Here is a 41539-nt window from a genome sequence, read left to right on the forward strand (position 1 = left end):
GCATCGGCCATCTACACACCCGAGCTCTGACAGGCAGCAGTAGCTCTCGTAAAGCTGACCACAGGGTATAAACAGAGGTCATTTATTAGTTGAATCGGGTTTGTGGACCGCGTCCTCTTGATGTGATGCCTCCGGCGAAGGAGTGTCATTCGGTCGTCCTTCGCGAACGACCACGCTGGAAGATCCCCGAAATAGCATCAAAACCGAGTCGTTCGGTGGCTTTTCGCTACCGCTCGGGTTTCGTCGTGCCTGTGCCTCCGCCACAAGTCCTTTGAGTGTTTGCTCCACAAGCGCGACAAAGCGGGGTGGACCAGAGGCGAAGACGAGACCATCTCCCGGTACGGCTCTGACAATGTAACGCTCGTCTGAGATTTTGAGTGCATCGAGTGCCGCCTTGAACGCATCAAAGTTGATTGGGCTCAAGACCAACAGGCGGCTCTGCGCCTCACGCGCGTCGGATACGTAGAGCACCATACCATCGTAGTACCATTGGAGATTGTACAAATTGATCAACCGTTCGAGGAACTCTCGCGGTGGGAGATCGGGCATTCGCCCGCGAATCCGCCCCTTCACCTCGGTGCTGACATTGACTCTGATATTAAGGTTGTTGCCGAATTCCTGCAGCGCGGCGGCGAGGTCCTGATCCAGAACTGTGTAACTATAGGGCGTAGACGGCAGCGCCAGGGGCGCGCCGAGCGCCTCAACGACGCCGAAGCAAATGAAAATACCGGCATAGAGAGCTTTCTTCAAGTTTTTGCTGTCCTGTGGATGAGATGAGCATTTCTGCTCTTTACACATGAAAACGAGCACCGGATGGAAGCCGATGCTTCATCCCAAATTGGAAGCTGACCATGATCATTAAATGGCAGCTGCTCGTCAGTTTTTGGTCAGCTTGCTTTTCTAAGGTCCCGCCCCATTCGTGTGAACAGATGGCTCATCTCACTACGGGATAGCAATGATTTCCTCCATGTTGTTCGGCATCAAGTCGGTCTCTTCCAATTCGGTCGAGTGTGCCTCCGGCGGATGCTCGCCGGCACATGCGCAGTTTGGCGAGAGTCTTGCGCAGGCGGCCTCAAGCCAAGGTGCTGCCTCTTCTGTGGCCGAGCGCACGCCGGCTCAATCGCTGCCGGAAGTCCAGCGCGCAGTCACGCCGGCGAGCCCGTTCGGCGATCGCATCCTTCAGAGCATTTCTGCTATGCACCAGGTTACACCATTTCCGTCGAGTGCAGTTTCGCCGACGATCGTCGACGAGCCTAATCCCACCAAGAGTCTGCAGCTTGGCCCGGCGGCGCAACCGGTCTTGCGAGTACAGCAAATCGAGGTACATCCAGCGGGCAAACCGGACGGTGCGGATCATTTCGAATCAGCGCTGGTGAATCTGCGGGGTGTTTACAACGACGTCATCCAGGTTTCGCTCCTCTCCAAGGGGACAGGTGCTGTTAGTTCATCTCTGAACAAGCTTCTATCGGCGGGCTGAGCGACCCGTTGGCTGTCTTGACGAAAGATAAGATCAGGACCGGCTGTCCCGCAGGAAAGCGGATTTATGCTCTCGTTCTGTTGCCGCTCTTGCTGAGCCTCGCCGGATGCAAAGCTGATCTGTATACTAAAGTTCAGGAGCGCGAAGCCAACGAGATGCTTGGGCTGCTCCTGAGCAAGGGCGTCGATGCCATCCGTGTCGTCGGTAAGGATGGGACCAGCACAATTCAGGTGGAAGAAAATCAGCTCGCCTACTCAATCGGGCTGCTGAACAATCAGGGCTTGCCGCGCCAACCCTTCAAGAGCCTTGGTGAGGTGTTCAAGGGGACGGGCCTCGTTGCCTCTCCGGTTGAGGAGCGAGCCCGCTACGTCTATGCTCTCAGTGAAGAATTGTCGCGCACGATCAGCGATATCGATGGGGTTCTCTCCGCCCGTGTTCATGTCGTTCTACCGAAGAATGATCTTTTGCGACAGGATGCAACTCCGTCCTCAGCCTCGGTGTTCATTCGACACGCCGCGAACGCGAAGCTCTCAGCTTTGCTTCCGCAGATCAAGATGCTCGTCGCCAACAGCATCGAAGGTCTGTCATACGACAAGGTGACAGTCGTGTTCGTGCCGGTTGAGCGGGCTCAGCATGAGGTCTCCGTTTTGCCAGTGGCAGCTTCCGCCGAACCTACCAAGTTCCTCACAACCCACATTGCGATCGGTGCAGGAGGTGCGCTCGCCGCGTTGGGCATTCTAACTTACGTGCTGTTGAGCAAACGTGGGGAGCAGCTTCGTCAATCCTGGCGCAAAGTGACAAGTCTCGGCAGAGATGCCGTCAAGCCAGCCCCCGCCGGCAAAAAGCTCTCCTCCGATCCGAAATAGTGGCAGCAGGTCCGTATCGATGGCGTCCACTGACCCAAATTGTTCACTCAACCCGCATTCTGATCGCCTGCGCGAGCTCGCCGCTTTGATCCATCCCAGCCGATTTGACGGCCATCTTGATGGGTCCCTGTCGGCCGCCACAGTGCTGCAGTTGCAGAAGGCTCCGAGACTGCAGCAAAGACTGGTCGAGTTGCTCCTGGGCAGTGACCTGGTCTCGAACGAAACCGACTGGGGTAAGGACGTTCTTCTCGGGCATGATCCACGTCGGGCGGCGCTGCTCGCTGGCAGTATCTGGCATGCCCGTTCGGTCCTGAAGCGTGTGTCAAGGCATGATGTAGCGATTCTGATCGAAAATATTGGTGCGGAAGCACATGCTTTCGCAATCCGACACTTATCGAGCGCCGTTGCAACCACATCGATTGACGATCCGCAGAAGCTTGCTAGCCAGATTGAACATGACGGATGTGCCTGCCTTGGCGCTTGGCTCAAGGACGCCTCAGAGCTTGACCGTGTGCGCGTTCTTTTCCGCTTACCTGTGGGGACCGGCGCCGAATCCCCCGCAGCGGAACACCACAACTCAGCGGGTCAGTTACTGTCTTTGGTGGTGGCCCACTTGGCCACGGAGGAGCCTGCGGCATGACGGACAATGAAACAGCCTTGCCAGATACCCCGCGGATACGGCCGCTTGGTCCGCTCATACCAGCCGCGGAACTTGGTATCTGGTACGATGCGGTGCAGACGCGCGCGCTAGCCGAGCGATACCTGCGGCAGGTTCGCAGTTGGGCAAGGAAAGCCTATCAGCAGGAGCGGGAGCGCGGCCACTGCGAGGGTCTTAGGTCAGGCTCGGACGAAATGGCGCAGCTGATCGTCCAAGTTGCTTCCGATGTGGCCCGGCGAAAAGCCGTTCTGCAACGGGAGTTACCACAGCTCGTCATTGAGATATTGACCGATTTATTGGGCTCCTTTGATCCGGGTGAAATGTTGGTAAGGACCGTTCGTCACGCGGTCGAGCAAAGATATGGCAGCGCAGAACTATGCCTTCACGTGTCTCCTGTGAACGCTGATGCACTAAGACATGAATTTCTGGCGTTCGATGGAACGGATGGTCGGCCGAAAGTCAGAATTGATCCGGACCCGGCCGTTGCGTCGGACCAGTGCGTTCTGTGGAGCGAGTTCGGCAGTGTCGATTTAGGACTCGCCGCCCAGCTCCGCACATTGCGTCTCGGCCTTAATCCATCTTCTCAGGAAAGCTATCCGTGACGACGCAACGATCAGGCCATGATCAAGCGGCCGGAGAAGGAGATGTGCATGCGGCGATAGCATCTCTAAAAGTCGCAGCAAAGGACGTCGATACGCGTGCCGTGCGGGGACGGATCACGCGTGCAATCGGCACCTTGCTCCATGCCGTGTTGCCGGGGGCCCGTGTTGGAGAACTTTGCCTGTTGCAGGATCACGCTGCTGGATGGTCACTTGAGGCGGAAGTCATCGGTTTGCTGCCGGACGGGGTGTTGCTGACGCCCATCGGCGATATGGTAGGCTTGTCCCACCGCGCGGAAGTGCTCCCGACTGGACGCATGCAGGAAGTGTCAGTCGGGCCTGACCTGCTAGGCCGCGTCATCGATAGCTTCGGCCGTCCACTCGATGGGAAGGGGCCGATAAAGACGGTCCAGACTTATCCGCTCCGGGGCAAGGCGCCCAACCCGATGAGGCGGCGTGGCATCGAGCAGCCGTTTCCGCTCGGCGTTCGCGTGCTGGATGGACTTCTGACGTGTGGCGAAGGTCAGCGAATCGGAATCTATGGAGATGCCGGTTGCGGTAAGTCGACGCTGATGTCGCAAATTGTAAAAGGCGCGGCTGCCGATGTCACCGTCGTTGCGCTCATAGGAGAGCGTGGACGCGAGGTGCGTGAATTCATCGAACGTCATATTGGAGATGCCCTCGCTCGCACCATCGTTGTCGTTGAGACATCCGATCGATCGGCAATGGAGCGGGCGCAATGCGCTCATATGGCGACCGCACTCGCCGAGTATTTTCGTGATCAAGGACTGCAGGTCGTTCTGATGATGGATTCGCTGACGCGCTTTAGCCGTGCGATGCGCGAAATCGGCCTTGCCGCCGGAGAACCTCCCACCCGGCGCGGTTTTCCTCCTTCCGTCTTTGCTCTGCTTCCTGGTCTGTTGGAGCGAGCCGGTATGGGCGAGCGGGGTTCGATCACGGCATTCTATACTGTGCTTGTCGAAGGTGACGGCACGGGCGATCCGATCGCCGAAGAGTCGCGCGGCATTCTCGATGGTCATATCATTCTTTCGCGCGCGCTGGCCTCGCGAGAGCATTTTCCCGCCATCGACGTGCTGTCGAGCCGAAGTCGTGTCATGGATGCGGTCGCCTCTGGTCCACATCGCAAGGCGGCATCCGTCTTCCGCGATCTGCTCTCGCGCTACAATGAGGCTGAGTTCCTGATCAAGGTCGGTGAATACAAGCCGGGCAGCGATCCACTGACTGATCGGGCAATCGATTCAATCGAGGAACTGCGCGCATTTTTGCGCCAGGTACAGGACGAGCCGTCTAGCTTTGAGGAGACCATTTCATGGATGTCGCGCCTGACGGCCTGAATGTCGTGCAAGCGTCGAAATTGCGACTGGTGAAAGGCATCAGAGAGCGAAGCGCGCTTCTTGAATTGTCGAACAATGAAGCCAGGCTCCAAATTGCGATCGATGCGCTACAGCGAGCGTCTGAGAATCTTAAAGCCGCGGAGGACCGTCGCGCCAACGTCGAAGCTGAACTTTATCAGGAGCTGGCGTCGCTCGAGACGATGACCGTGGCCGAGCTCGATCGTCGCTGTCAACTCGTCCTCGGGCGGCTGGCAGCAGAGATCGAATCGGCACGCCAGGAGCGTGAGCAGGCGCGCATCGCGCATGAGCAAGCCCAGCGGGCAGTGAATGAGGCGCGGGCCATCTGGGCCAAGCGTTCGGCGGCGAGCCAGAAATGGCAGGACATTGAGGGCGATGTCCAGCGCACGACCGCTCTCCGTTCGGAATTTGCAGCCGAAATGGATGCCGATGATGAGGTCTTGCTCCGATACAAGGGTGCTTCGCGCAGCCAGGCGGTGGGTGGCTCGAACTGATGACTGGTTCTCTTATGACGTCGCGAGCTGCGCCCGCGGAAACTGTCGGTAAATGCCGTGGGTGAACTCGCACTATTTCAGCCCGCGGCAAAGCTGTCGCATGAAGTGGTCTCGTGGCTCAACGATATCGCCGCACCGCGCAGGGTTTTGCAGAGCCGCATTGGCGATAGGCCGCTATCGATCGGTATGAGCCGACTCGTTTGGCGGGCCGAGCCATATGCCATGTCGATGCTCGACTGCATATTTTGCGCCGGAGGCGACACAGCTGTCTTGTCCCTGCCCCGCCTTCTCGTCGAGGCACTGATTTCAACGGTCCAGGATGCCCTGACTTTACCTTCCGACCCAACCCGCTCGCTTCTTCTCGAACTTGCACTGGAACCTTGGCTCGCTCCATTAGAGATCGTGCTCGCGCGGAATTTGCAGCTAATCCGCGTCGAAGACGCAAAAGCCAAAGACCCCTATTTGGAGCTCGATGTTACTTTCGGGCCGCTGATGGCCAAGGCCCGCCTGTTCTTGTTCGCGCCTCTTGACGGTCCGGTTCCGTCTGCGTTCCGTGCCTTAGGTGAGTTGATCGGCCAATTACCGCGAGATTTATGCAATATTTCTTCGGAATTGCCGGTCGTAATTGCGACAGAGATTGGCTCGCTGCGCGTGCCCATCAAGCTTCTTCGCCAAGCACAGCGCGGCGACGCACTGCTGCCCGACGTCATTCCTTTTACCCATGGCCAGCTCATCCTCACTGCGGACAAGTTGTGGGCGCCCGCGCAGGCTGCGGGTGACAGACTTATCCTTCGGGGACCATTCCGCCTGCAGTCCAATCCTCTAAGGTATGCAAATATGACCACTCGCCCCCAAGCTGAGCAAGCAATCCCGCCCTCGGAAGCCGACCTCGACAGTGTTGAGATCACGCTTGTGTTCGAATGTGGCCGCCGGCCCATTCCGTTGGGTACGTTGAGAAGCATCAACGAGGGGCATGTGTTCGAGTTTGGGCGGCCGGTGGACGCTCCGGTCGATATTGTTGCCAATGGTCAATTGATCGGCCGCGGCGACATCGTACGTGTCGGTGAAGCGTTGGGCATCCGTTTACGTAGCAAGTTGGCGGTCAATGGTTGACATTCAACCGAGCATCCTTGCGCTTGTTGCGGCGACGGCCGGCCTTGGCCTGCTGGCGTTCGCAGTCGTCACAACAACGGCGTTCATCAAGGTTTCCGTCGTTCTCTTCCTGATCCGCAACGCGCTCGGCACTCAGTCCATACCACCGAACATCGTTCTGTATGCCGCTGCATTAATCCTTACGGTGTTCATAGGCGCCCCGGTATTCGAGCAAACCTACAACCGCGTCACCGATATGCAACTTCGCTACCAAACCGCCGATGACTGGTTGACCGCCGCAAAGGAGGGCAGCGAGCCCCTGCGCGCCCATCTGAAAAAGTTCACGACTGAGGAGCAGCGCACGTTCTTCCTGTCATCGACGCAACATATCTGGTCGGAGGAGATGCGCGCCAACGCAACAGCCGATGATTTTGCGATCCTCGTGCCGTCGTTTTTGATCTCAGAGCTCAAGCGTGGGTTTGAAATCGGTTTTCTTCTCTATCTTCCCTTCATCACAATTGACCTGATCGTGACGACAATTCTGATGGCCATGGGCATGTCAATGGTGTCACCAACAATGATATCCGTTCCTTTCAAGCTCTTTCTGTTCGTCACAATCGACGGCTGGTCGCGGCTCATGCACGGGCTGGTCTTAAGCTACGCATCTCCGGGGAGTTGAGATGGACGAGGCCAGCATCCTCACCCACTTGAGCCGATCACTGGTCCTGTTCATGATCTGGGTTCTACCGCCGCTCCTAGCAGCCCTCGTGGCCGGATTGGGTATCGGCATCGTGCAGGCAGCAACTCAGCTCCAGGATCAAACCTTGCCGCTTACCGTGAAGCTCCTCGTCGTCGTCGCCGTGCTCGTTCTGTTTGCTCCGGTGCTGAGCGCGCCACTGATCGAGCAAGCCCAGCATATCTTCACTGAGTTTCCCGCTCTCACAGCGAGGTATTAGTGCGCGGAACGCAAGGCCTTGCAAGTTTTAGCCACAGCGCGTGTTTGTCCGCCTTCATGATGAACCGCAAGAGGACGAGTTCGTCAGGTTATCGAAAGCTCGCCTCACTAGCATGAGACGGATAGGCATCCGAACTGTCGTGTTCGGCTCGGCGGGCCGGCCGTGTTCGCAGGAAGAATAATCCCATTTGGAATTTCTATCCATTCCCGGCGACGCTGATGAAAGATTCGAGGCCCTCAGATCTCCAAACAGCGCTACGACGGGTCAGGCGGAAGAATCCTTTTTTGTAGACCGCGCAGCGGCGCGAGTCCGCCGGTGCTCTCATCGAATGGTCAAACCTCGGCTCCGGATGGTTGTGGTCATGTGGACAGTTGAAGACGAAGTCACCTGCCTTGTGGGAGGCCAGTCGCTTTCGAGCCTCTGGGAAGGGAGATCTGCAGAGTTCTTGACATCTCACAAGTGGCAACGCAGGTGCGACATTGCATTGGCCGATGTAACAAGCTGAGCTCAGATGGATGGTTTGTCAGCCACCGATACGCAAGGTCTGATTCAGACTGCTGTCGAGTTCGTCGTTGCGGCCGGACTTGGCGCGGCCCGGCCGCTCGGCATTATGCTGATTCTTCCGGTATTCACGCGACCGCACATTAGCGGCGTTATTCGCGCAAGCGCGGCGGTTGTGATTGGATTGCCTTGCTTGATGCAGATCAGGAACGGCTTGCAGACGCTAGGTCCGGACACTCGTATGATTGCGGTCTCGCTCCTCGGATTGAAGGAGATGTTTATTGGCCTGCTGTTCGGCTTTCTCCTTAGTATACCGCTTTGGAGCATCCAGGCCGTTGGTGACATCATTGATACCCAGCGTGGTATCTCCAGCCAGGTGGACGATCCTGGCACACGCAGTCAAACCGCCCCGATGGGGCTCTTTCTCGGGACTGCCGCGATCACTATCTTCGTTGTATCAGGAGGTCTGCAGACCATGGTCAGATGCCTCTATGGAAGTTATCTGGCCTGGCCCGTGTATCGGCTGCTACCGCCCCTGACCCACCAAGGAGCGATGGAGTTTATCGGGCTTCTCGACCATATCATGCATACGACACTCGTGGTCGCCGGGCCCGTGCTGGCTCTGCTGCTTCTGATCGACGTATCCCTCATGCTGCTCGGGCGCTTTGCGCCGCAAATCAAGCTGAACGATCTCTCTCCCACCATCAAAAATGCTGCCTTTGGCATCATTATGGTCAGCTACGCCGTCTTCCTGATCGACTATATGGGAGCAGAGATCAGTCAGTTCAACGGCGTGCTGGAGTGGCTCGAGAAGTTCTTGAGATGAACGACACGAGCGAAGAGAAAAACCTTCCACCAAGCCAGAAGAAGCTGAGGGACGCGCGCAAGAAAGGTCAGAGCCCGCGGAGCGCCGACTTTGTGACTGCGGCAAGCCTTTGCGCTGGTTTCGGCTGCCTGTGCTTCAGGGCCGGCCCGATCGAAGACGGATGGCGCGAAGCCGTGCGGCTGATCGGCAAGCTGCAGGAACAACCCTTCAACAGCGCGGTCCGGCAGGCGTTGGTCGGATTGTTGGACCTTTCTGTAACTGCCGCGGCTCCCATCCTAGCTGGCGCGGTTGTTGCGGCGATTTTGGCCGGTGTCTTGGCCGGAGGCGGGCTGACGATTTCGGTTGAGCCGCTTAAACCAAGCTTTGAGAAATTGGACCCCGTCAAAGGGCTGAAGCGTATTGTCTCCCAGCGGTCGGTTGTCGAGCTCGGAAAGTCTATCGTCAAAGTGTTGGTTCTTGGCGGTACCTTCGTGTTCACCGTGCTCGCAAGTTGGAGGGCACTGGTATACTTACCGGTTTGCGATTTGAGCTGCTTTGGTTTCGTCTTTAAGGAACTCAAAGTGCTGATCGCCATTGCTGCCGGCGCTCTTCTGATTGGCGGCTTGGCCGATCTGCTCATTCAGCGTTGGTTGTTCTTGCGCGACATGCGCATGACGCAGAGCGAAGCCAAGCGCGAGTCCAAGGAACAGGATGGTAATCCGCAGATCAAGGGTGAACACCGCAGGCTCCGCCGCGAGTCGGCGAACGAGTCTCCGCTCGGAATCCATCGGGCGACAGTGATACTGAGGGGGCGCGCGACATTGATTGGGCTGCGCTATGTTCGGGGCGAGACCGGCGTCCCGGTACTGGTGTGCCGCGGTGAGGGCGAAAGCGCCTCACAGCTACTGGCGGAGGCGCGCGCCAGACGTCTGAGCATAGTCAAGGATGATGTCTTGGCGCGTCAGCTGATCCGAAAAGGTGTGATGGGCAAGGCCGTTCCGATGGAGTGTTTCGAGAGGGTTGCAAAGGCCGTCTTTGCCGCCGGCCTAGTTTAGCGTCCGTAGCAAACCAGCTATGGCTCAACTCTCTGGTCAACGACCCCACTGTCCGAGAAGTTGATCTGCAAGCTGCACGATCCCAAGAGAGCCCGGCGAATTGGATTCCAGGACGCTCGTCGGCCGATTCGAAGACTGATAAGGTCAAGAACGCCAACCAACGGTCATGCTGCTTGGGTCTCACGAGCCACTTATTGGTTCTCTGGCGCAACCCTGTTATGCGTTTCATCGCCCAAATTGCTCCTGTTGCCCGACGAGCGTTCGGTGATGGGAAGCACTGCACGATCACCACTGGTCGGCATGACAGCGCTATTGCCTAACAAGTCCCCAGGTTCATTGATCATGACCACAAGGTTATTTCGGACTGAGCAGCCAAGGGTTGGACTGAACGAATTGTCGTTCACTGTAGGACCGACGATGGAGAGCGACGGGCAGACCGGGGGATGGGCTTCGAAGGTAATGGCTTCGATCCTCACCCCGGAACGAGCCGGCAAATCCATACGAGAAGCGAACAGGCGAATGTTGTAGTTGGCAACGCCCATGGCGCGAACCTCATGGGCGACCTGTGCACTGAGTCGTGGTGGGCCGATGATACCCACATGGAGCGCATCCCGCCGGCCGCGGCTAGTCGTTGCAATAAAGCTTCGCAGCCGATGCCGTTCGGCGCCACGGAGGCTCTGCAGGAACAACACGCTACTCTTCTGCTCGACCTCGATCTCTTGGTCGGCCGGCGCGGGATGGATCGAAGCAGTATTGGCGCAGCCCCCCAATGTTGCTCCGATAACGATGGGGTAGCACAGATATCGCAAAGTCATTTTTTGGCGATCCTCATTCGATAATAAAGCCGGCGCTGCCGGTCAATCCTGGTGCGCTGGCGCGAGGCGCATCGCGGTCTCGCGGCGGCCTGGCCACCGTGTTCGTCAAAATCCGCCCCGCGTCTGAGGGCGGTGAGATGCGCTCGCTCGGAGTACTCATCCGGTTCGGATTCGGTCCGGGCCGCACGATGTAGGGCGTGACAATAATGACCAGCTCGGTTTCACGTTTTTGAAACGATGAGGAGCGAAAAAGCGCGCCCAGGATCGGCACATCGCCGAGCCAGGGAAACTCGTCGATATCAGTGTTGAAGTTCCGCCGGATGAGGCCGCCGATTGCAAAGCTCTGACCGCTGGCGAGCTCGACCACGGTGCTCGCCCGCCGAGTCGAGAGGGCAGGGACCGCCATACCGTTGATTTTGACTTCACCTTCGCTCGACAGTTCGCTCACTTCAGGCTTCACACGGACATTGATCTGATTATTGTTGAGAACCGTCGGAACGAACTCGAGGCTCACGCCGAACTGGCGAAATTGGACCGAAACCTGCCGGTTATCCTGCATCACCGGAATGGGGAATTCGCCTCCGGCAAGGAAGCTTGCGGCTTCGCCGGACATTGCTGTCAGATTCGGCTCAGCCAGAATTGAAGCGAGGTGCTCGCTCGCGAGCGCGTCCAGAACAGCGCTTAGATTCGTTTTCCCAGCACTAAACCCGATCCCGATGGTGCCGCCGCCGGCCGCGGCGCCAGCTGCCGCGCTGGAGCCGCTGGGTTTGCCGGTGACCAGGAAAGCGCCGTTTGGACCGGAGGCGGAGAAGTTGATATTGAGATCCTTTACCGCGCTGCGGGAGACTTCTGCCACCCTTACGCTGAGATTGACCTGCAACGAGCCGGCGACCTGGATCTTATTGACAACCAGCGAGCCCGCCCCAAGAAACTGCTCAGTAACTTTCTTGGCTAGCTCGACAACATCGGCACTGGGTGCCGTGCCGCTAAGCATTGCGCCGCGCGGGGTATAGCTGACCTGGATTGGATAGTCGCCTACCTCAGCCTTTAGTGCGGCTCGCAGATCCTCAATCGGTTGGGTAACAACAACGCGCAGCTCGGCCAGAGCCTCTCCCTTGTCGTTCAGAGCGAACAGGCTCGTCCGCCCGGACTTCTTGCCGAACACGAAAATCGTCGTGTTCGACGGCGCCTGATAATCAGCAATTGCGGGGTCGGCAACAAAGATGCTCGCTGCCGGTCCGTTCAGACGAACCGTCTTACCCTGTGAAGAGGTAAGATTGAGTGTGCCGGTGTTGCCGCCAGGCGCGGCACGTTGCGGTTCCGCGCTGCCAGTTGTTTGAGCTGTGACAGCAAGTGGAAATAGCAGAGCAACCGCGCATAGAGCGCGGGCGAGGCGAGGAAACGCGACATGGCAGAAGCCGCTGGCGACCATCGACGGCTCATCAGAGCCGTGGTCCGTGGTGAGGAGATTCAAGGGAGTGTTGCTTTCAAAGTTCGATCGGCTAGGCAGCCGATGCCGCACTAATGAGTTCAAGGGTGTAGCCCACACCGCGCGCGGTCTTGATCCGGAGCGTTGCCCCCGCCTGGCTCAAATGCGTGCGTAAGCGATAGATCCCGACCTCCAGCGCATTGGTCGAGACCTCGTCGTCAAATGCATACAAGCTATCTTCGAGTGAGGTGCGCGGCACGGTACGGCCCGCGCGGCTGAGCAGATGTTCAAGAATGCACACTTCGCGGCGCGCAATTCTGAGTACTCGGCCACCGACCGAGACTTGTCTCGCGATGGGATCAAAATGCAAATTCCCGAATGTCACCACCGGCGCCGTCATCTGCGTTGACCGTCGCAGAATAGCCCGCATGCGAGCAATGAGTTCGTCGATAGAAACAGGCTTGGGCAGAAAATCATCCGCGCCGGCATTGAAGATCGCAATCCGCTGACTGAGATCATTGAAATTGCTCATCATCATAGTCGGCATAGACCGCCCGTCGCGACGTAACTGTTTCAGCCAGTCCAATCCGTCTCCATCCGGCAAAGCCAATTCGAGCAGGACCATATGGTAATTCGCGCAATCGAGCGCTGCCGCGGCCTCATCCAGCGTTCGTGTCACGTCGACGGCGAAGCCGCAATTTAACAGTTCGTCCTTCACGTCCCGAACGAAGTCCGCGTGATTGTCAACCAGAAGAATTCGCATTGCATCGCCTTTCGTCCAACCACGCCACGACCTGAGCAAGTCACATCTACCTCCGGGGTTCGATAAGACTGAGAGGCGGTTGCACTGATGTGAATACGAAGAGCTCGAAGCGAGAGGACGGAACATGTCCAGAGGCCATCAAAATTTGCCGATCTCCCATCTTCGGCTCGACTGCTGACCGTCGCGGCCTTTTTACGCCGTCCGCGCTGCTCGGCATGCCTGCGGTGTCAGGAAGAGGCCTACGTTTTTTAAAGGACATTAACGCCGCAGCAGCCTGCCGACTGGTTTGTAGACCAATGACAGCCCCTCTTCCATGCACTGGCGGGGCGCCCGCAGGGCGAATAGCGCCAAGTGGCGCAATCGAAGCCAAAGCGCGAAAGACGATCGCATTTGTGGCCGAACGAAAGAACGAAACCGACATGTTAGAAAACTTTCCTATTTCGTTGGGTCCAAGGCGATGTTGCTGGGCTGTTGAGCCGTCATGTCGTGGAGCTCACGCCAATACAACAGCACCGGCCTTACGAATCTGGCGATGCCTTCACGGGCCGAGATGCACGATACGAGAGACGCAGGCGCTAGCGCGCGCGAGAAACATCGCAGCAGCGCGACGGGAGCGAAGGGCGGAGATTGGTGATTCTTAGACGTTCGCAATTCTTGCTACCTGTCAGGAACGGTTCACGCGTTGGGGGAGTGTGTCGCGGTCTGTCGGAAATGCTACAATCTGACGCTAGGTGAGATTCAAGTGCATTTGGGCGCTGGTTGTACCATTTTGGAAACTGCGAGCATTCTTTAAGCGAGGGCGACACAGTTCGAAGAGAGACTATTGACCTGCGGGTAACGCTCGCGTCTCTCGCCATATCATGAGAAGTTCGTACATCCGATCAAGGCGTCGCTTGACGACAGCCGACTATAGCGTGTGACGTAAGTCGTCTTTGCTGGCGCTTGAGAGGTGACGTCTTGGTGTGAGGTCAAACCCGTACGGGTCATTTTTGGTGAGCAGGCGCTGACGAGCGGACTAACCCCTCTAGGTGAAGGGGGAAGCGAGTCTTGGGATGCGGACGCGCGAGCGCGCGGGCCGGGGTAAGCGGCAGAGAGCTGTAAAAGAATCGATTGCCACGCGACATTCTGGAATGCTGCCTCCATAGATCGCGATCGATTATGAGACTTTTGGGTAAGATCGGCAAAATCGATTGTTTTGATGGAACACATCCAGGTAGCGAATAGGGGATGAGTGCGACGAATAGCGATGCGCGCGTTTCCTCCAGGAAGCGGCGGCGACCTCTCTGGATGTCGATGCACTTCATCCCTTTCTCAAGTAGCGCTGATGTAGTCGCTAAGCCGTTATCCGGGGTAAAACGGCACTGCTGGGCAAGGATTCCTTAGCATGGGCGTTGTGGCGGAAGGGTGGAATGCCCGAGAACTGCTCGTTCTCCGCCTGTCAAATCACTCATCTCCGGTTTTCCGCTTGTAGGGGTTTTCTTGGCTGGCGGTTCGGTAGCTGTCCAGATTGCCGCCGAGGAACAAGCGTTCGGTCTCTTGGGTCGGCGTTCTGCCCAGCGAGCACATCAGTTCCACATCCGCATCGACATTGTCCTGGTCTCCCGCATTCATTCCAATGGCGATACTGCTCAGCACGTCGTCAGGTGTCCAGACCGCAGATTTCGGTACAACGTAAGTGTGCAGCGTGTTGGCATTGTTGGCTATCGCTCTCGCCCAGTGGTCACGCGAAACGGTCAGTTTGGCGGGGTCTTCGACCAAAGACACGAATGGAGAAGTTGTTGTCTTGCCGCGCATATGCCATCCAGCCTGGCGTGCCCGATCCATGGGATATCGTTCCAGAGGATCTCCAACGGCAGAATGATCCCGAGCCGTGTTTCGAACGTGAGATATTGCGCTTGTGTTTTCTTCGGTACGGGGCTTGCAATCAGTATCCTGATTCTGAAAACGCCGAAGTATGACATATGACGATGCCGCAACGTCGTCGAATACGCGCTCTCGATCATTGACAACTTCGGTCTCCGATGACCAACGTGCTGCTTGCTGCCCGGCGACTTCGATTTCGTTCCGAAGTGCTTCGAGAGTGGCACCTGTCAGTGTTGCGGCAAGCTGAGCGCGCGCACTGACGAATGATGAGGCTGCATAGCGACTGAGTTCAGAGGCCGCCTCGCTTGGCGCAGACGACGGCGCGGCCGTCCCGGAATCTGCCGCTAAGGAGACTGACTCCGAGGTTGGGGCGGGCGAATCCGAGTCGTCTAGAGCCAAGTCATTTAGCTGCTGCTCAAAGCTTGCTTGAGCTTCTGAAGTTGTCGGTGCGAAGGTTTGGACGCTAAGCTGGTCCTGCTGTCGACCGATATGGCGCGGCTGCTGAATCTCGAAGGAGTTGTCGGCAGCATTCCTCGGATCGACATTCATCTCTCTTCCTCCCCTGCGAAGCGCGGCCTGTCGGCGTTGACTGTTGCAGCGGCAGCTTTCGAGAAGCTGACGGACGGAAAGACGCCATTGAGCTTAACCGCTGCCTTGTTTTTTCTGGTACTGCTGATTCGATTGGGCTTAGATCGGGACCGCGGCGTCACGTTCGCTCCGCTACCTCGTTGCGGACGCGTCGCCTAGCGCAGACAGTCCTTGCAGACGAAGATGTGCAAGCGCATGCGGATGATCGAGTTATTCTTTCGTGCATCTTCTGATTCCACAGATGTGACGGCTGTCTTCTAGCTCGTTAGGCCTTCAGTGGACCAGCGCGACCGCTCGTCGTTTTGTGGTTTCCAAGCGGCCATCGAGCAAATCGTTCTAGTCGACGCGCGCGAGGCGGTGCCCTGCCCCTCAGAATCCTGACCTACGATGTTGTGATGTCTGATTAGCGGTTACAGCTACTTGCGCCTGATTGCGGGACGCGGCTTTTGTACAGGCGCGAAAGCAAACAACTTACGAGCACGACATCTTGAAGAACGTAAGCTGTGGTACTTATCGAGGGAGAAGAGAATATGAAGATTACCGACAAAGGACTGACTGTCCTGTTTTCCTTGCTTTCGGTCGCGAGTGGTAGCGCTCTGGCGAGAGCCGATGAGCCCTCCCCGAAATACACCGAGGTGCTCGATGCCCTGCAGGCGGGTAAGAATGTGAAGCTCATACTGGACATGAGTCGCTGTAACCCCGCGGACGGCGGCAAGCCTGCATCGGCGACGCAGGCCGGTCTGGTTATCAATGCATTCAGGGTGACGGTCCAGAACGGGATCAGTTTCGCCAATGCTCACCAAACGGTCGATAGCACTGGACATGCGGTGACCGAGTACATCCGCCATAGCCTTAGCCGCGAAGGCAAGCTGACAGTGCGAGCCTCGAAGCTTGTTGTCGGAACCACGGAGCTTGTGAACCAGGGCGAATTCATCTGCGATCTGCCGGAGGGCGCAAAGTTCATCTGGTAACGAAGGGCACAGAGCAGAGGCGCGCTCCGAAGAGTTGATCCTCTAAATCGTGTAGACCTTCGCGGTATGACACGGGATCGTCGATCTCAGGACGTTCAGAGTTTCTGGCCATCTTATCGTCTGGGAGGATTGACTTGCGCCAACTTGCTGTTCGACCAAGGTAAGTCCTGAGGGCCGTCGATCTCCATTCGGTCTCAGCGATTGGAGGATCGGCGGTTCGGGGCTATCATTTATATGAGTTGGAGGCTTAGGCGTTTCAGTTGAACGGTCCGGATGAACCGGGCAAGGTATGTCCGCACGCCCTCGGCGGTCCTGTCCTCTGTGTATTTACAAACCGATCAAGCGGGGGGCTCGCGATGAACTTGCTTGACTCGCGGCCGCCGCGGGATGCGCTCGTATCTATCATGTCGCGTCTTTGGGGGATCTTTCACCTGAAACGTCCTTGCTACCGCATGCAGGCGCGGGGTGATTGAACCATCATCCCGCTAAAGACCTGGTGCGATTGGCCGCTACGGCGGTTGCCTAACGTCTCACCTGTTGTTTGGAGACTATTCTGATTTACGAAAATAGATGATTCGAGTGGATTCGAGAGCTTGAGTAGCTGGCCGAGCTGCCGACAGCATATCGTTCAGCCAAATTGCGGCCGATGAAAGAGAACAACCCGCCCACCCGGTAGGCTTTCAGCCGTGTAGGGCTCGCCATGAATCAAAAAGCAGGTCATCGGGACGCGCTGGTTCGGCAGGACGCCCCTGTTTTGGAGCATGTCAATCTCGAGAGGCGAAGCTTCGCGCGGTCCGTGCCTCCAGTCCTGCCCGAACAACGCTCCGAGTTCAGGCACTTGCGGAAGCGCGGGCTGGCCGGAGAGCGGCACGCCGGTCGGCAGTTGGAGGTGCGGCGCGGGCCATTCGAACCGGGAGGGCCTCTCAAACCCAGATGCGTGGCCGTCGTAGGTGTGCGGGGGAGCCGCGGGCGTCACAGGCGCAGCTTCACTCCTCGAAGCGAACTTTGGGTGATGGATCAGTTGAACGTCATTGGATCCTCTCGGCCCCAGCACGGCCGTATAGCGTTCGCCGCCAATCTCATAGTTGATGAGCGGATATTCGGCGTTAGGCAAGAAGTCCCACTTGCCTAACGTGGAAAGCATTACGTCGGGAGCCAGTTGCGTGCGATGGGAAAAATCCTTGGGTACGGCGAACGAAACATCAAATGTATCGCCGGCAGCAGGAGACCGCAGATGGATAAGCTGAACATCAGCGCGCCCTCGCGGTCCTAACACGGCCGTATAGCGTTCACCGTGAATGTCGTAGGTCTTTACCCGCTGCGCTGCATCCGGCAACAGACCCCAGCGGCTGAGCTTGGAGCGCAGCATGTCCGGCGCCGGCTGGGTGCCATGGGAGAAAGTCTCGGGAACGGCGAAAGAGGCGTCAAAGCTCTCGCCGGCAGTGGAGAATGTCGAATCAATTGTAGCCGGGGCCGCAGCATCTCGATTCATCATTCGTCCAAAGTCTTCTTCAGGGGCAGGATTCGGCTTCTGTGCGCTGGGCTGCCGGATCGCCGGATCGAAAAGCGCTTCCTGGGCGACATTTTGCACCGGCAAGGGGGCGACGGAACTCATTCTTGGCCAAAACACCGGAGGATTGAGGGGCGCGCTTGGCAGCAGGCCCCCGCGATCCGCGGCACCGAAAAGCTCTTCCTGGGCGACACTTTGTACAGGCGAGTGGACAACTGAACTCATTGTTGGCCAAGGCACCGGAGCATTGAAGGGTGCGGCTGCCTCCAGGCCCTCGCGATCCACGGCATCGAAAAGCGCTTCCTGGGGGACACTTTGCCCGGGCGAGTGGGGGACTGAACTCGTCGTTGGCCAAAGCTCCCCTGCATCGAAGGATATCGCTGGAAGTAAGCCTTCGCGATCGGCGGCATCGAAAAGCGCCTCCTGAGCGAAACTTTGCACGGGCGAGCAAGCTGGACCACGCATTCCCTGCCAAAGCAAGGGTGCATTGAAACCCGAGGCCGGAAGCTCGCCGCTCCGCTCCGCGCCGTCGAACGGCACGTCCTGGGTGGCACTCTGTATGGCGGAATGAGCGGCCAAACCCATTTCGTGCGAAACCTGCGCCGCCTTGGAATTGCCAGCTCGCCGTGAGCCCTGATCCGCGGCATTCCCGAAAGGATGCTGATCGAGAAGCTGCATGAAAGAACGGGTGGCCGGCTGTGTTGGCGGACTGGAGCTAACTCCTCGTCCTCCCAAATTGGCCTGGCCGGTGATCGCGCGATAGTGGCGGAGCCCGTTCAAGGCGATGATAAGATTTTTGTCATCTCGACACAAAGTGTCGGCATGACCGAGCAGCGCGTCGTCGCTGAGCTTAGCTATTGACAAGGGCCGCAGTGCTGCCGCTAGCTTCCGGAGACTGCTGGCATAATTTTCGGCCGTCTTCGCGTCGATTTTTCGACCGAAGCCCGCTTCCGCGGCCTTCCTGATGAGCCGTTCATCTTCGTTGGAAGGGCGGTAGTGTGTTCTGGTGGACCAAGCGATGGCGTCGCCAGGCTTGCGGTAGCGGCTGACCATCAATAATGCTGGAGCGATCACCTTATCAGTTGGCAGCAATTTCTTGGCATAACCGAGTAACGCATCGTCATCGAGCCCAGCCATTGATTCACCTGACCCCCTCAGCAACTCGGCCAATTTGCGAAGTCGACGATCATAAATGCTGACGGTGGTTGGACCCAGCGGTAGGCCTCGCTCAAGGGCAGCAGCGGACGCTGCCTGGATCAAGCGATCGTCTTCCTCAGAGACATCATAAAGCTCCCTGTGCGGATATATTGGGCCCGCCGAACGCGCATCTCCGAGGTGCTGCTCAAAATCGGCTTGCTGCCGTTGGGGTTGCTCCACGGTGGCATCGGACGCGGCCGGTTCCTTATCGGCGGGGTTGATGCTGTTGAATTGCTCCATGGTCTCGTTCGTTGGCGTCGTCCTCATGCTCTCTCGCTACTCACGTCAGCTTTCCAAAACCTGACCTGGCCGGGCGGAAAGCAAGGGTCGGCAAGTGCCTTTTCCACCCGACGACGAGTGCGGTGAAATGAGAGATGCAGGTTTCGGCTGAAAATCCCGATTGTCCAGTGCGCTACCCGCCAGCTCCCCCCTTAGCCAGTCGGACGGAGTATTGTAGAAGGCGCGAACGCCGCTTTGGATTTTTCCGAGTGTCGGAAAGAAGGCGAATCAGCCCTTAACGAGCTTCTACTCTCAGCTTTTCGCTGAGTTTCTGTACGGATTCGATCTGCTAGCGGTCCGATAGTCACCCAGATTCCCGCCCAGAAAGAGTACCTCTCGCTCCTGAGTTGGGGTATCGCTCACCCATGCCAGATCGGGTTCATCACTCTCAGTCCCGTCCTCAAGAATACTGACGACCTCTTCGGCCGTCCAAGTGGTGACCCTTGGCACCGTGTAGGTGTGCAACTCGTTCGCGTTTTCCGCGATTGCCTTGGCGCCATACTCGTTGTCGTCGTCCGGCGAAAGGAGCAGCTGTGAGGCCTCCTCGGACAGTGATACAAAAGGCGAAGAACTGGTATCGCCCCTCATGTGCTCTGCGGCTGCGCGAGCCAGATCAAGTCGTTGGCTTCCCCAGATATTCCAGGGCGCGACGCCGTAACGCAAAGCCGCCATGGAACGCAAATGGGCGATCGCGCTGTGACCGTCCAACACGTGTGGCTTGCAATGGCTGGCGTGGTTTTGAAAGCGCTGCAGCTCCGCGTAGGACGATGCCACCACGTCGTCGTAAACGCGGCTACTATCGACCTCGTCGGCTGACGGCCCAGTCTCTCTTGACCATTGTGCTGATCTTTGCGCAGCAAGTTCGATTTCTCTTCTGAGTTCCGCAATGTTCGCGCAGGTCAGCGTTGCGGTGAGTCGAGCGCGCGCTATTACAAAGGATGTGGCCGCGCACCGTTCGTCCTTTGGGATAAGGCGCGCTCTCCTAATGCCGTCCGTTGCAGTTCGGTTCGATTCAGCCCCGGCTGAGGCTGGTGCTGGCACGATTGGCCGATGCTCCCTAAGCCGCAGCTCGAAGTCTGCTTCGATCTCTTCCTGTTGCGGCTCGACGTAACTCATGCGAGCCGCGGACGGGTTGACGTTGTCAAATGGGTCCATTGCCTTCTCCCATTGGTCGCCTTGTCAATGTCATTCGAGCAAAGTTGGTCTGATGAGGATCAGAAGCCGAGCCCGGCGCAATTTTCGATAAAAATTGCAGCAGATATGGATCTCGACCCAGGCTCCAGGTCGTTCCTTTCCAGGTCTTGAGCGATCAAGCAGGCCTGCTAGTCCGGATAGAGATGTTGCTATGCTAGAGGGGGCAGCTGTCGAATAGCTGACCAGGCCTATTGGTTGAAATAAACTTGCGGCTGTGCTGGCGAGCCGGGTGTTCATTGCAGAGTTGAGTTCGGGCGGGATGGACCGTTCGTCGCTGTCCAGCTCCACGGCAGGCCGGAGCGATTGGTCCGGGCGAAGCAGGTCGCGAAAGCGGTTGCAATCGGTGAGCGTGCGCTGCGTGAGGTCTAACTGGGCCAGCTTTGCATTTTGCGCGAGTGGATGTCGTTGAACGGTGCGTCGAGATGCCGGCTCTGATCCGAGTGGCCGATGTCGCAGCCACGGGGCTCGTGATTTCGCCGCCATCGCATGAAGCTCATTGTGCTTTGTTGGGACTGATGGGGGAGGAGTCGCGCGGACGCGCCGGAAGCTGGTCGTAGAACACGACCGCTCGATGCAATCTCGATCCAGCATCCGCCATGAGATGTTGAGTTGCCAGCCAGACCTGGCAAGACCACGAACGATCATCTCAAGAGACGCCCCAATCTCATGTATGTAAGTGACGCGCTCCGATATCAAACTAGGTGATTTCGTCGAAGTTGATACACCGCCATTTTTATGATGCTCAAAAGCGGCTGTGTCCAAGAGAGTCCCGCTCACATATCGGCGCGCTCCGGGGCCGCGAAGACGGCGCTCTTGGAAAATTGGCGTCCGTCATCAGAGCCGTACGCGAGCACATGCGCCGCCCGCGCGAGAATTAACGAGGCTCCAGCATCCTCGTATCCAGCAAGACCGCGGGCGTGATGCAGAACGAATTGCAGCCTCGAATTGTTGCCGGTGCGAGGCATCCATAATCTGGAATGTTTCATCGCAATATTAGATCATGGGCTTGGGAACGCCTTATAATCCGATGCCACTTTGCAGCGCGGCGGCAAGCGGCCGCCTAATCATGTCGCCAAAACTGCTCCGTGTTCTCGAAAGCACCGAGTCGTCTGGTTCGCTTCGCCGGCGCCGCCAATTGCGGTCGACGCAATTAGGCGCCGTGTCCGACGAGCACGATCAGAGAACGTTGGGTTAAGCGGGAAAGTTAAACAGCGCAATAGAAGAGGATGCCAAGGGACGCTAGTAGATTGAAATACTCAACTATTGCGTTTGCATGGTTCGGACCTCTAAAGATCCTCTAGCTGATCATTGCTAGCGCGGTCGGGAGTCCAAAGGTTTCAATCGCGAATGCAATCCAAAACATCTTCGTGAAAAGGGGCCAGCTCCTTGATGAATTCTGGAGAGCCGAGGTGAGTGTACGCGTGTGGAAGCAACCAGCCGCTGGAGACAAGGTGTCACCTCGGCGTCAATCGGCAACCAGCGTGGTCGAAGCTCTTCTCGCCCGCGCCCACTCGGAGAAGACCGCAAGGCCCAGCAAAAGCGTCTTTGGTGTCGTTCGTCTCACAACAGCCGGCTGTTTGTTGTCTATCCCTCAAATTGGCTGCCCGGAGCACATTCAGGGTGAGCTTGCACGAAAGGACAGGCTGGCTGCCGAGATTAACTCGTGCACAAGGCCGCCGAGCGGCCCAGCGGCCAGCGCATGAGGGCTGCGATGTCTTCGCGTAACTCGATGCTTCATCTTGGATTGAATCTTCATGGAGCCGGTGGTCATTTTGCCGCGTGGCGCTGGCCCGGCACAAATCCAAGCGCCTTTTTCGACATCGAGCACTACGTCCGGGCTGCGAAGATTGCGGAGCGCGGTCTCTTAGACGCCGTATTCCTCGCCGATACCCCCGCGATAAGCTCCGACATCACGCACCAGCCGCCGCTTAATGGGCTCGAACCAACGCTGGTCCTCGCTGTGATTGCACGTGAAACGAAGCGGATTGGGCTAATCGCCACCGCATCGACGACCTACAATGATCCCTACAATCTCGCCCGGCGTCTCCAATCGCTCGATGTCATCAGCGGTGGCCGTGTGGCGTGGAACGCAGTCACGACCTCGAGCCCCGCGACGGTAGCTAATTTTGGCGGACCAGAGATCGCACGAGCGGATCGCTACCGGCGCGCCGAGGACTTTGTTGAAACTGTCCGTGCTCTCTGGCTGAGCTGGGGTGGCGAGATGATCATCGCGGACCAAGCTGCGGGAATTTATGCAGATCAGCGTCAGTTTCGGCTGCTCGACCCTCAAAAGAACAGTTTTGGCATCCGAGGCCCACTCACACATCCCGCTTCGCCTCAAGGTCATCCAGTCATCGTTCAGGCGGGCGGTTCGGATCCTGGATTGCGGCTCGGTGCTCGAAGCGCAGATGTCGTGTTTGCGGCAGCCGGCGACTTGGCAACTGCGCTGCAGGAGGCCGAACGCCTACGTACTCTCTCTCGTCAATTCGGCCGCCCTACGGCTCCGCTCATCCTTCCAGGTCTTGTCACCTGCATCGCGGGATCTGAAGAAGAAGCGGCTCGTCGCAAGCAGCAACTTGACGAGTTGCTCGACCTGGATCGCGCCATCGCTGCTCTTGCACGAAGCATGGGCGTGACGGCCGAGAAGCTTAGTCTCGAAAGGCCCATTCCGGAGGAGATTTTGCCCGATGCAGACAGCGTTCCGTTTTCTGTTGGGCATCATCGCACGATCGAAACTCTGGCGCGTCAAGGCCTAACGGTTCGCGAGATCATCACCAGCGTTCAGGCGTTTGGCCACCGCTTGTTGGTAGGAGCACCTGATCAGATCGCTGATTCGATCGAGACTTGGTTCCGCACTGGCGCGGTCGATGGTTTCAATATCATTCCGGACGTGCTGGCTGACGGCACTGCGCCCTTTGTCGACCATGTCGTGCCTCTCCTTCAGAAGCGCGGTTTATTTCGCACAGAATATCAGGGGGAGACATTGCGCGAGCATTTGGGAATTCTTCCCATCGAACCGGCGAGTACGTCGCATTCCTCAGTGGTGTGACGCTGCATTCGCCCTTCCGTATTCAATGCCCTGGAGCTTGGACATGTCTGTATCCAATACGCGATCATCGATGCGCTTCACCTGCCGGTCAAACCGTCTCGGAAGAAAAGTAGCGGCGTGCCTATCGGTGCTGCAAAGCTTGTCAGAGTTCGCGCCGAGCGGCCATGCCCAAGAGTCGCCAGCCGGCAACGTCAAACGAGGAGGGGTTATTCGTTATGGGCATTTTCAGGAGCCGCCGTGCCTCTTCGGGGGATGGGTGCAGCAATGGTATCTGCAACGCCAGTACAGCGACAATCTAGTCGCCCGCAGCGCGGACGCCAAGATTGTGCCATGGCTAGCCGAGTCATGGACGATTTCCGATGACAAAAAGGTATACACATTCGAGATAAAGCCGCATGTGAAGTTCACTGATGGCACACCTCTGGATGCGCAAGCCATCGCTGACAACATAAACGGATGGCTCAGCAACGACCCTGATCTTCGTAATCCGACAGCCACGCCCTATCTCAGCGATAGCTTCGAATCGGCAAGTGCAATCGCTCCTCTGAGGTTACAGATAACCTTGAAGGTGCCGTTTCAACCCTTGCTGAACGTGTTCGCCCAGTCCTCACAGGGCATTCTCTCGCCATCCGCCCTCAAACGCGGACTTGCGGTCAATTGCGAGAGCCCGGTCGGCTCAGGCCCATTCATTGTCGACAAGTGGCGCCATGGACGGGAGGTCACCTTCCGCCGCAATCCCGACTACAACTCAGCGCCGGCCACCGCCAGACATCAAGGACCGGCTTACGTTGACGGCATCAGCTGGAAGTTCCTGCCAGATCAGACCGTCCGCTATGGCTCGTTCCTCACGGGCGAGACCGATGCCATATACGATATCCCGGCAATCGCATGGAAAGAGGCCAATTCCCGCTTCCCCGTATTGCGTCACATTACTGGCGGTACCCCTCTGCGCCTGGCCTTGTATTCGGCCCGCCCACCATTTGACGACGTGCTCGTCCGCAAGGCGTTCGCCTATTCGACAGACCGAAAGGCCGCGGTCGACACATCTTTTCTTGGCTCTTTGCCATTTGAAGGCAACGGTGCGCTAAGTCAGAGCTCGCCGGAATACCTGCGCGAGCTCGGGCAGTCCTATTTGTACGACATTGGGAAAGCTAATCAGCTGCTTGATCAGGCGGGTTGGACCGAACGCAATCCTAACGGCGTTCGCGTCAAGAATGGCAACCCCCTCATCGTGCGCGTGTCCTATTCGAACGCCTTTCTGAAACCAGATGGCGAGCAAGCCTTGCAAGCTATCCAGCAGCAGGCAAAGGCGGCCGGTTTTGACGTACGTCTTCAGCCCACCAATCCGGCTGATTTCTTCGCCGGAAAAAACCTCGGACCTGACGACTACGAGATTGTTCTGCTCTATTGGGTTGCCCCCGGGGCGGAGATATTCCGCATCTCATGGAAGCCGGATCTGAACGGCGAATCCAATCGCTTCAATCCCTCACATTATCAAGATATCACGCTTTGGGACGTTATTCAGAAGGCGGAGCAGGAACGCAGCGGCGCGCAACGTACCGCCCTCTATCAGGAGGCGGAACGGAAGATCGTTGATGAGGCTCCTGTCATTGGCTTCACGGTGCTGGACGTCACTTTGGCGACCAAGCCGAACCTCAAGGACGTCTGGCTAGATCGCGGCTCAGTTGGCGAACCCGTCTTCTATGACGCTCATTTCGATGAGGGGAAATGACGCCGTGAGGATAGCCGCCCATCGTCCCATCGTTTGGTTCTTTGGTCGAATACTGTCCGGCTTGGTCGTGATGTGGGCTGCCGCAACGTTTGCGTTCTTAATTCAATGTATGCTGCCCGGAGACCGTGCCCAGATCATCATCAATGTGACGAGTGGCAACGTCGGGCAAGCGCCGTCGGCGGAGCTTGCAGCGATGAATGCGAAATATGGTTTTGATCAACCGCTCGCGGATCAATACGGCAAATACATGTTGCAGATCTTGCATGGAGATCTGGGCGAATCGTACCAGCAACATCGGCCCGCTCTAGCGATCATTGCGGAACAGATTGGCCCCACGATTGCCCTGGCCATCGCTGCCCTGCTGATCGCGTGGTGTATCGCAATTCTGACAACCTTGTTCATCGCCGGACGAGACAACATATGGTCGAGGCTGCTCAATGACACGCAAGTATTTTTGGCAACGGTACCGCCTTACTGGCTAGCCACAATTCTGCTCGTGCTTTTTGCAGTAAAGCTACACATTTTTCCGGTGATCGGGGGGAATTCGCCGATTGGGCTTGTTCTGCCGACGCTTGCGTTGGCTCTTGAGCTATCGGGCTTCTTCGGACAAGTCGTCCAAAACGAGTTCACGCGCGTGCTCGAGCAGCCGTTCGTTACGTCGGCAAGGGCGCGGGGGATGAGTGATTTCGGGGTCAGACTTCGCCATGTTCTGCGCCATGCAGCGTTGCCCGGCATTACTTTGTCAGGCTGGGCGCTCGGCAAACTGCTTTCGGGTGCCATTTTGATCGAGGTTGTTTTTGCCCGACAAGGCTTGGGTGGAGTCCTTGTCACTGCGACATCCTCACGAGACGTTCCGATTGTGTCTGGAGCTGTTTTGATCTCTGCGGGCCTGTTCGTCCTTGCAAGTTTCATTGTCGATCTGACTTACCGCGTCGTCGATCCCAGGACCAAATTGACATGAGCATGTTCGCCGAAGTCACGCTATCTCGGCCGCTCAAAGAAGTCCTGGCGATCGTCCGCCATATTCCCCTTCGAGTTGCGGTCTGTCTCATCATCTTCGGCCTTTTTGCCCTCGCGGCTGTGGCGCCAAAGTTGCTGCAGACGCAAGATCCGCTTGCTATCGATCTGACATCGGCGTTGCAACCTCCGTCGACCGCCCATTGGTTTGGAACTGATCAATTGGGTCGAGATCTTTACTCTCGCGTGGTCGAGGGTACAGGCCAATCCCTGGCTATCGGAATTGGTGCCACGGCGCTGAGCATGTGGATTGCGATCGTAATCGGCGTTGCGGCTGCACTTTGTGGCGGCGTCATAGACAACCTTCTCAGCAGAATTGTTGATGTTCTCTTCGCAATTCCCACGCTCTTGCTCGCCCTTGTTTTCGTGACAGTTTTTGGGCTTTCGGTATTGACAGAAGTCATAGCTGTCGGAATCGGCACAGCGCCAGGCTATGCGCGCATGATCAGGGGCCAGATGCTTTCCATAAAAGGGGCAGGGTATGTGGAGGCCGCCAAGGTGCTAGGCCATCCATTTCCCCGTATTGTCTGGAGGCATATTCTTCCCAACGCGTTGAACCCGCTGACGGCGATGATGACCATAGGTGTGGGCCAGGCGATTATCTGGGCTTCCGGTTTGGCCTTTCTAGGTCTCGGCGTCGCGCCCCCAGCCCCTGAATGGGGCGCGCTGCTTAATGCCGGACGCAACTATGTGATCTACGCCTGGTGGCTGGAGATCATACCCGGTTTGGCGGTGACGGCGCTTGCCCTCAGCGCGACCATCGTCGGCCGCCATTTGCAGACCCGTTTGGAAGGGGAAAGGTAAATGTTGCAGGTTCATCCCGAGCCTGCCCCGCAGCAGGCAGACCTCCTTACCGTCGATTCGCTGCGTGTATCTTTCGGGCGGGGCATTGCCGTGAACGAGGTTGTGCGCGGCATGTCCTTCTCGCTTGGAGCAGGACGATGCCTTGCGATCGTTGGTGAATCCGGCTCAGGCAAGAGCGTAACTGCGCGAGCTCTCATTGGACTGGCGGGTCGCCACGCCAATGTCCATGCAGGCCGGCTGAGCTTCGACGGGACAGACCTGATAGACCTTAATGATCGTGCCTGGCGGGGCATCCGCGGCAACGGGATTGGTTTTGTATTACAGGATGCACTCGTCTCGCTTGATCCGCTCCGCCGGATCGGCACAGAGATAGGTGAAGGCTTACTCCTCCATGGTGCGGTATCATCGCGTGAGGAACTGGCGCAGCGGGTCATTGCTCTCCTTAAGCTCGTCGGGGTCCCTGAGCCCGAGATCAAGGCCGATCAGCTGCCACATCAATTGTCCGGCGGCCAGCGCCAGCGGGCTCTGATCGCTGCAGCACTCGCGCTAGATCCACGCATGCTTATCGCCGACGAGCCGACTACCGCTCTCGACGTGACGGCGCAAGCCCATGTCCTGGCACTGCTCGAGGAGACCAAAATGAGGGGCAAGGCCCTGATCCTGATCAGTCACGATCTGGCAGTGGTCTCTCACATAGCAGATGAGGTCCTTGTCATGCGAGAAGGCGAGGTCGTGGAACGCGGCACAGCGGCCCGGATATTGAAGGAGCCGCAACACCCCTATACTCGTCAGCTGCTGGACGCCGTGCCATCAGGGCGGCCGCGTGGCTCGCGTCTCTCACCATCGACTATTGTGCGTTCACCTCTGCGGCAAAGGCACCGACCCGTGCCATGGCTGGCGAAATCTCATCCAATCCTGCTCGAAGCAAGAAGTCTGGTAAAGCGCTTCAAGGCCCCGAACGGCACATTAAGGGCAGCTGTGGACGGGGTCTCCTTTGAATTGAGATCCGGCGAGACTTTGGGCATTGTGGGTGAGTCAGGATCAGGAAAGTCGACGATGGCGCGCATGGTCCTGGCGCTCGAGGAGCCCGACGAGGGAGCCGTTCATTTTGCAGGGCGGCCTTGGACCACGCTCCCTGAACGCCAACGTCGGGGTTGGCGGCGGGCGATGTCGATCATTTACCAAGATCCGCTCAGCTCGTTTGATCCACGTTGGACGGTCGGGCACATCATATCCGACAGTCTTTCGAGCGACGCTGATACACGGTCCAAACGGCAGGAGCGCGTCATCGAGCTGCTCGATATGGTCGGACTATCCCGGAGCTTGCTGGACCGACGACCGCTCGAGCTCTCTGGCGGTCAGCGCCAACGCGTTGCGATTGCGCGCGCGATTGCAACAGATCCTGCCGTCATTGTTTGCGATGAACCAGTTTCGGCACTCGACGTCTCAATCCAGGCTCAGGTCCTGGACCTGCTCGGTGACCTGAAAGACCGCCTTGGGGTCAGCTATCTCTTTATCTCGCACGACCTCAGTGTTGTACGCCATATCAGCGATCGCGTCATAGTTATGCGCCGGGGGAGGATCGTCGATAGCGGCGCCACTGAAGAAATATTTTCTAATCCACACTCCGAATATACTAAGAGCCTTATCGCGGCCATGCCGCGTCTTATCCGCGAGCGTCAGCTTGGTCATTCAGCTCCGATCCTCGAAGAAGGTATCCCGTAGATGCCATGCGGATAGACTTCCTCCAAAATCATCCGTCTCCGACCGCGGGCATTCGCCTTCTGCGGAGTTGGTTGCGATTGTACGCCCGTTCATTGCGGGGCCAGGTCGTCTGCCGCAGAGACACCAACGAGATCGAGGGGCGGCGCGCGGGACAGGGGTGCTGGGGTCCTATACCCGCCAACGGTAACGTCGGTGATCCGGAAATTGCACGTGATATTGAGCGCCCGCAACGGAATCGCGGCCCTCACTGTAGGAACCGTGGATTTCCGACAGGCTACAATCATGGTGCGGTTCCTGACACCGAGGACGGTGTTTGTCAGGCTCAGAAAATTCCGCTTCGATCTCGGTTGCATAACCACTTTTCAGCCACTACTCGCAACCGACGCAGCCGGCACGGTCATTGCTATTAAACGAGGCAGCGCCAAGGAAGGGCTGAGTGCCCCTGTGCGGGATTACAGTTTCGCCGGGGAGCCGGCTGGTCCATTCTGAAAAAGAGGCCTTGAATGTACCGCATTGGGTTCGAGGGAGAGCGAGGTGTATTGGCTATGAGAGCGAGGAGAGAATTCGGAGCTTCTGGGCATTTAGGCGCGGTCAAGCGACCACCGCTTGTCAGCGTTGCGCGGACAGGAGAACAATCCAGTGAGCGGCAGTGCCGTGGATGGCTAGAATTCGGCTGTCGTGCTCAAGGCCAGGGCTACAGAGGCAATCGGCACCGCAAGCGCATCATCGACGAACCTTGTCGCCATTTCCTTGGCGAGTTCGTCGCCTGTCGCATAGCGTGCCTCCAACGCCGAGGCAAAAGGAGGTTGATACACTCGCACTCCGGGCCATACAGAATCGTGGACATGTCGCAAATCATCAGCGCTGATAGCGAGAGGGCCGCGAATGACGCGTTCATCAGACGGCGACTTTGTTCGGTACTGGAGCCGGGCTTCCGATCGGTCGTGCGCGGTAGCCGCTGTCGGGAAGCGAACCGAGGAAGCGATCAGAAGCACCGGGACTGGTTTGCAGCTATCCTCTGAGAACTTTAATGGTCTCGATCTTTCGGATTTCCCCTTAAGACGTTGTACCCTCAATCGTGCCCAGCTCTACGGAGCAAAGTTGGACCGTGCAGACCTTTCTGAGGCCAACCTGATCTGTCCAGGGATGGAGAGGGTAAGTTTCGTCGGGGCCAAGCTCGATTTCGCCTATATGCATGCAGTTGCAGCCCAGGTCTGCAACTTCGATGATGCCAGCCTGCGCAATGCAATTGATGCAACCGGCAGTCTGTTTCACGGTTGCAGCATGAAAAGGACGCGTTTTGACAACGCCACGCTCAGCGGGATTCTCGCTTACTAATGCGATGCGAGTGATGCTGTATTTGATGGAGCGATACTACAGGGCTCGACCATCAATGAATGTTTCCTGCCTTCCGCTTCCGGGCCAACTCACGATCACGAAGACACATTTGGCGTCTTGCTCGTTTTTCCAGGCAAAGGGGGGACTGCTTATCGATCCTGCGCCCCACCTCTGTCGACGGTCTCGTCCTCGAGGGCGCTCATCTGCCTTATCTGAGACTCTCAAACGTAAGCGGTCGCATTGCAGCAAAATCCTTGAACGCGCCGTTCGCTGATCTTCACCTCTCAAATCTTTCAAATGCGGAGCTGGAGCAGGCAGACTTGGCCCAGGCGCGGCTTCTGTCCGTAAGCTTGTCCAACGCGAACCTCGCCGGTGCTGTGCTCAACGGTGCATCCATTCATTCCTGCCAGCTCGACGGAGCGGACCTGTCCCTGGCATCAGGTGAATGCATCTCAATAACGGAGAGCACAATGCGAGCGGCTAAACTATCTGGCTTTCGTGGCCGTTGTGCCTTTGTGCGCGACTGCGATCTTGAACACGCAGACCTATCCAAGGCCTATCTCTACAGGTCAATGATCACCGGTGATCCCCCGCAATCAATGGCGTTGAACCACGCAAATCTTGAAGGGTCCAATCTTGTCCAGGCATATCTTGCCGCGGGAATGGCCGAGAGCAACCTTGAGCAACGCGTGCCGCATACGTTCGCATGAATCAATCATCCCTGCGCGAGGCGAACCTGAGTGGGATGTCACCGTTCCAGGCCAGCTTCGTCAAGGCCGACTTTTCGGGCGCCAAGATAACCACATTCGAGCCACCGTTCTTTGCAGACCGATGTCCGGGCCTGCAAGCTGCTCTGAAGGGGCAGGAGCGGCGCGAGCCATCAAGCTATCTGGCTGAATTCTCATCGTTGATAAGACGGGGGCGAGAAGGCTCCACCTGACCTCTTTGGACTGCACAAGCGAATAAATCGGTGAGCTTAGGGCGGGTTCGGGCGATCGTCAGAGCTGTGAGCGGATCCTAGAGCTCTTTGACATTCGCGGCCAGGACGAGACGCGACGGCAGAACTTCTGCGCGATCGGACCGACTAGATCGCCTTTTTGGCGTTCAAAAAGACTGGAGGAAGAAAATGCATCTGGGATGCCTTTCCGCAGGTAAAGCATTCATCCGCGAGGTAGCGAGGACAGGGCAGACTATCGGGACGGTACATACGCTTGGCGCCCTACATCGTGGGCATGCAGAACTGATCAGAAGAGCGGCAGTGGAAAATGACGTCGCGATTGTCACGGTCTATCCGAACAAGATCCAGCTTAGACCGGGTGGGAGCTACGATTTCAATTTAGATGAGGATATTTGGCTCGCGTTACGTTCAGGAGCAACTGCCGTGATCTCGTCCAGCGACACCGAGATGTTCCCGCCTGGCTATCGAACCTTTGTATCGCAAGGTGACGGTCATTTGCGGCTAGGGGGGCGTGATGCGTATTTGGAGGAAGCCGTCACTGGGGCAATCCGCTGGATTTGCTATGCGCGGCCAACTCGCAGCTACTTCGGCCTGAAAGATATCGGCCAGGCGATCATGGTGAAGCGTGCCGTCGCAGACCTCCTTCTGGATTGCGAGATAAGGTTTGTGCCGACGGTGAGATACAAGAACGGAGTGCCCATTTCGTCGCGCTTGAGGCGTTTTAACCGTTCTGAGCTTGATGAGTGGTCGTGCCTTTTCACGGCGCTCAACGATGCGAGGAAGGCGATCGTCGGAGGAGTATCTAGCGTCAAGGATCTGGTCGCATCCGCTACGTCCCAGATCAAGTTCCGCCACTTCAAGCTCGATTTTGTTCGAATTGTCGACGCTGACAATTTCGAAGACTTGGAGCAGGCCAAGCTCCCTTTCATTATTTTTGGAGCGGCAGCGGCTCGTGGTCTTAAGATCTTCGATAGTATCTACGTTCCAGATCGGGATACTCTCGTGAAGGGGCCTTCGGATATCTGGATCGACTTGCCGGAATAGTCTTAGCCAGACGACTGTTCATCCATCGACCGTGAGAGAGATATCCGCTCCGCTCATATCCGAAGGCCGGAGATCTTTTGCAAGTGCATTCGGCTCGATGTAGCCTTTAGCGAATAGCGAGCTCTAATCGGCGCTGAGAGCTCTGACCAAACCATTGAGTAGATCGATTTGGAAGTCAATACGTTCCTCCCTGCCCGACATGGTAGGGCAGGCTAGTTGCCGTGTGAGGTATCCTGGTCGAGCGGCCCTTCCCAGCTAAGGGTGCTGCGGCAACTCAAAGCGATAGCGCTCCTAGACGGTAAGCTCTCGAGAGCAAAATCTATAGAGATGATCATGACAAGGCTATCGGAAGATTGCAGGGTTAACGATTCGTGCGTTATCCCGCTGAGCAAGCTGGATGTAAGCGACGGCAAGCGCTTTCAAGACGACAGCATATGGGCTTGCTTTGAGCGGTTGCGAAGGGAAGATCCCGTTCACTACTGTCAAGACAGCACTCATGGACCATATTGGTCCGTCACGAAATACCGGGATATCGTTGCCGTAGACACAAACCACAAGGCGTTCTCGTCAGAGCAAGGGGTCACTATTGTCGACGTGCCTGGCGAGCACTGGACCGCGAGCTTCATCAAGATGGGGCCTCCCAAGCACGGCGAGCAGCGCAATACCGTAAGCCCGATCGTCGGACTGGAGAGCTTGACGAAGCTCGAAAGCTTGATCCGGTCGCGGGTCAGGGCGATCCTTGCAGGCTTGCCGCGCAATGAGGCCTTCAACTGGGTGGACATGGTCTCCATAGAGTTGACGACGCAAATGCTCGCCACGTTGTTCGACTTTCCATTTGAGGATCGGCGACTGCTGACCTATTGGTCGGACGTAGCTGTTACAGCTCCGAAAGCAGGCCATGCAATTGACAGCTGGGAGAAGCGAAGCACCATCCTGTCCGAGTGCCTGGCCTATTTCACCCGGCTTTGGAACGAGCGCATCAAAGTCGAGCCACGCCTCGACCTGATCTCCTTGATGGCGCATTCGGCGGCCACGCGCCGCATGGAGCCAAGTGAGTTACTCGGAAATCTGATCTTGCTCATTGTTGGGGGCAATGACACCACGCGCAACTCGATTACTGGCGGTCTCCTGTTCATGCATCAGTACCCATCCGAATGGCGAAAGCTCGTTGACAATCCCAAGCTGGTCTCGAGCGCCGTGTCCGAGATAATTCGCTACCAGACGCCAATTGCACATATGCGCCGCACAGCCGTGATCGACAGCATTGTAGGCGCAAAACAGATCAGGAAGGGCGACAAGGTCGTCATGTGGTACATCTCGGGTAACAGGGACGAAGAGGTCATTGAGAGTGCCAACAATTTCGTGATCGACCGCAAGAATGTGCGGCAGCATCTCTCGTTCGGATTCGGCATCCATCGCTGTCTTGGCAGACATCTTGCGGAGCTGCAGCTGAGGGTCCTCTGGGAGGAGATTTTGTCCGCGGAATTGTGGTTCGAAGTTGTCGGCGAACCCGAGCGGATTTCGTCTAACTTCGTGCACGGCTATTCGGCTCTCCCGGTGCGGATTACAGCCTAGGCCCACATTGCGCTGCTCACGCAGACGGCAGGTGGCGGAGCGGGCTTGTCTTGAACCATCTTGGGTTTCTGCAAGGAGCGCAGATGGGTGAACGACGCGTAACGATGCTGTATGCGGGAAGCTGATTGCGGGCCGCGGACGCTTGGAAGGAGACCCGCAAGAAGCGATAGGTGAGGCGTACGTCTGCCTCGCAAGCGCTCGGCAGGTCGATAATTGAACCTCAACGGCTACTCCGATGCAGGTGTCTGGGCTGCCTTAATAGTCGGAACCGTAAAGGCCGATGACCTTGATGTCGAAAATTGTAGCTGTGGCAGCGATCTTTCTTGGAGAAGCGCTTTCGGTACTGGCCGAGTTGATTGCCTCAAGACAATTTGGAAAAACAGGTGGCGACATGGCGATGCTGTGGCCGATGTTTCTCCTGGCATGCTTCGCTGGCATCCTCCTCGTATTCGGATACGCACTGGGCTACATGCATCTGAAGAATATCTGGATCATTGTCGCGATATCCATTGGCGCTATCCTGGTCCTGGAGCCGATACTCGCGCTGCTGCTCTTTAGAGAGTTACCGACCGCAGGTTCGCTAATTGGGCTGATTCTGGGTGCGTTTGGCGCACTCGCTGCCATATTTCTGTGAAGGTGATTGATCGCGCCTAAATGGACGCTGGGCTTTGCGAAATGCGGTCTGAGGAGCTGCGGAGCGTCGAGTCTGCCGGTTCGGATGGGTAAATGTCGATACTGATTGACCTTCAGCATCTCTACACCGGTATACGGCAGCTAGCTCTGTTGATCGCTTCTGTCAAACTCTACTTACAGTTAGTAGGATGCCCGCCTCGAGGCTAGCTCCGTCAATCGATTTGAGCTGGCCATTTCTCCTTGACAATAATTCGCCGTTTAAGCGCAAGGTTTGTCCCAACTACCCATTTACGTCGACGGAGCCACCGGCAAACGACCAAGACTCGTACCGGATGGCGTCGCGGCCAAGGCGCCACAGCCGCCGTGACGTGTCTGATTACACCACAATCAAGGCATTACCCACATCGATCTCTTCAGAATCATTGGACGTCCCATGGAAATGAAACTCCAGGCGACTTCCGCTTTCTTATGCATTCGCAAGAACGGGTTTTGGTCAGGTAGTCGTCAGTCAGGCGGTCTATCCAGACGGGCTGCACATTCGTAACTTTTATCGGAGGCGAAGTATGACAGGCATTGGCCGACCTGGCGCATCGGATGTGGGGGCCACAGGAGCCGGTAGCAGTGGGGACGTAAGTCGTTTGAGTCCCGAGCCTAGCCTCTTTCCCGGCGGAGGTAGTCAGTCCTTCGATGCGGTCATCGAGCGGATGAACTCTGGGCCTCAAGACGGAACCGCGGTGCTTGGCAAGCCAACTTCAAATCTCGCTGCGCCAACGCGCAACGAGATCAGGGCAGCAAGGCAAAAGATGGACAACCTGCTTGCGGAGCTTGAGGCTAGCCGTCGAGCGGCCACGCACGCCCCGAACCTGCCAGAGGCGCAAGAGCTGATCGATCAAGTGGTCAAAGCAGGGTCAACAGTTCTGGAGTACTACGCGGATCTGCCGGCCAATTTGGCGCGTCGCCTTCTGCCCGACGATCAGGCTCGCAGGCTGCGCGATGACACGCTGGCCAAGGCCGACCGGTGTAACGAGGTGCCCACCCATATTATCTACGAGCTAGAAGAGAAAAGAAAGAAAGCAACAGGCTTGCTCGGAAGGATCAGAAACGCCGGTACGCCGGTCCAAGTGAGTGGCGCGTTTGCAAGCGTGGCGAAGTACTATGCAGACTGCATGGAATGGTGGGGAAAGAAGGTGTTGCGCTTGGAGCGGGTTCAGTCTGCCTGTGCGGCTACTGCCAATTTGCCAAGTAGCACGCCCGAGATGCGCAAGGCCGAAGAGGCCGCACTAAGGCTGCATACCGGCGAGGCCCTCAATATGAAGTGCATGTACCTGCAACAGAGGATCGCTCTCGCGGAGCTCTTGATTGACTCGCGAGCGAGCACGCTCGATCCAGGCGTGCGCGAAGCCCTCATAGACGAGAGCGGGCGGGTGCGTCTGCTCGGGAGCTTTATCGGAGATATTTTTCCGGCGTTTGTTTCCACGAAAGAAGCCGTTCTGAAGAGCAATGGAGCAGTGCTCGACGCGGAGCATCGCGCCGTGCTGGAAGGAGTGATGGAGCGGCTTTCGGAATTTGCATCGGGGGTGAGCGGCATCGTTGCCAGTGTGGGGGGGGGACCCGAACGGGGGCCGACCTTCCGCTGCAGCTGCTGGACGAGATTGTGGAGGGTGCGTGGGCGACAGCGAACGAGGTCATGCGGCTGCTGGCATTACAGCCAGCGACGCCTGTCAAGCTTGAACCGGCGGGTTTGGCTGCGTTGCCGGAGAATATTGCTGGGGTGAGCGAAGTCAATCCGGGCCGCAGAAAGGGCAAAGGGAGGCGGGCAGCGGCCGGAGGCCAGGGGAGTTCGATCAGCTTATCCGAGCCGCAGCTCGCAAGGCCCGATACCGCTCCAGCTCCGACGCGCAAGGTTATCGTGCGCTCCGATCTCGGGACAAAGAAGCTCGCCACCGCGGAGGAAGCAAGCGCCTCTTCCGCTGCAACCGATCACCTCCAGATCTGGCAGGCACCGCCGTCCAAGGAAGCACTGGCGGGATTACTTGAGCGACTGGACAAGCTGCTGCAGTTCGATCTGCCGGCTCAGCAAAGGACCGTCTCGCAAACGCGCCAGATGAAGCCCGAGGACGCCGAATACGTCTTGGATCGCGTAATTACCCGCTTGCAGACGCAGGCTGACGAAATTGAAGCCTGTGTAACCGCGCTGCGCGAGCCGCGCCGACGTGGCCTGCTCACGCCTTCGCAAGTGCCCGAAGTGCACGACAAGCTAGTCCGGCTCAACGGGATGCTGTCCGAGCTGCAGGGACAGGCAAACTCGTTGAAGGCGCGGAAGGTAGCAATCACGAGCGATTGCATGAAGACCTACTCCTTTCCATCGCAAAAATATCTCGAACAGTTGCGCGCGGCGGGGGAGCTGGAGTCAGTGGGGCCCCCGCACGCACTGAAGGGCGAGCCAGGTCAGCTATTCGAGATCAAGCTGCAACCCAAGGCGCTGCGCAGTGGTGCGATACCAAGGCCTATGTGGGTGCACATCCATACCGAGCGGCCAGTTCATGCCTGGCAATTGACAATGCTGGGCGATCGCGTATTTGCCGCATGCCACGTGAAGTCCGACGAACAGCGCGGATACAATCAGCATTGGCAGAACGCTCGAGCCGCCGAGGGCCACGACAAAGTCGTGATCCACCGCGGCAAGCTCACTCCTGGGTTTTGTAGGTCCTTGTTGAGCAACGCCGCTGGCCAGCCGTGGCAGCCCCATCCGGAGCACGTTTCATCGCAGATAGCTCACCTGCGTATGTAGTGTGCTGGTTGTCTCGCGGCGCTCAGCAATTCGTGGCGGCGTGCATGCCTCCGGATCGGCTCGGTGCATCGCCTAAGCGGCGCCGAGCTCCTTCGGCTTAATGTTACAAAAGAATGGAGCCCGGAAAACGCCCGCCATCATTAGCTCCGACAGAGCCATACGATACCCGAACTTATCCGTCCCGTAGATAGATCTAATCAAGAAAATCAATTTTACCGCTCACAGCGTCGTCATATAGACCTCGAGGACGGTTGGGGCCAACCTAGGGAAGCGATTTCTCGGATGAAAAAGTCTGTGTTAGTGACAGCCAGCGCCCTCGCGCTTGCAACGGCGGCGGTGCCGCCTTTTGCTGCGACGGTGACTGCGCAACCGGCCGCCCAGCTGCAGGTAGCCGATACATCATATCCGCAGTGCGCCGATGACCCGTTGGATGGCATCTGCGACCTGTTTTTTTGCTTGACCGATCCATCGTGCGTGCGACGCTGATAGCGGAAAACCAATCAAGCAGAGAATGAGGATAGAGCCTCGTGCGGCCGCTTGCTCCGGGAGCGGCCGTTTCCGCACGCCCTGGGGTTATACTGGCAGATCGTGAAATCGGCGCCTTCTTGTTCTCCTGAGATGATCAAAGTAATTGATCGCTTTCAGTTTAGTCGGTGATTGCCGCCAATCGCTCGTCTGCAGCGTCGGAGAGGGCTCATTAAACGGGCAAGTCGATTTGGGCCGTAACACTGTTCCAAGTGCGGGCCGCCGCTCGATCTAAAACTGGCCCGATATATTGCTTTTTCATGCCCCCCGATGCCCTTCAGTTCGATAATTCGCATGCGGACGTCGTCAATGTCCATCCTTACTGCTATGCCTAGGTAGTGGGCGTGGCGTTACAAACGTTCGTTTATGGTCGGGCGCCAAATTGAGCGGCGCCGTCTCCGGCATCATGAGCATGGCAAAGAGCCCGGCCGCGCTCGCTAGAAGCATGTACCAGGCAGGAACGAGTGCGCTCCCTGTAAGGTGGATCAGCCAAGTGACGATCGGTTGAGCTGTGCCTCCGAAAATCGCTATCGCAAAAGCGTAGATCGTCGCGAAGGCCCGAGCACGAATGTTCCTGGGTAAACCTTCGGCCATGCTCACGTAGAAGGCGCTATACGGAATCATTCCGATCAGAGTGAGTGCGCCGAGACCCCCTAGAATTGCGAAGGCGCTGCGGCTCTCTACGATCCATAAGAATACCGGATAGATCATTAGCAATGCCATGATCTGCGGCCATATCATGACGCGCCGCCGGCCCGCGCGGTCGGCGAGCAGACCGCCCAGCAGTGCGGCAGCAATTCCGACCGCATTGCTGATGAGCGTGGCACCAAAGGCCAGAGGCGCGGAAACATGCAGCGTGTTCATCGCGTAGGTGGTCATATACCCAGCAACGTAAGTGGTGATCGTGCAGCTGGCCAAGATAACAAATCCCAAGCACATGATGCGGCGGTCGGCAGACGATTGACCTCTAGGCCGGGCGACCAGAACGGGCACTTGGTGCAGGTGCAGCGTTTCGGGTAGTGCGCTCCGCAACCAAATTCCGAGCGGCAACATCACCGCACCCAACAAAAGCGCGATCCGCCATCCGTACGCATTGAGCTCATCGCTTGTCATGGTGAGCGAGAGTATTTCTCCAACCAACGCTCCGGCGGTCGCAGCTAGCTGTTGGCTCGCGGGCTGAAAGGAGACAGCAAGACCGCGAGCCCCTTCGGGGGCCGCTTCCATCAAATAGGCTGTCGTCGGGCCCACCTCACCCCCGAGAGCAAAGCCTTGCAGCAAGCGTGCGAAGACGACAAGTGATGGAGCGGCTAGTCCTATTGTCTCGTACGATGGAGTGGTAGCTAACAATAAAGCTGCGGCACTCATCATGGTAAAGCTGGCGGTCATCGCGGGCCGGCGGCCAGCCCGATCCGAATACGAGCCCAGTACGATGGCCCCGATCGGTCTGGTCACAAAACCTGCGCCGAACGTTGCGAGTGACAGCATAAGGCTGGCGAACGGGTCGTTTGCCGGGAAGAACGTCTGACCGATCTGTATCGCAAAAAAGCTGTAGGTCCCGAAGTCGTAGAATTCGAGAATATTGCCGATGGTTGCGCCCAACACGGCGCGGCTCCTCAAGCGTTCGTCTGCGGGATCGAGGACATGCTCAAGCCTCTCTCGAGTAAATTGCCTCGACATCCTCGACCTATCTGACGCGCGACCCCGGACCCAAACATTTTGGCCTGGTAGCTCGCACCGTTGCATTCCACTTATCTGAACTCGTCCCTCACGGCCATTACGCCAGTCAACATGTAGGCTGAAGCGTGTCGCGACGAAGGTCACCGCAGCCTCTGCAATAAAAATGCCTGTCGCTGCGCCACGATTTTGCCCTTGATCTGGTCGCTGGCCTGACTGGCAAGACAATTCTGAGAACCTGCTGAGTCCGGCGGATGGCTGCAGACGTTTGACGCTGCTGTGGCGGGAGTGGAACAAAATTGACGGGCGTCACACACGACTGACGACGATTCGAGTCATTCCGCCTCGGTCAGGTTGCGTCAGCTAATGAAGGAAACAATGGCTAGGCCTTCTTCGCCAAGGCGCTTGCCGCCGTCAGCGCGAATTGCGGCGGCTTCGCCCGAGGTTGCACATAGCACCCAGGACCGGAGACTGAAGGACGTCGTGGAATGCTCGGTACATGCGCTCAGCGCGGCACCTGAGCCGAGCGCGGGATGATCGTCTCGGCTGCATTGCTTCTGAGCGATCCCACAAGCGCTGCACGACGGTGTGCCGCGGCGGGCGAGCTGTCCGAGATGTTGTTCAGCGAGACGAAGACCTGCCAGCGCGCTCAGACCGCGCTTGCCCGCCCAATCGGCGGGCGATGTCGGCGGGATTCGCGCAAAATGGGCAAGCCAAACCGGTCACTGTGGAGGGCATACTCGGGCTGGCGTAGTCTTTGCCGGCGTGAACCTACATAGTCCCTTAGCCGTAACCAAAGTGGCGCAGTCGCTTTGCGTACCAGTGCGACCGCGTGAGCTCATTTTCGGACGGGAATCCTGTTGCTAGGCCCTACCAGATCTGGGCGTTTTTCAAGCAGTACCTCCACCATAGGATCACGTTAGTTCGCATGCACTGTGCAGCCAGCTTCGAAACGCGGAAAGAGCGTCATGGCCAACATCAAGCTTAGATATCATTCTATTTCGGATGCGCACGCACAGCGAATCACCTCCGCTCAAAACATGAGATGGAGAGCGGAGGCGCGGAGACTTCGAGGCTTCCAGATGATACGCGAAATGAAGCCGATGGCGCGGATGGTTGTAGCAGCAAGGCGCGCCCTTGCCATTTCAGATCTCGACCGGTGCTGCGCAATCTGGTGGCTCTATCGCATTCATTTCGGATTCACGGGCAAGGTGATATTGGGGCTCGCCGCGGTCAATGTTGCCCAGGAGAGATCCCGCTGCGGAATCTAGGAATCGTGGCATCGAGCGAATACCGGCTCGGCACCGAACCGTTGGCGGACAAAAGCGTTGCCCAACGTCAGTCGCCTCAAGTCTCTCCAAACCAGCACAGTCGCAAATCGCATCAAGAACCGGCGGCCGGCGCGGGGCACTGATGGTGCCTCACGCGAGCAGCAGGCCGTCAAGAACGAACCTGTGCTCGCACTTCACGCCACAAGTTGAAACTGTTTCGATGGATGATGCTGCCAAAGCAGAGTTGTGAGCGGCCGAACGAAAGGCGCAGGCGATTGTCGAGGATTCGCGTAACACGACAATGAGTAAGGTGATCGCTGCGTAACATGCCGTCGGTGCTAAGAACCCGATTGTCAGTTTTGAGACCGACGTTCAAAAGCTGACACTTCAGGGCCTGGAGACGACTGGACAACCTCCAACTATCAAGCGGCACGCGCCTTGCACCATTAAAGCCAGCGGACGTAATTCCCGGGTAGTACGGATCCTCCGAATGCTTCCGCCCCACCTGACGCCCCAGGTCCGGCTCGCTGACCTTGCCCCCAAGTTTTATCCAGTCCTGAGTTCGCCCCGGCCGTTGGATTTACCCGAATGGGCGGCGGTAGCGACGGGAGCTGGTGCGGAGCCATCGGCGTAGCGCAGCGCCAGATCCCGTCGCGGGTTGCAGGTGAAGGCGAACTCCGATGGTGTTTTCCATCCGAGTTGCGAGTGGGGTCGCGTATCGTTGTAGTCGACCCGCCAATGTCCGAGTTCGACCCGGGCCTGGGCCAGCGAAGTGAACAGCGTCTCGTTCAACAATTCGTCTCGGAGACGGCCATTGAAGCTTTCGATGAAGGCATTCTGCGTCGGCTTGCCGGGCGCGATGTAATGCCAGGCAACCCGGCTCTGATCGGCCCATGTCAGGATAGCGTTGCTGGTCAA

At 57.6% G+C, this 41539-nt stretch carries 33 protein-coding genes and 1 pseudogene; 25 read left to right on the forward strand and 9 right to left on the reverse strand.

Features of this window, described 5'->3' with window-relative positions:
* Nucleotides 1-78: 78 nt before the first annotated feature.
* Nucleotides 79-798: a secretin N-terminal domain-containing protein gene (locus BM222_RS28960; protein ID WP_244547286.1), complete on the reverse strand. Its 720-nt coding sequence runs from the start codon at nucleotides 796-798 to the stop codon at nucleotides 79-81.
* 169 nt (nucleotides 799-967) lie between these two features.
* On the opposite strand from BM222_RS28960, the gene BM222_RS41400 reads away from it, so the two are divergent.
* From BM222_RS41400 to BM222_RS29015, 11 genes are all read left to right on the forward strand, one after another.
* Entirely contained in the window at nucleotides 968-1477 is a 510-nt protein-coding gene (locus BM222_RS41400) for a nodulation protein NolB (protein ID WP_177243535.1), read from the forward strand.
* Between the two features lie 17 nt (nucleotides 1478-1494).
* Nucleotides 1495-2343: a type III secretion system inner membrane ring lipoprotein SctJ gene (gene sctJ, locus BM222_RS28970; RefSeq protein ID WP_502690949.1), complete on the forward strand. Its 849-nt coding sequence runs from the start codon at nucleotides 1495-1497 to the stop codon at nucleotides 2341-2343.
* 19 nt (nucleotides 2344-2362) lie between these two features.
* A complete protein-coding gene (locus BM222_RS28975; protein ID WP_092235760.1) occupies nucleotides 2363-2983 on the forward strand; it encodes a nodulation protein NolU in 621 nt (206 codons plus the stop codon).
* Complete coding sequence (gene sctL, locus BM222_RS28980) at nucleotides 2980-3603, forward strand: type III secretion system stator protein SctL (RefSeq protein WP_092235763.1); 624 nt, start codon at nucleotides 2980-2982, stop codon at nucleotides 3601-3603. The genes BM222_RS28975 and sctL overlap by 4 nt, the downstream gene beginning before the upstream one ends.
* On the forward strand, nucleotides 3600-4955 hold the full coding sequence (gene sctN, locus BM222_RS28985; RefSeq protein ID WP_092235766.1) for a type III secretion system ATPase SctN: 1356 nt from the start codon (nucleotides 3600-3602) through the stop codon (nucleotides 4953-4955). Before sctL ends, sctN begins: the two co-directional genes overlap by 4 nt.
* Nucleotides 4931-5467 carry a hypothetical protein gene (locus BM222_RS28990; RefSeq protein ID WP_092235769.1) on the forward strand — a complete coding sequence of 179 codons (537 nt, stop codon included), beginning with the start codon at nucleotides 4931-4933 and terminating at the stop codon, nucleotides 5465-5467. Before sctN ends, BM222_RS28990 begins: the two co-directional genes overlap by 25 nt.
* A gap of 57 nt (nucleotides 5468-5524) precedes the next feature.
* Nucleotides 5525-6580 (forward strand): type III secretion system cytoplasmic ring protein SctQ, encoded by a 1056-nt coding sequence (gene sctQ / locus BM222_RS28995; RefSeq protein WP_092235771.1) that lies wholly within the window; start codon nucleotides 5525-5527, stop codon nucleotides 6578-6580.
* Nucleotides 6573-7238 (forward strand): type III secretion system export apparatus subunit SctR, encoded by a 666-nt coding sequence (gene sctR, locus BM222_RS29000; protein ID WP_092235774.1) that lies wholly within the window; start codon nucleotides 6573-6575, stop codon nucleotides 7236-7238. Before sctQ ends, sctR begins: the two co-directional genes overlap by 8 nt.
* A gap of 1 nt (nucleotide 7239) precedes the next feature.
* Nucleotides 7240-7515 (forward strand): EscS/YscS/HrcS family type III secretion system export apparatus protein, encoded by a 276-nt coding sequence (locus BM222_RS29005; protein WP_025038819.1) that lies wholly within the window; start codon nucleotides 7240-7242, stop codon nucleotides 7513-7515.
* Nucleotides 7516-8026: 511 nt separating this feature from the next.
* Nucleotides 8027-8842, forward strand: coding sequence for a type III secretion system export apparatus subunit SctT (gene sctT, locus BM222_RS29010; protein WP_092235777.1), 816 nt, complete (start codon nucleotides 8027-8029; stop codon nucleotides 8840-8842).
* A complete protein-coding gene (locus BM222_RS29015) occupies nucleotides 8839-9876 on the forward strand; it encodes an EscU/YscU/HrcU family type III secretion system export apparatus switch protein (RefSeq protein WP_092235782.1) in 1038 nt (345 codons plus the stop codon). The genes sctT and BM222_RS29015 overlap by 4 nt, the downstream gene beginning before the upstream one ends.
* Nucleotides 9877-10067: 191 nt before the next feature.
* On the opposite strand, the gene BM222_RS29020 is transcribed toward BM222_RS29015, so the two are convergent.
* The 4 genes from BM222_RS29020 to BM222_RS29035 form a co-directional block, all read right to left on the reverse strand.
* A complete protein-coding gene (locus BM222_RS29020) occupies nucleotides 10068-10691 on the reverse strand; it encodes a CpaD family pilus assembly lipoprotein (protein WP_092235785.1) in 624 nt (207 codons plus the stop codon).
* Nucleotides 10692-10704: 13 nt separating this feature from the next.
* Complete coding sequence (locus tag BM222_RS29025; protein ID WP_244547298.1) at nucleotides 10705-12123, reverse strand: type II and III secretion system protein family protein; 1419 nt, start codon at nucleotides 12121-12123, stop codon at nucleotides 10705-10707.
* Nucleotides 12124-12193: 70 nt separating this feature from the next.
* On the reverse strand, nucleotides 12194-12883 hold the full coding sequence (locus BM222_RS29030) for a response regulator (protein WP_092235790.1): 690 nt from the start codon (nucleotides 12881-12883) through the stop codon (nucleotides 12194-12196).
* Nucleotides 12884-14326: 1443 nt separating this feature from the next.
* Nucleotides 14327-15295, reverse strand: a complete 969-nt coding sequence (locus tag BM222_RS29035) for a hypothetical protein (protein ID WP_092235792.1) — start codon at nucleotides 15293-15295, stop codon at nucleotides 14327-14329.
* Nucleotides 15296-15864: 569 nt separating this feature from the next.
* On the opposite strand from BM222_RS29035, the gene BM222_RS29040 reads away from it, so the two are divergent.
* Complete coding sequence (locus BM222_RS29040) at nucleotides 15865-16305, forward strand: VirK family protein (RefSeq protein ID WP_092235856.1); 441 nt, start codon at nucleotides 15865-15867, stop codon at nucleotides 16303-16305.
* A 628-nt stretch (nucleotides 16306-16933) separates the two neighbouring features.
* Here the strand turns inward: BM222_RS29040 and BM222_RS29045 are convergent.
* A complete protein-coding gene (locus tag BM222_RS29045) occupies nucleotides 16934-19252 on the reverse strand; it encodes a hypothetical protein (protein WP_092235862.1) in 2319 nt (772 codons plus the stop codon).
* A 291-nt stretch (nucleotides 19253-19543) separates the two neighbouring features.
* Entirely contained in the window at nucleotides 19544-20446 is a 903-nt protein-coding gene (locus tag BM222_RS29050; protein WP_177243536.1) for a hypothetical protein, read from the reverse strand.
* A gap of 1702 nt (nucleotides 20447-22148) precedes the next feature.
* Here BM222_RS29050 and BM222_RS29060 point away from each other — a divergent pair.
* The 12 genes and pseudogenes from BM222_RS29060 (at nucleotide 22149) to BM222_RS43440 (ending at nucleotide 37151) form a co-directional block, all read left to right on the forward strand.
* Nucleotides 22149-23534 carry an NtaA/DmoA family FMN-dependent monooxygenase gene (locus BM222_RS29060; protein ID WP_244547287.1) on the forward strand — a complete coding sequence of 462 codons (1386 nt, stop codon included), beginning with the start codon at nucleotides 22149-22151 and terminating at the stop codon, nucleotides 23532-23534.
* Nucleotides 23535-23577: 43 nt separating this feature from the next.
* Nucleotides 23578-25266: an ABC transporter substrate-binding protein gene (locus BM222_RS29065; RefSeq protein ID WP_244547288.1), complete on the forward strand. Its 1689-nt coding sequence runs from the start codon at nucleotides 23578-23580 to the stop codon at nucleotides 25264-25266.
* 4 nt (nucleotides 25267-25270) lie between these two features.
* Complete coding sequence (locus BM222_RS29070) at nucleotides 25271-26227, forward strand: ABC transporter permease (RefSeq protein WP_244547289.1); 957 nt, start codon at nucleotides 25271-25273, stop codon at nucleotides 26225-26227.
* The gene (locus BM222_RS29075; protein WP_092235806.1) at nucleotides 26224-27087 is read left to right on the forward strand and encodes an ABC transporter permease; all 864 of its coding nucleotides are present in this window, start codon (nucleotides 26224-26226) and stop codon (nucleotides 27085-27087) included. The genes BM222_RS29070 and BM222_RS29075 overlap by 4 nt, the downstream gene beginning before the upstream one ends.
* Nucleotides 27088-28812, forward strand: a complete 1725-nt coding sequence (locus BM222_RS29080) for a dipeptide ABC transporter ATP-binding protein (protein ID WP_092235809.1) — start codon at nucleotides 27088-27090, stop codon at nucleotides 28810-28812. It abuts the gene before it with no gap.
* 885 nt (nucleotides 28813-29697) lie between these two features.
* Complete coding sequence (locus BM222_RS42330; RefSeq protein ID WP_244547290.1) at nucleotides 29698-30150, forward strand: pentapeptide repeat-containing protein; 453 nt, start codon at nucleotides 29698-29700, stop codon at nucleotides 30148-30150.
* 254 nt (nucleotides 30151-30404) lie between these two features.
* Nucleotides 30405-30860: a pentapeptide repeat-containing protein gene (locus tag BM222_RS42335; protein ID WP_244547291.1), complete on the forward strand. Its 456-nt coding sequence runs from the start codon at nucleotides 30405-30407 to the stop codon at nucleotides 30858-30860.
* Nucleotides 30857-31090 carry a hypothetical protein gene (locus tag BM222_RS42340; RefSeq protein WP_244547292.1) on the forward strand — a complete coding sequence of 78 codons (234 nt, stop codon included), beginning with the start codon at nucleotides 30857-30859 and terminating at the stop codon, nucleotides 31088-31090. The genes BM222_RS42335 and BM222_RS42340 overlap by 4 nt, the downstream gene beginning before the upstream one ends.
* Before the next feature lie 186 nt (nucleotides 31091-31276).
* Nucleotides 31277-32152 carry a pantoate--beta-alanine ligase gene (locus tag BM222_RS29095; protein WP_092235816.1) on the forward strand — a complete coding sequence of 292 codons (876 nt, stop codon included), beginning with the start codon at nucleotides 31277-31279 and terminating at the stop codon, nucleotides 32150-32152.
* Nucleotides 32153-32479: 327 nt separating this feature from the next.
* Nucleotides 32480-33727 (forward strand): cytochrome P450, encoded by a 1248-nt coding sequence (locus BM222_RS29100; protein ID WP_177243537.1) that lies wholly within the window; start codon nucleotides 32480-32482, stop codon nucleotides 33725-33727.
* Between the two features lie 289 nt (nucleotides 33728-34016).
* Nucleotides 34017-34361: a hypothetical protein gene (locus BM222_RS29105; protein ID WP_244547293.1), complete on the forward strand. Its 345-nt coding sequence runs from the start codon at nucleotides 34017-34019 to the stop codon at nucleotides 34359-34361.
* Nucleotides 34362-34923: 562 nt separating this feature from the next.
* A pseudogene (locus BM222_RS43440) lies at nucleotides 34924-37151 on the forward strand (T3SS effector XopP-like protein).
* An 831-nt stretch (nucleotides 37152-37982) separates the two neighbouring features.
* Here the strand turns inward: BM222_RS43440 and BM222_RS29120 are convergent.
* The gene (locus BM222_RS29120; protein ID WP_092235825.1) at nucleotides 37983-39353 is read right to left on the reverse strand and encodes an MFS transporter; all 1371 of its coding nucleotides are present in this window, start codon (nucleotides 39351-39353) and stop codon (nucleotides 37983-37985) included.
* Nucleotides 39354-40318: 965 nt separating this feature from the next.
* Here BM222_RS29120 and BM222_RS42345 point away from each other — a divergent pair.
* Nucleotides 40319-40621: a hypothetical protein gene (locus BM222_RS42345; RefSeq protein WP_244547294.1), complete on the forward strand. Its 303-nt coding sequence runs from the start codon at nucleotides 40319-40321 to the stop codon at nucleotides 40619-40621.
* 546 nt (nucleotides 40622-41167) lie between these two features.
* On the opposite strand, the gene BM222_RS29130 is transcribed toward BM222_RS42345, so the two are convergent.
* On the reverse strand, nucleotides 41168-41539 hold a 372-nt coding region (locus BM222_RS29130; RefSeq protein ID WP_143106080.1), incomplete at its 5' end, for an integrase core domain-containing protein.

Source organism: Bradyrhizobium sp. Gha, assembly GCF_900113735.1.
GTDB lineage: Bacteria > Pseudomonadota > Alphaproteobacteria > Rhizobiales > Xanthobacteraceae > Bradyrhizobium.

Bases quoted from the DNA above. Each gene is read 5' to 3' on its own strand.
- BM222_RS28960 (WP_244547286.1), bottom strand. From the start codon at position 798: ATGTGTAAAGAGCAGAAATGCTCATCTCATCCACAGGACAGCAAAAAC.
- BM222_RS41400 (WP_177243535.1), top strand. From the start codon at position 968: ATGTTGTTCGGCATCAAGTCGGTCTCTTCCAATTCGGTCGAGTGTGCC.
- BM222_RS28975 (WP_092235760.1), top strand. From the start codon at position 2,363: ATGGCGTCCACTGACCCAAATTGTTCACTCAACCCGCATTCTGATCGC.
- sctL (WP_092235763.1), top strand. From the start codon at position 2,980: ATGACGGACAATGAAACAGCCTTGCCAGATACCCCGCGGATACGGCCG.
- BM222_RS28990 (WP_092235769.1), top strand. From the start codon at position 4,931: ATGGATGTCGCGCCTGACGGCCTGAATGTCGTGCAAGCGTCGAAATTG.
- sctR (WP_092235774.1), top strand. From the start codon at position 6,573: ATGGTTGACATTCAACCGAGCATCCTTGCGCTTGTTGCGGCGACGGCC.
- BM222_RS29005 (WP_025038819.1), top strand. From the start codon at position 7,240: ATGGACGAGGCCAGCATCCTCACCCACTTGAGCCGATCACTGGTCCTG.
- sctT (WP_092235777.1), top strand. From the start codon at position 8,027: ATGGATGGTTTGTCAGCCACCGATACGCAAGGTCTGATTCAGACTGCT.
- BM222_RS29015 (WP_092235782.1), top strand. From the start codon at position 8,839: ATGAACGACACGAGCGAAGAGAAAAACCTTCCACCAAGCCAGAAGAAG.
- BM222_RS29020 (WP_092235785.1), bottom strand. From the start codon at position 10,691: ATGACTTTGCGATATCTGTGCTACCCCATCGTTATCGGAGCAACATTG.
- BM222_RS29025 (WP_244547298.1), bottom strand. From the start codon at position 12,123: ATGGTCGCCAGCGGCTTCTGCCATGTCGCGTTTCCTCGCCTCGCCCGC.
- BM222_RS29030 (WP_092235790.1), bottom strand. From the start codon at position 12,883: ATGCGAATTCTTCTGGTTGACAATCACGCGGACTTCGTTCGGGACGTG.
- BM222_RS29035 (WP_092235792.1), bottom strand. From the start codon at position 15,295: ATGAATGTCGATCCGAGGAATGCTGCCGACAACTCCTTCGAGATTCAG.
- BM222_RS29040 (WP_092235856.1), top strand. From the start codon at position 15,865: ATGAAGATTACCGACAAAGGACTGACTGTCCTGTTTTCCTTGCTTTCG.
- BM222_RS29045 (WP_092235862.1), bottom strand. From the start codon at position 19,252: ATGGAGCAATTCAACAGCATCAACCCCGCCGATAAGGAACCGGCCGCG.
- BM222_RS29050 (WP_177243536.1), bottom strand. From the start codon at position 20,446: ATGGACCCATTTGACAACGTCAACCCGTCCGCGGCTCGCATGAGTTAC.
- BM222_RS29065 (WP_244547288.1), top strand. From the start codon at position 23,578: ATGTCTGTATCCAATACGCGATCATCGATGCGCTTCACCTGCCGGTCA.
- BM222_RS29075 (WP_092235806.1), top strand. From the start codon at position 26,224: ATGAGCATGTTCGCCGAAGTCACGCTATCTCGGCCGCTCAAAGAAGTC.
- BM222_RS29080 (WP_092235809.1), top strand. From the start codon at position 27,088: ATGTTGCAGGTTCATCCCGAGCCTGCCCCGCAGCAGGCAGACCTCCTT.
- BM222_RS42330 (WP_244547290.1), top strand. From the start codon at position 29,698: ATGACGCGTTCATCAGACGGCGACTTTGTTCGGTACTGGAGCCGGGCT.
- BM222_RS42340 (WP_244547292.1), top strand. From the start codon at position 30,857: ATGAATCAATCATCCCTGCGCGAGGCGAACCTGAGTGGGATGTCACCG.
- BM222_RS29095 (WP_092235816.1), top strand. From the start codon at position 31,277: ATGCATCTGGGATGCCTTTCCGCAGGTAAAGCATTCATCCGCGAGGTA.
- BM222_RS29100 (WP_177243537.1), top strand. From the start codon at position 32,480: ATGATCATGACAAGGCTATCGGAAGATTGCAGGGTTAACGATTCGTGC.
- BM222_RS29105 (WP_244547293.1), top strand. From the start codon at position 34,017: ATGTCGAAAATTGTAGCTGTGGCAGCGATCTTTCTTGGAGAAGCGCTT.
- BM222_RS29120 (WP_092235825.1), bottom strand. From the start codon at position 39,353: ATGTCGAGGCAATTTACTCGAGAGAGGCTTGAGCATGTCCTCGATCCC.
- BM222_RS42345 (WP_244547294.1), top strand. From the start codon at position 40,319: ATGGCCAACATCAAGCTTAGATATCATTCTATTTCGGATGCGCACGCA.